Below are 57671 nucleotides of genomic sequence, written 5' to 3' on the forward strand. Positions count from 1 at the left end.
GGCGTTCGTTTGGTGGCGTTGCTGAACGAGCATTTGAGTGATATCATGAGCCGCGAGCGAACGAACACTGCTTCCATCCATTTGTATTGCACGGGTCCTTACTGGGTGGCGTTCGAGTACTCAGCCTATCAGTTGCGCCGTGCGTTCCCGGACAGCGAGGTTACGCCGATGCGCTTGCTCGGCTACCCGTTTCCTGTGGTGATGGTATCCGTGACGGATCGTTCGCTCCGCTCGTATGCCCGCAAGCACATCTTGCGAAGAGACGATAAGGATTACAAGCAATTGACCGTCCCCGGTTTTTCCCTGTCTGATTACCAAGGCTGGCATAAGAGAGAGGTGGAGGGATTGCCATTGCTAAGCGAGACCGTATGAGTGTGGCATACGTATAAGGGCATCGTTTTACACATATATCGACGTCGCCCCACACGTATATCGGTGTAGGCCTATACGAACGTAGGCGTGAGTCGATGCCGATATACGTGCGGGATGGAACCGATGCCGGGGAAAACAGGTGCAAGTAATGCAAGTAATGCAGCACCTTTTTCCCACACACGCACGTGTACATTATATATGTCGAATCAAACTTTCATACGGCTATCCAGCGTTTCTCATCCGGATCGTTCCATGCCTTGTTTGTGATCGTTTAGTGTAAAATTCTTGTTCTATATAATGTACGCACGTGTGTGGGAAAAAGGTGCTGCATTACTTGCATTATTTGCATTACTAGGGCCTATCCATAAGGACATAGATGTATAAAAATAATAACAAACCAGACATGTATCACAGACAATCATTTCCCCGTTTGGGCGATTACATCGCCACGGTTTTACAAGTCACCAGACTGACCAAGTCCATTATCCGCGTAAGCGGAGGCATTGGCAGTGACACTTACAATTCTTTTAAAAAGGCAAGGACATGCACTTTAGCGTTTACTATCGTTTGGTAGATCTCCTTTGGGACCATCTGTCGGACGAGGAACTTTTCCGCCGTCTGGCACGTGAGGCCTTGGAGCGGTATATCGATTATAAGAAAGAGGAGGAAATGAACGGAGGAAAGAAATAATTTAAGGATGGGCTATGCAAATGAGATTAAGTTTTAACCTCGTGCCTGCCTTCATCGACTAATTAACTAGCCATGATTTTAGAAGAGAGTTTTGGAAAATCTACTGATTTTATCTCAGATGGGATGAACGCCTTCGAGCGTAACGTGAAGCGTATAGGGGACTGCCTTTTGGCCTTTATCGCCTTGGTCGTATTCTCCCCTTTGTTCTTGATCTGTTACATCGCCGTAAGGCGCGAGGATGGCGGTCCTGCCATTTTCAAGCAGGAGCGTATCGGCCGTTTCGGTCGCCCGTTCAACATCTATAAGTTCCGTAGCATGCGTTTGGATGCGGAGAAATTCGGTCCGGCTCTTTACAAGGGAGGTACTGACCCCCGCATGACCCATGTTGGCAGGTTCCTGCGTGAGCATCATTTGGATGAGTTGCCCCAATTGTGGAATGTTTTCATCGGTGATATGTCTTTTATCGGCCCCCGTCCGGAACGAAAGTTCTACATCGACCAGATCATGGAACGTGATCCCCGCTATCGTTACCTGTACCAGATCCGTCCGGGTGTGACCTCTTATGCCACGCTCTATAACGGCTATACGGACACGTTGGAGAAGATGCTCCGCCGATTACGCTATGACTTGTTCTATCTGGAGCACCGCTCGTGGTGGTTCGATTTCAAGATATTGGTGAAGACGTTCTTGAACATAGCGTTTGGGAAGAAATTCTAAGGTATAAGTAATAATCCGGGGGAGCAATTCCACTCCTCCTTTAAATCAAGAATACCATGAAGAAAGTATTGAAAGGCTGGCTCATCGACAATTCGGTGACCACCGACAACAAGACGGACAAGATCCTGCTGTTACATTCAACGGGAAGTTTGGATCTTGATGATGTTCTTGAAGAGATGCAAAAGCAAGACACCGGTCTGCGTCCCGAGACGATGCGTCACTCGGTGACACTCTACAACCGGGTATTGACGGACTTGATCTTGAACGGTTACAGCGTAAATACGGGTCTCTTCCGAGCCGTTGCGCAACTAACTGGCGTGATCGAGGGCGGCGTATGGAACAAGGAGAAGAATTCCATCTACGTCTCCTTTACGCAGGACAAGGCATTGCGCGAGGCGATCGCCCAGACTGCAGTGGAGATCCTAGGTGAGAAGTCGAATATCATGTATATCCTTGAGACCGAGGATAAGAAGACCGGCTTGAAAGATGGCAGCGCCACGGCGGGCCGCAACTTCTTCGTGCGCGGTGCCATGCTGAAAGTGGTTGGCGATGACGAGTCGGTAGGCGTTACGCTGACTAACGAGGCAAAGGCTGTCACAAAACTGACGGATGACTTGATCACCATCAACAACCCCTCTTCGCTTACATTACTCTTACCGGCTGATTTGGCGGAGGGTGAGTATACGCTGACGGTGATGACACAGTTCGCCAACTCGGGACATATGCTGAAAACTCCTCGTAGCGTGAGCACGCAAATTTGGATCGGTGGAAAACCCGCCGATGGAGGTGGCGACAGTGAGAGTCCAGATGAGGTTTGATAGATTTGGGAAGTCTCTATTCCCTTATCGGGGAATAGTGCCTTCCTTTATAAGGGAAGCCTACGTTCCCTTATAAAGGAATGATGGATTCCCAAGAGTAATCTCGCAGGAGCAATAGGCCAAGTTGAAAAAATAAGATAGTTTTAGTACTTGTTTTTATGTCTGTTACATCAGAGAATAATAAGCGAATAGCCAAGAACACGCTGTTCCTCTATCTGCGCATGCTCCTGATCATGGGTGTGACGTTGTACACCAGCCGGGTCGTGCTGCGGGTATTGGGGGTAGAGGATTTCGGCATTTACTCTGCGGTTGGAGGCTTTGTCTCCATGTTCGCCGTGATTTCAGGATCGTTGACTGCGGCGATCAGTCGTTTTATCACGTATGAGATGGGAGTTGGTAATACGGAGAAGATCGCTCGGATATTTTCCGTTTCGGTAGTTATACAGTTATTAATCTCAGGGATAATAGTCTTGTTTTCGGAAACCTTAGGGCTATGGTTCTTAAATATGCGGATGAATATACCTACGGATCGACTACTTGCGGCAAACTGGGTATATCAGTTTTCAATACTCACGTTTGTTATCAATTTGATAAGCATTCCGTATAATGCGAGTATAGTGGCTCATGAACGGATGTCGGCGTTCGCTTATATAAGCTTTTTTCAAGCGTTTGGCACATTGGTGATAGCATTTTTATTAGATTATTCTCCATGGGATCTATTGGTATTCTATGCATTCTTAATGGCGCTCTTGGCTTTTTTCGTACGTTTTCTTTATACGTATTATTGTAAAAAACATTTCTCGGAATGTCGTTTCCAATGGATTTGGGATAAGGTGCTAATCAAGCAGGTCTTTGGCTTTGCCGGATGGAATTTCTTAGGTGCCTCTTCGGGTGTATTAAGAGATCAAGGAGTGAATGTCTTGTTGAATATTTTTTGTGGTCCTGCCGTGAATGCCGCTCGTGGCATAGCGATGCAGGTGAATGCGGCGGTCAATAGTTTTGTCAATAATTTCATGATAGCATTAAACCCACAGATAACCAAGTCGTATGCCTCTGGTGATCGGGTCTATCTGATGAATTTGGTCTTTCAAGGCTCTCGATATTCTTTCTATTTGTTGTTGCTTCTCTCCTTACCGATTTTGCTGGAAACTCCTGTGTTGTTGAAACTGTGGCTTGGAGTTGTTCCGGATCATACCGTGGCGTTTGTCCGTTTAATATTGTTATATGCGTTGAGTGAGTCGGTTTCGCAAACATTGATAACGCTTATGCTGGCGACTGGCAGGATTCGCAATTATCAATTGTTGGTGGGAGGTTGCCAGATGCTTAATTTTCCAGTAGCGTATATCTTGTTGAAGTTAGGGTATGCGCCCGAAACAACAATTGTTTTGTCGATCATCATTGCTGTCTGCTGCTTGTTCTTACGATTGTATATGCTTCGAGGTATGGTCGGATTACCTATTAGGCTTTTTTTCACGAAGGTGCTTCTGAATATTTTTCGTGTTATGTTATTAGCTTTGGTTGTGCCGGTTTGTGTTATTAGCCATATGGAGGAGGGTCTTGTCCGACTTGTGCTGAATGGAATGATAAGTACTTGTGCTACTGGATGTAGCATATTGTTTATCGGTTGTTCACGAGAAGAAAGATTGTTTGTATGGCAAAGGATATCCCAGTTGAAAAATAAGTTTTTGAAATGAGAATAAATAAGGTTAAGACGGACTGTTGTGGTTGCACGGCTTGTGAAAGTGTCTGTCCACACGAGGCTATCCATATGGTTCCGGATACTTTTGGATTTCTTTACCCGGAAGTGAATGATTCATTATGTGTGGATTGTGGGCTTTGCGAGAAAATCTGTGCTTTTCATGAGGATTACGATAAAAGCTTGAATTTGGCAAAGCCGTTGGCTTATGCTGCGAAACACAAGAATCCGGAGGAGATAACAGCTTCGCAGAGTGGGGCTGCGTTTGTTGCGCTTTCAGATATCATCTTGTCGCAGGGTGGGGTAGTCTATGGGGCTGGATATACCGGGCATTTCCGGGTAGTTCATAAGAAAGCAGCGACAAAGGCTGAACGAGATGAGTTCCGGGGGAGTAAATACGTGCAGAGTGATATGAATACCATCTTTAGGCAAGTGCGGGAAGACCTTAGAGATGAATCGCTCGTGCTTTTCTCCGGTACGCCTTGCCAGACGGCGGGACTTGCCTCTTTTATCGGTAAACGTTTAAGAGATCGTTTGTTCTTGATGGATATAGTTTGCCATGGTGTACCCGCTCCATTTGTTTGGCGGGATTACCTCGATTATCTGGAGGCAAAAGAGGGCATGAGAATCACGGCGGTTAATTTTCGGGATAAGAAAAGATTTGGCTGGCGTTCGCACGTAGAATCGTTTTTATTCGCTAATACATACACCTATACATACACCTATACATACACCTATACATTTTATACCCATATTATGCTCCGCCGTTCATGCGGCGAGTGTCCTTATACGAACACGAACCGCCCATCGGATGTAACCGTGGCGGATTTCTGGGGAATAGAGAAAACGGTTGCGGCTACTCTTGGTGCGGATAACAAGGGCTGTTCACTGATTTTGCTCAATACGGATAAAGGTAAGGAATGGTTTGAGCAAGCTAGGAAAAGCATGGAATGTATGGCTGTTCCGTTAGAGGATTGTTTGCAACCCCAATTGCGCCATCCATCAGTGTTGCATCCAAAGCGAATCGCTTTTGAGGAGGACTATGCAAGATTAGGCTTTGAGAGAGCCTTGAAGAAGTATGGACTTCTTGGATGGAAAGCGGAAATCGGAGCATGTAAAAAGCATATTGTCAGATTGCTTTTGGATTTGTTACCTGTAATGGTTGTTCAAAAGCTAAAAAAAATTCGTGGAAAATAATGAAGATAGGAATTGTTACAATTTATAATGTTCCAAATTATGGAGCTATTTTGCAAGCTTATTCATTAGCTGAATATTTACGAAGAGAGGGGCATGAGGTCGTTTTATTTAATGTAGATTCACCTAAGAGACACCCTTATATATATAAATTAAAACGCTTGTTTAAATTAGGTTTTATAGATAAGTTTCAACAAAGGAATTATCCTGCTATAACTTCTAATCTTAATGAAGAAGTTGATATTTATATGGTAGGGAGTGATCAAGTGTGGAATATAGAGATAACACAGGCTGATTATGATAAGTACTTTCTTGCATTTGCCTTACATAATCGAAAAGTTTCTTATGCTGCAAGTTTTGGAAATAATGAATGGGATTTTCCTTCTAAAAGAAATGAAATCAGAGGCTTTCTTAGTGCTTTTAAGTATATAACAGTTAGGGAAGAAATGGGGGTAAATATTTTAAAGGACGAGTTTAATATGAAAGGGAATTGTGTATTAGATCCTTGCTTTTTGTTAGATGGAAATGATTTTCTTTTTGGAAAAATCATAGAGTCAAAAAAAATATTGGTATCGTACAAATTGAGTTATGATAGATTTTATGATTTGGAACTTAGAAAGTTAGGGAAGATGCTAGGTTGTAAAGTGAATAGGTTAAGATATAAATATGTAAGCTCGCTACCTAATTGTAAGGATTTAAATGTTGGTTATTGTGATGTGGAAGAGTGGTTGTATTCTATTGCCTCAGCTAGTTATGTTGTAACAGACTCTTTTCATGGAATGGTCTTTTCTATTTTGTTTAAAAAGCAGTTTGTTATATTTCCGTTGAATCCTAAACGTTCTTCTCGCATAGATGATTTACTTAAAAAATTGAATATGTTACATCGAAAGGTTTATTCGTGGAATGATGCCAATAACTTGTTCGGTTCAGCACCTATAGATTATTCTATTGTACATGAGAGACTTTCTATTTTACGCCAGAAATCAATCTGCGAATTGCAAAATATGTTATCATGAATATTCTATTTTATCAGATGGGACTCTCTCCTGTTGGAGGTGGGGTCGAAAGGGTTACGTTTAATATATCAAGAGAGCTTTGCCGAAGAAATATAAATATTTATGTAGCATATTGGAATAAAGAATCCGATGATGGGCAAAATTATGATGGAATTTATAAGGGAATAATATGTCAACCTTTAATAGATAAACAGGCAATCAAACGTTTAAAAGACTTTATTCTCAGTCATGATATAGAAATCATTGTTAATCAACGGGCTGAAAATGTTCGGATCACAAAAAAATTGTATAAGTTGAAATTACAATGCCATATTAAACTATATTCTTTTCTACATCTGTGTCCAACAGCATCAAGGGATGGGAGTCATTATACAGATTATCGTTTTCCTTCTCTTATAGTACGAAGTATTTTGAAGCGTATTTTGTTGTGTCTTTTCCAATATGACAGATACAGATTGACTTACGCTTACAACTGTTCTGATAAAATAGTTTTGCTTTCAGAACGTTTTAAGAAAGATTTTATATCTCTACTTGATATGAAATTTGTTGATGAACATAAGCTTTGTTTTATTCCCAATAGTTGTTCTTTTGATGAGTTTTATAATCCAAATTGTTTGAAAGATAAAAGAAAGATTATATTGGTTGTATGCAGAATGGTTGAAAATAATAAAAGAGTTCTTTTCTCTATCGATTTGTGGAGACGCATTTACTTAGATTATCCTGATTGGCAGATGGTGATAATAGGAGATGGACGAGATCTTGATAAATATAAGATGTTTGCGAAGATGTATGGATTGAAGAATCTAGTTTTTACTGGAAAAATAGACCCATTACCATTCTATAGAGAAGCGTCAGTCTTTTTAATGACATCCCGATTTGAAGGATTTGGCATGACTTTATTGGAATCACAGCAAATGGGGGTTGTTCCAATTGCTATTGATACTTATAAATCATTACATGATATTGTTCAAGATAATTATAATGGGGTGATTGTGAAAAATGAAGACTTAGATGAAATGGATCGATGTGTTCGAAGAGTTCTTGATGATGAGGATTTGCGCACTAAAATAGCTTATAATGAGATTAATAGTAGTAAGCGTTTTAAACCATCTGTAATTATAGAGTCTTGGATGACCTTACTGAATAGTTGATAATTTCTATTGCTAATTAAAATAGGAGGACAGTTTTATGAATAATAGAGTGATTCCATTACATTTAGTGGATTTTAGAAATTTTTATTTGGATATTGTACTCTTTTTAATTTCCCCCGTTCTATCTCTTTATGTATCTTTTAAAAATCTGACTTATAATCGCAGATCTATCTATATAATTGGTGCATTTTTTTGTCTTTTTGGATCGTTTCTTCCTCCCTCTCAAGATGCCTATAGGTATAGAGAAATGTATTATGATACTTCAGACGTAACTATTCGCTTGTTTAGTGAGGAGGGAAAGGATTTTCTTTTGCCTTTGTTGATGCGTCTATTTAATTATTTGGGATTTTCGTTTGAGAATTTTCGTTTTGTATTACTGTTGTTTTGCTATGTATTATGGATACAAATATTTTTGTTCTTTATAGATCGGTTTTATTTTTCTAAAAAGAATTATGCTTTATTGGTTGTTTGCATGCTTTTTTGTATTCGTATTTATTCGCTTTCGTATGGAATACGTTTTGCAGTTGCAAGTATATTTTTTATATATTCATTTTTTTTATTCTTTTTCGTGCGAAAAAGATTTAAGTCTTTTACTTTTTTATTGTTAGCTTTATGTATGCATTTTTCTATTATATTAATGATATTATTATTTCCTGTGACTTTTTTGTTGAAATGTTTACGTGTGAGTTTTAAAAAGAAAGTGTTATATATATTGTTGCTTACTCCAATAATTTCTTCAGCTTTAACTGATACGGTGGAGTTGTTTTCTGTAATGACGGGAAACGAGTTTATGTCTGGTTATGCAAATGCGTATATAGAAGGAACTTGGGGAACAAATGAGATGTTAAGCTGGCTAAGCTTTAATGGACTGTGTTATACTTTTGGTCGAATTCTTCCTTTGTTGTTCATCATAGCCTTCTGCTGTTGTTTTAACTGTAATTCATTCTTGGCCAATTTTTTCTTGTCTACATTGTTATTGTTAGAAATTAGTTTGTCCTCGCTAAGTTTGATATTGAGATTTTCTAATATTTCGATTATGCTTGGATTTATTTTAATCCTCTGCAATATAAAGAATATAAGCATGCAGTTGATGAAGATGAAAATACTTTCTTTTTCTTTTGTATTTGTTTTTATCCTTTATTCTTATGCCATGAGGGATGATTTGATTAATGGAAAACAATATAAGGCAATACTCTGTCCCATAAGTACTTTTTTTACGGATCAGTATCCAGATACTTGGGTGCGTGAAAAATTGCATTTGGATGGAATATTTGTTAATTCTACAATGGATCATTAATTGAATTTATCATATTTTACTTATGAAAATCTATTTTTTTGTTTCTGATATGTCAGGACGAGGGGGAACTGAACGTACGACGGCATTATTGGCAAATACTTTTGTTAGAAAAGGACATGATGTTTCAATCGTATCTCTTATTGATGAGAATAAGGATTGTGTATATGAACTTGATAGTAAAATAGATCTTGTTTATTTAGCAACTCCAAGTCCTAATTATCTAAAAACACGTATCAATCGTTTGTTTTTGTTGTTGAGGGCTTTTATTAAGATTCTTCTTAATTATTCTTTTAAAGATAATGATTCTATTATAATATGTCAAGGTTTTTTATCAAGTGTTTTTGTCTGGTTTTCGCTCAATGCAAATAGATCTATAGCTTGTGAACATTATAAGTATGAGGTGTATAATAGTGCGCTTAGGGCTTTTCGTAATTTTATTTATAAGAGTTTTATGACTGTGGTTGTATTAACCGACAATGATGCAAAAAGATTTAAGCTACATAAAGTAAATGCCTATGTAATCCCCAATATGACTTCATTTGGTATAAAGCCTAATCGAGTCGCAAATGCTAGACGAATGATTACCGTTGGTCGGTTACATCCTCAAAAAGGGTATGATTTGTTATTGTCTGCATTGGTCTCTGTTTTTGAGAGATATCCTGATTGGTATATTGATATTTATGCTGATGGAGATGAGGCATATGGTTTATTACTAAAGAAACAAGTTTCTGATCTAAATTTGCAGTCAAACGTATTCTTTAAAGAATTTTGCACAGATATTCAAAAAGAATATCTGAATTCATCTTTTTATGTTATGTCTTCTCGGTATGAAGGTTTTCCAATGACATTATTAGAGGCTATGGCCTGTGGGCTTCCTGTTGTCTCGTTTCAATGTCCGGAGGGACCTGCTGAACTATTGAAGGATAATGTGGGGCTTTTAGTTCCGCCTGAAGATGTTACGATGCTGTCTGAAGCTATTATTCGGATGATTAGAGATGAAAAACTTCGTGCGAATTGTACAGCGAAAGGTTTGAATGTTATACAAGCATATACGCCCGATAAAGTATATATAAAATGGTTGACTTTGTTTGAGAATATAAAAGAGAATAGATAAGATTTTTCTGATTTTGTTTTGAAGATATGAGATTGGTTATAGATTATAGATTGGCAGGATATTCGATGCGTGGGATGGCTAAATATTGTATTAGTATGACAAATGAGTTATTGAAGTCTCCACGTATGTCGGCTTTTGATATAATATTGTATGTAGATAAGAAGTGCAAGAAGGAACTGCTGCCTAATAGTGTAGAGTATAGAGTCTTGCCAACACGGAATTTTGTGTTTGGAGAACAAATTTTGTTACCTTATTTTCTTTATAGGGATAAAATTGATATTTTGTGGTCTCCTCATAATACATTCCCTCTCATAAAGATTCCTTCAGTAAAAATGTATGCAACTTGGCATGATTTGGTTGTTATGGATAAACGAATGAAGTGTAATACTTTATTGTCTTTTTTAAAACGTTCTTATTATAATCTAATAATGAGATATGGTTGGAAAAATTTAGATATGGTATGTACTGTTTCTGAATTTTCTAAGAAGGAGATATTAAATAAATTTCATTTTAAAAACATACTTATTACTCCTAATTGTATAGATGATTTCATCAAAAGCATTGATATAGAACTAAAAAATAAGAATTATTGTAGGGAGGATTTTTTCTTTACTGTTTCGGGAGAGTTCTGGTATAAAAATTTGGACTTTCTTTTTGATTGGTTTAGAAGTAATAGAAAATTTACCCTTAAGGTTGCTGGATTGAAACCTAATTCATTATTTTATAATAATTGCCCTGAAAATATTCAAATTCTACCATATAATATCCCTTTAGAAAAAATAATAGAATATTATTGTAGATGTAGGGCATTTTTATTTGTTTCAAAATATGAGGGATTTGGAATACCTATCTTAGAGGCAATGGCCTGTAATTGTAGATTGATAGTTTCTAATGTGGCATCTATACCTGAGGTTTGTGGTGATAATGGATTATATATTGATCCATATGATGTTAATACTTTTTCCGAGGCAATGAATAAAATAGATGATTTTGAAATTGATAAGAATAAGCGTTTACATCAAATTGAAAAGTTCTCAAATTGGGAGAAATCTGCAAATACGTTAATTGATGCTTTATTGGGTGATAAATTAGAATAAGATTGTAGTTTTTTATATTGATTTTTGATGTTACCCCTTGTCTCCATTATAGCCCCGTGTTATAATGCCGCCTCTTTTATATCCCAAGCGATTGAGTCTGTATTGGCACAATTGTTTGGGAATTGGGAGATGCTTATCGTAGATGATTGCTCTAGTGATGATTCGCTTGTAATCATTCAAAAGTATGCTGAACAAGACTCTCGTATCCGGTATCTCAAGACGGATGAGCCTTCTGGGTCTCCTACCTTGCCTCGAAATAAGGGGATAAAAGAGGCAAAAGGACGGTATATCGCCTTCTTAGATAGTGATGATATGTGGTTACCGAATAAGCTAAGCGATCAGTTAAAAGTTTTTGAAAAGTCTGAGGTCGCTATTGTTTTCTCTAATTATGAGAAAGTAAACTTAGATGGTGAGCGAAGCGGACGTGAGATAATAGCTCCTTGTGAGGTTGATTATCATTTGTTATTGAAAGGGAATTGCATAGGATGCTTGACAGCCATGTATGATTCAGCCTTGACGGGAAAGATGTTTTTCAAGGAAATTGGCCATGAGGACTATGTATGTTGGCTTTCTATCTTAAAGCAAGGGTATAAAGCGCAGAACACAAATACGGTGACGGCTCTTTACCGAGTTAGTGACCATTCGGTCTCTTCGAATAAATTAAAAGCCATGCGTTGGCAGTGGAACATTTTGAGAAATGAGATGGATTTGCCGGTGTATAAGGCTGTTTATTATTTTATTCATTATGCGATTAGAGCTTTTGCTAAGGCTATGAGGTGATCTTACTCAGTGAAATATTTGTATGCCTTAGATCTAGTGCTTACTCATAGACAAACTGTCTTGTAAAATAGAGGGCGATATTCTACTTCCAGCTTATGGAAAGTAAAATATTGCCCTCTATTAGTGTAGAAAAAATTGAGTATTTCATAGAATGAAAGCTATAATCGGAGGCTTGTTCCGGAAAAAAGTTCTATCTTTGTTCAACAACAGGTGTAGTAAGAAAAAAGGTTATGACGACTATGCGTAAATTACCGATAGGAATACAGAGTTTCGAAAATATTCGGAATGAGAACTATTTATATGTGGATAAGACTGCCTTGATTTACCAATTGGTGACGAAAGGTAAGCCTTACTTTCTGAGTCGTCCTCGCCGTTTTGGGAAAAGTTTATTGATATCTACGTTAGAAGCGCTATGGTTTTCTGAACTTTATAACTCCTTTTTATTCATCTATATCTGATGAGGAAAGAGGCGTACGCTGAAAAACTGGAGGCTAAATGCGAGGGGAAAGATTAGGAGCGTCTTTTATGTCAAACCCCATTCGTATGTAAGTGAGTTTGAGTATATTTGTGTTGACTTTAAATGTAAATAGATTATATGGAAAAACAAAAACAACAACCCCAGCGGTTGCAATCATTGGATGCCCTTAGGGGTTTTGACATGCTCTTTATTATGGGCGGTGCTTCTTTATTTGTCGCTTTGGCGACATTGTTTCCGAATCCTTTTTTTCAGGCGATAGCCGGGCAGATGGAACATGTGGAATGGAACGGATTGGCGCATCACGACACGATCTTCCCATTGTTCCTCTTTATTGCGGGTATCTCGTTTCCGTTCTCACTAGAGAAGCAACGAGGAAAAGGTATGACGGAAGGGGCGATTTACAAGAAGATCGTCCGTCGGGGGATTACCTTAGTTTTCTTGGGATTGGTATATAACGGGCTATTGTCGTTTGAATTTGACCACCTGCGTTGTGCGAGTGTGCTGGCGCGTATCGGGTTGGGATGGATGTTCGCAGCCTTGTTGTTTGTCCGTTTCGGTTGGAAAGCGCGTGCGGGGATAACGGCTCTTATCTTGGTTGGCTATTGGCTGGTGATGGCTTTTGTGCCTGTGCCGGACGCCGGTGGAGCGGGGCCGTTCACGCTCGAGGGAAATTTGGTGGGGTATATTGACCGCCTGTTTCTTCCCGGACGTTTGCACGAGACTGTTTTTGATCCGGAGGGTTTATTCTCCACCGTCCCCGCAATTGCTACGGCAATGTTGGGTATGTTCACTGGTGAATGGATTAAGTTAGGGAAAGAGGGGCTGACCGACAGAAAGAAAGTGCTTTGTTTAGTAGGAGCGGGAGCTGTATTGTTGATCGTCGGCTTGTTATGGAGCTTGGTCTTTCCGGTCAATAAGAAGCTATGGACAAGCTCTTTTGTCTGTGTAGTAGGTGCTTATTCCGTTTGGATGTTTGCTTTGTTCTTCTATATCATAGATGTATTGGGGTGGCGTAAATGGACTTTGTTTTTTACCGTGATCGGCATGAACTCTATTACGATCTATTTGGCGCAGCGTTTCATCCGTTTCTCCTATACTTCCGAGGCTATATTCGGAGGGTTGGCGAAATTGATGCCCGAGACCGCCCAGCCTTTGGTTAGCGCTATCGCATATATCGCTGTTTGTTGGGGATTCTTGTATTTCTTATATCGCCAACGTATTTTCTTGAAAGTATAATAGACGGATGGAGAAGAAGAAATTAAATCGGTTGGAGTCATTGGACGTACTCCGTGGCTTCGACCTTTTTTGCTTAGTGGTGTTGGAGATGGTGTTGCATCCGCTGGCCCATGCGATCGATATGCCTTGGTTTAATTCTTTTATGTGGGGATTCTCGCATGTGGAATGGGAGGGATTCTCTACGTGGGATCTCGTGATGCCCTTATTCTTATTCATGGCGGGAGTTTCCATGCCTTTCTCTCTGTCTCGTTATAAGGATATGCCCGATAAGATGGCGGTATATCGGCGGATCGGGAAACGGGTGGTACTGCTTTGGGTCTTCGGTATGATGTGCCAAGGTAATTTATTGGCTTTGGACCCGGATCGGGTTTATCTGTATTCAAATACTTTGCAGTCGATCGCTATGGGGTATTTGATTGCTTCTTTGTTATTCTTGCATGTAAGGATACGGGTACAGATCGGTATTGCGGCAGCTCTTTTATTAATCTTTTGGGGAACGATGGAGTTTATTACGGTCGGTAACTATGGGGGAGGTTCGTACACACCGGATAGTAATTTGGCCGAATGGATCGACCGCACTGTACTGGGACGTTTCCGGGATGGGGCGACGGTGGAGAACGGGGAGGTGATCTTCGCTACTTGGTATCGTTATACATGGATACTGAGCAGCTTGAATTTCGGGGTAACCGTGTTGACCGGGTTGTTCGCCGGATATATCCTAAAGAACAAATTATATTCTGAGCGGCTCAAATTACGGATGTTATTCGGAATAGGTCTGGGTATGGTTATCGCCGGATGGCTTTGGGGGATCGAGCTTCCCGTTATTAAGAAACTGTGGACTAGTTCGATGGTATTGGTGAGCAGTGGGTACTGTTTCTTGCTTATGGGGTTGTTCTATTATTGGATCGACTATAAAGGGCATCGAAAGTATACGACTTGGCTGAAAGTGTATGGCATGAATTCAATACTGGCTTATATGCTTACTAACGTGGTAAGTTTTAGGTGTATCGGCGAATCCTTGTTTTTCGGAACCCTGCAATATTTAGGAAATTATTATCCGGTGCTCATTGCCATGTGCAATGTATCGGTAATTTATGTACTTTTGTATGCGTTTTATAAACATAATATTTTCCTTAAAGTATAGAAACAAGAAAACTTAGATCGAAGAAAGATGGAATCAATCAAACAAATATACCGGATGGGTCATGGCCCTTCAAGCAGTCATACCATGGGGCCGATGCGTGCGGCACAAATGTTCTTGGAACGTAACCGGGGTGCTGTTCGTTTTAACGTAACCTTATATGGTAGCCTGGCGGCTACGGGAAAAGGCCATATGACGGATGCCGCTATTCTTGAGGTATTACAGCCGGTCGCAAAGACAAATATTACTTGGGAACCCAAGACTTTCTTGCCGTTCCACCCGAACGGGATGTTGTTCGAGTCGTATAATGAGAGTGGCGAGGAGCTGGATACGTGGACCGTATATAGTATCGGCGGGGGAACCTTGGCGAACGAGTCTTTCAATGAGTTGAGGACGGAGCAAGTATACGATATGCATACGATCAAGGAGATACAGGCTTGGTGTGAGAAGACTGGCCATTCCTATTGGGAATATGTCGAGCAGCACGAAGGCCCTTCTATCTGGGATTATCTGGCTGAGGTATGGGAAGTGATGCAGGATGCGGTTCGTCGTGGCCTGGAAGCGGAAGGCATCTTGCCGGGAGGTTTGGGCATTCGTCGTAAGGCTTCCGATTATATGATCCGTGCGAAAGGCTATGGCAGCAGTATCAAGAGCCGGGGAATGGTGTATGCCTATGCCTTGGCGGTGTCTGAGGAGAACGCGTGCGGTGGGAAGATCGTGACCGCTCCGACTTGTGGTTCTTGCGGTGTAATGCCTGCGGTCCTTTATCACTTGAAGGAGACGCGTGAGTTCCGTGATTCCCGTATATTGCGTGCGTTGGCTACGGCAGGCTTGTTTGGAAATGTGGTGCGTACGAATGCCTCCGTATCGGGGGCAGAGGTAGGTTGCCAAGGTGAGGTTGGCGTGGCTTGCGCTATGGCTGCCGCTGCCGCCAGTCAGTTGTTTGGTGGTACGCCCGCGCAGATCGAGTATGCCGCCGAGATGGGATTGGAGCATCACTTGGGATTGACTTGCGATCCTGTTTGTGGCTTGGTACAAATCCCTTGTATCGAGCGAAACGCTTTTGCCGCCGCCCGTGCGCTTGACGCGAATACGTTCTCGAACTTCTCCGACGGAAAACACCGGGTAAGTTTTGATCAGGTGGTTGAGGTGATGCGCCAGACAGGTAATGATTTGCCCAGTCTTTATAAGGAGACCTCGGAAGGTGGTTTGGCGAAGAACATGGAGAACTCGAATAATTAAAAGATACTATTTGATTTACTAATAAATAATCTACTATTGATGATAAACGGAAAGAAAAGCCTGTTTTACACTGTATTGATGGCCGGTGCCTTGATGTCCTGTGGTGGCCCTAAACAGGCTCCAAATGAAGATGTAGCGAAGAGTGGTAATCCTGTATTTGAGGGTTGGTACGCCGATCCGGAGGGAATTATTTACGGGGATACCTATTGGATTTACCCGACTACGAGTGATTTATATGAGAAGCAAACCTTCTTCGATTGCTTCTCTTCCAAGGATTTGGTGAATTGGACCAAGCATACCGCCATTCTTGATACGGCTGAGGTGAAATGGGCGAAGATCGCTATGTGGGCTCCTTCGGTAATCAACAAGGACGGTAAGTATTATCTTTTCTTTGGGGCGAATGACGTGCACGAGGGAGAGATCGGAGGCATCGGTGTTGCCGTGAGCGATCGTCCGGAAGGGCCTTATAAGGATTTGCTGGGTAAGCCGCTGATCAACGAGATCGTGAACGGGGCGCAGCCGATCGATCAGTTTGTTTTCCACGACGCTGACAATGATGAGTATTATATGTATTACGGTGGTTGGAAACACTGCAACATGGTACGCTTGAATAAAGACTTTACCGGACTTATACCGTTCGAGGACGGAACGATTTATAAAGAGGTAACTCCCAAGGATTACGTGGAAGGCCCGTTTATGTTTAAGAAGAATGGTAAATATTACTTCATGTGGAGTGAGGGTGGTTGGACCGGACCGGATTACAAGGTCGCTTACGCCATCTCCGATTCTCCTTTTGGCCCGTTCAATCGTATCGGGGAGGTCTTGCGGCAAAATTTCGATATCGCCAACGGAGCGGGTCACCACTCGATCATGCATGTGCCGAATTCGGAAGATTACTACATCGTGTACCATCGCCGGCCGGCCGGGGTCAAGACACGTGACCACCGGGAGACTTGTATTGAGAAGATGACGTTTAACGAGGAGGGATTGATCAATCCTGTGGAGATTACGACCGAAGGAGTTGAGGCTCGCACGATCCAATAATTATTTAAGAAGGATTACATAGCAAGAAAACTTAGGTTTTATTTGCTATGTAATTTTTTTATACTACTTTTGACGCATGTGTCAAACTATAATGACAAACGATAGTGACAAAACAAAAAATAACATTTAATTATGGAAGCGAAAGACATGAATGAGATGGAGCCTCGCATCATAGAAGCGGCGAAGCGAGTGTTTGTCCGAAAGGGGTACGAGGCGGCTACCATGAGTGACGTGGCGGCAGAAGTGGGTATTGGCAGGACGGCCTTACATTATTATTATAGGACGAAAGAGATTCTGTTCGACGCTATTTTCGGACAATTGCTTTCTTCATTGTTGCCGAACATCGATCGGGTTTTGGATGAGAAGAGTACGATGCTGGAGAAAATGCCGGTGATCGTTGATCTGTATATGGGAATTGTTCGTGCGAACCCGATGTTCCCGAATTTTGTGGTGGGCGAGTTAAACAGAGATCCGGAACGTTTATTCCAGACCGTGCTGAAAGATCCGAAAAAAATACAGCCCATCCTGCGTCTTCGTCGTCAGATAGAGGAGGAGATGGACGAGGGGCTTCTACGGAAGATGCCGGTCATAGATTTGGTTTCGACCTTGGTGAGCCTAGTGGTCTTCCCGTTGTTGATCCGCAAGCCACTAGCGGCGGCTTTTTTGGATAACGATATGGGGCGGTTTGAGGAATATATGGATAGGCGCAGGGATTTGATCGTCGAGGTAATAACCCAGCTGATGGTCCCGGATGCCAGATGATGGATTTGTTCAATTTAATAAACATATCATAGAGTATATGAGAGGTGTATATGTATTATTGTTAATTAGCCTGTTGGGTTATGCCGGAAGGGTTAGCGGACAGGAATCGGTCACGATCACCCAATGTTACGAGTGGGCGAGGGCGAATTATCCGCAGATTCATCAAATGGGTTTGATCGATCAGACGGAGCGTTATAGCTTGAGCAATGTGGGCAAGGCTTGGCTTCCCCAGCTTTCGGTAAGCGGTAAGGCAAGCTATCAGAGCGACGTGACGAAGTTGCCTTTGGATGGCGATAAGATCTCCTCGCTTCTTCCCGGCTTTGAGATCCCTAGCTTGAGCAAGGATCAGTATCAAGTCGTGGCGCAGGTGGACCAGACGATTTGGGACGGCGGTAGCACCCGTTCGGCCCGTGCCTTGACTCGTGCCGAGGCGATCGCCAACCGGGAGCAATTGGAAAGTGAGTTGTATGCGCTGAACGACCGGGTGAATCAAATCTACTTCGGTTGCCTGCTGCAAGACGAGTTGATACGTCAGAACGCTTTGCTTCAAAAGGAGTTGCAGGTCAATATCGAGCGTATCAAGGCGATGATGGACAATGGCGTGGCGAATCAATCGGATCTGGAAAGTATGGAAGTGGAACTGCTGAATGCCCGCCAAAATGAGATTGAGCTAAGGGCGTCTCGCACGGCATATCGGCAGATGTTGGCGACCTTTATCAATAAACCGCTGACGGATCAAGTCGTCTTGAAGACTCCGGAGTCACCCGAGCGTTCATTGTCCACGCAAATCAACCGTCCGGAATTACGGGCCTTGGATGCTAAGAGCGAATGGATCGAGACGCAAAACAAGCAGGTAACGGCGGGCTTGATGCCTCGTATCGGAGCTTTCGTACAAGGTGGTTACGGACGGCCGGGCTTGAACATGCTGGAGGATAGTTTCGAGCCTTATTATGTGGCCGGTGTCCGTCTTTCTTGGAATCTGGGGAAGTTGTACACGCTGAAGAACGACCGGAGGAAGATCGAGGTAAGCCGTCGCCAGATTGATGTGCAACGGGAGACCTTCTTATTCAATACCCGCCTGCAACTTTTGCAGCAAAACACGGAGATAAAGAAAATGACGGACCTGATGCGTGCCGATGACGATATCATCCGTCTGAGAACAAGCATCAAGCAGGCGGCGGAGGTGAAGCTGGAGAATGGCGTGATTTCTGTCACGGACCTAATCCGGGAGATCAACGCCGAGGACATGGCCCGGCAAACCGCCGCGGCGCACCGTGTACAGCGCTTGATGACTATTTATAATTATATGTATACAACGAATTAAATAGAGTATGACAAATACAATTGATTTATGAGACATTTGATTTTTATCAGCTTATGTAGCCTTCTATGGACGGCTTGCGGTAATACAGACAATGATTTTGACGCTTCCGGTACCTTTGAGGCAACCGAGATCTTGGTATCTTCGGAAGCCAACGGAAAGATCATGGAACTGAATATCGAGGAGGGCGATCGCTTGGATGCCGGCGCCATCGTGGGTTACGTGGATAGCACCCAGCTTTTTCTGCGGAAGATGCAACTCTCTGCCAGCCTTCGCTCGGTAGATATTCGCAAGCCGGATATCCGTAAGCAGATCGCTGTCTTGGAACAACAAATCGCCACGGCTAAGACCGAGCAACAGCGACAGGAAAACTTGGTGCGTGCGAAAGCGGGTAACCAAAAGCAACTGGACGATATCGTGAATAACATCAAATATCTCCAGAAACAACTGGATGCCCAATACTCCTCCTTAAGCAAGACGACGGGAGCTGCCGACGCCGAGGCGGAGGGCCTGCAATACCAGATCATGCAATTGGATGATCAACTGATGAAAAGCCGTATCCTCAATCCCCAGACCGGTACGGTATTGGTGAAATACGCCGAACCGGGAGAGGTGACGGCGGCAGGCAAACCGCTTTACAAGATCGCCGATACGGACTTGCTTTATCTCCGTGCCTATGTGACGGCGGATCAGTTATCCCACCTGAAACTAGGGCAATCTCTCAAGGTCTTCGCCGACTATGGGAATGATCGCCGGGAATACCCCGGTACGATCACGTGGATCTCCGATAAATCCGAGTTTACCCCGAAAGGTATCCAGACGAAGGACGAACGGGCTAATTTGGTATATGCCATCAAGATCGCCGTCCGCAACGATGGTTATCTGAAGATCGGGCAATATGGGGAGATTAAATATGAATAACGAGATTCATATAAATCATATCACCAAGCGTTATGGCGATGTCGAGGCCTTGCGGAATCTGTCGCTGGAGATCGGCTCCGGTGAGTTGTTCGGGTTGATCGGTCCGGATGGGGCGGGAAAGACCACCCTGTTTCGTATCCTGACCACGTTGTTGCTGGCCGATAGCGGTACCGCCTCTGTCTGCGGCTTGGACGTGGTGAAAGACTTGAAGGAGATCCGTCGGCGGGTAGGATATATGCCCGGCCGCTTCTCGCTCTACCAAGACCTGACAGTAGAGGAGAACTTGAACTTCTTCGCTACGGTCTTCAATACGACGATCGAGGAGAACTACGATCTGGTACGGGATATCTATAGTCAGATAGAGCCGTTCAAGCATCGGCGGGCGGGGAAGCTGTCCGGTGGTATGAAGCAGAAGCTGGCTTTGAGTTGCGCCTTGATCCATCGTCCGGATGTCTTGTTCTTGGATGAGCCTACGACGGGGGTCGATCCTGTCTCCCGCTCTGAGTTCTGGGATATGCTGGATCGTCTGAAACGGCAAGGCATTACGATACTTGTCTCTACGCCTTATATGGATGAGGCCTCCCGTTGCGACCGTATCGCTTTGGTGCGTTCTGGGGAATGCCTGTCTATCGATACGCCGGTAGGTATCCGTACCTCATTCGATAGGCGGCTATACGCGGTGCGATGCGCATCGATGTATAAGTTGTTGGGAGACTTGCGGGAGTTCCCGGATACAAACTCGTGTTTCGCTTTTGGAGATGCTCATCATCTTACGTTGAGGAGGGATGGGGAGGATGTCATGAGGCGATTACAGGAATATCTGAAAGGCAAAGGTTACGCGGACGTAAGCATCGAACGCCTTGAGCCAAGCGTTGAGGATTGTTTCATGGCCTTGTAAGAGAGGGGATGTGTCGCATTTCCCCAAGATTCGACCTCGCGTCGGGTGCGAAGTCGAATCTTGGAAAAATACGGGGCTTGCGTCGGGCGCGAGGTCGAATCTCGGGGAAATGCGGGGCCTCGCGTTGGGCGCGAGGTCGAATCTTGGGGAAATGCGGCATTGTAATTATGAAATAAGGATAAAAAATGAAAGCGATAGAAGTAAAACAACTGACCAAACGTTTCGGCACCTTCACCGCCGTCGATCATATCAGTTTCGAGGTGGAGCCGGGCGAGATATTCGGCTTCCTCGGGGCAAACGGGGCAGGGAAGACCACCGCCATGCGTATGCTCTGCGGCCTGTCGGTCCCGACATCCGGCGAGGCCCGGGTAGCCGGTTTCGATGTCTACCGGGAGAGCGAGTCCATCAAACGGAATATCGGATACATGAGCCAGAAATTCTCCCTATACGGCGATCTAAAGGTATGGGAGAATATCCGTCTCTTCGGCGGTATCTACGGTTTGTCTAAACGGCAGCTGTCCCAGAAAACGGATGAGTTGCTGGATATCCTCGGGCTGGAAAAGGAGCGGAACACCTTGGTCGATTCCCTGCCCTTGGGCTGGAAACAGAAGCTATCCTTCTCCGTGGCGATCATCCATGATCCCAAGATCGTTTTCTTGGATGAGCCTACCGGAGGCGTCGATCCCGTCACCCGCCGCCAGTTCTGGGAGTTGATCTATGAAGCGGCTGCCCGGGGGATCACGATCTTCGTCACCACCCATTATATGGATGAGGCGGAGTATTGTAACCGTGTCTCCATCATGGTAGACGGAAAGATCGAAGCGTTAGACAGTCCCTCCGCCTTGAAACGGGATTTTAAGACAACGAATATGAACCAAGTCTTCCACGCCTTGGCTCGAAAAGCAACGAGAGGAGAATAAACGATGAAACAATTCATATCCTTTGTTAGAAAGGAGTTCTATCACATTTTCAGGGACGCACGCACGACAATGATCCTCTTGCTCATGCCCGTTATCCTGATCATCTTGTTCGGATATGCCATCACGACCGAGATCAAGCGTGTGCCGATCGCTATTTTCGACCAAAGCCGGGATGAGCTGACACTGAAGATGACAGACCGCTTGAATGCCAGCGAGTACTTCGAGCTGTATACGACCGTCGATAGCTATGAGGATGCCGGGGCCTTGTTTCGGCAAGGAAAGGTACACGTCATAGTTGTCTTCCCCCCCGGGTACGCTTCCACGGCCGATGCCCAAGTACAAGTCTTGGCGGACGCTACCGATCCGAACGAGGCCACGCAGCTAATCGCCTATTGCTCGGCGATCATTGCGGAACAGTTGAAAGGCGAGTCGGCGGTTGAGGGTAAAGCCGTGACCCCGGTTACCACTTTGCTCTACAACCCTCAAATGAAAGGTGCCTACAACTTCGTGCCCGGCGTGATGGGTTTGATCTTGATCCTTATATGTGCCATGATGACCTCGATCGGCATCGTGAAAGAGAAGGAGATGGGAACGATGGAAGTCCTGCTGGTCTCCCCGTTGAAACCCATCTACATCATTCTGGCCAAGGCGATCCCATACCTATTGCTGAGTATGGTGAATATCGCTACGATCTTGCTGCTATCCTATTTCCTGCTGGACGTTCCGATAAAAGGCAGCCTGCTGTTGCTGGTTTCCGTATCCATCCTGTATGCGATCGTATCCCTCTGTCTGGGCCTGCTGATCTCCACGGTAGCCGATACCCAGCAGGCGGCTATGTTGATCAGCGGTATCGCCTTGATGCTTCCGATCATGTTGTTGAGCGGCATGATGTTCCCGATAGAGAATATGCCGGATATCCTGCAATGGTTCTCCCATATCGTTCCGGCCAAATGGTATATCATCGCCGTGAAGGACGTGATGATCAAGGGGCTTCCCGCCGTGTCGATCTTGAAGGAGATCGGGATACTGTCGTTCATGGCGGTCGTGCTGGTATTCTTGAGTGTGAAACGTTTTAAAATACGATTATAAGCTATGTTACGATATTTGTTAGAGAAAGAGTTCAAGCAGATCCGTCGGGACCGGTTCATGCCGAAGATTATCTTCATCATCCCGATCATGCAGTTGATCATCTTACCTTTTGCCGCTAATTTCGAGATGCGAAATATCAACCTTAGCATTGTGGACAACGATCATTCCGTCACCTCCATGCAATTGGTAGATAAGGTACTATCCTCCGGATATTTCCGCCTGACAGACCGGTCGGATCGTTACGACGAGGCGCTGACCTCGGTGGAGAGCAATGAGTCCGATATCATTCTGGAAATCCCCTCTGATTTCGAGCGGGACTTGGGTAAGGAGGGCAGGGCGGGCGTGATGATCGCCGCTAACGCCGTGAACGGAACTAAGGGCGGCTTGGGTAGCTCCTACCTCTCCTCGATTATACAGGATTTCAATAGGGAGAAAGGTTTCGCCTCTATGGGATCGGGCAGGGGAGTGGCTTCGATTAACCTGTTCAATCCCCACTTGAGTTACAAGATCTATATGGTTCCCGGCATCATGGTATTCTTGCTGACGATTATCGGGGGATCGATCTCCGCCTTGAATATCGTGAGCGAGAAGGAGAAAGGGACGATCGAGCAGATAAACGTCTCGCCCGTACCCAAGTCCCTGTTCCTGCTGTCGAAGCTGATCCCTTTCTGGGTGATAGGCTTTGTCCTGCTGACGGTGGCGATCCTCATCGCTTGGCTGATCTACGGCTTGGTGCCGGAGGGGAGTTTCGGGGTGATCTATTTGTTTGCCGCCGTATATTTGATCGCTTTTACGGGATTTGGCTTGGCGATCTCCTCCTTCTCGTCCACACAGCAACAAGCGATGCTTACGGCGTTTTTCTTCTTGATCATTTTCGCCTTGCTAAGCGGATTGTTCACGCCGATCAGCAGTATGCCGGAATGGGCGCAGAAGATCACGCTGGCGAACCCGGTGCGTTATTTCGTGGAGGTGATGCGTATGGTCTATTTAAAGGGGAGCGGCTTTGCCGATTTACGGGGACATTTTGTGATTGTCTGTCTATTTGCTGTTTTTTTTAATCTGTTAGCGGTAATTAGTTATCGTAAAAAGGGGTAGTTCGGAAATAAATGTTTTCTTTGTATCCCGTTTACGGATTATAAACTAATACAGCGAAAAAACATGTCATTTATCATTGTCGTACTTTGTTTGGCCTTATTGATTGTCTTGATATCCTACTTTAAGGTGGATGCTTTCATTGCGTTTCTGATCTCCTCTATCTTGGCGGGCATCGCTTTGGGCATTCCGTTGGAGAAGCTGCCGGACTCGGTGAATAACGGTATCGGGAGTATCTTGGGTGGGTTGACGTTGATTATCGTATTAGGCGCTATGCTAGGCAAGTTGGTGGCCGAGAGCGGAGCGGCACAGAAGATCGCTTCCGTGATGGTGTCACTTTTTGGTACTAAGCATATACAATGGGGGCTGATGGTGACAGGTTTTGTCGTGGGTATTCCGTTATTTTATGGGATCGGATTTGTGTTGTTGGTGCCATTGATCTTCTCGATCGTGTATAAATACAAGCTTCCGGCGGTCTATATCGGGTTGCCGATGTTGGCGGCGCTGTCCGTGACGCATGGATTCCTGCCCCCGCATCCGTCTCCGGTAGCCTTGGTGGTACAATTCAACGCGAATATCGGCCTTACGCTGATCTACGGTTTATGTTTGGCGATTCCGGCTATCATTATCGCCGGGCCGGTGTTCGGCAGTCGGTTGAAACATATAAAATCCGGTCCGGTCACGTTGTTCGAGCAGAAAGAGGATAGCGGGAGATATAGCATACCGGGCAAGGCGAATAGTTTTATCAGCGCTACGTTGCCTGTCTTTTTACTGATTATCGTGACGGTTATTCCTTATTGCTTTAAGGATATGGGCGAGATGGCGAGCGGGATAGTCTCTTTTATTGGTGCTCCTTCCATTGTAATGCTGATCGCCTTGTTGTTCGCTACATATACGCTGGGCATCCGGCAGGGACGTGGTATCAAGTCGGTTATGGCAGTCTATGGGGAGGCCGTGAAAGATATCTCTATGATCCTTTTGATCATTGCGGGTTCCGGTATCTTCAAGCAGATCATGGAGGATAGCGGGGTAAGCAATGAGCTGGCGACAAGTCTGGAGCAATTGCCCGTTCATCCGTTGATCTTGGGTTGGTTGATCTCTGCCGTGATCCGTTTGTGCGTGGGATCGGCTACGGTGGCGGCGTTGACGGCGGCGGGCGTGGTGATGCCTTTAGTTACGCAAACGGGTGCGAACCCGAACTTGATGGTTTTATCTTTAGGAGCGGGTAGCTTGATGTTCTCGCATGTCAACGATTCCGGCTTCTGGATGTTCAAGGAATATTTTAACCTAAGCATAAAGGATACGATCTGCTCATGGTCTATCATGGAGACGATCGTGTCGGTCGTAGGATTGATCGGGGTAATGATCTTAAATATGATTGTATAATAAAAGAATGATTGAGCAATGAGAAAGAGATGGCTGCTTAGTATCGTTATTATGCTTTTCCCTTTCGTCGCCTCGTTTGCGGCGGACCCGGAGGAAGGTACTTATCCAACGGTCGGGAGGCTTTTTCATATAGCACGAAGCGTGAATAAGAACTTGGTTTGTTACGATGTGAATCTGAGAGATGGTAAGCTGGATACACATGATCCCTTGAACGTTTATTGGGTCAATCGGGAAAAGCATCCGGGGGAAACCAATGGCTTGAGCTATATCCAACGGAAAATGGCTTATGGGTATAAACTGATCTCGGCGAGTGATAATGCTTGTGTATGCTCATTGACCGCTTATCCCTCCCGCCAGTTGACGATTACCAAACGTGATTCCCGCTATGTATGCTACATAACGATCAACAACCAACAGGCGATTCTCCAATCCCTCTACGTTAAAGCCAGCTCCAAGAATCCTTTAAGCGTCGAGTATGTAGAGCTACAAGGAATCTCTGTCGCCACGAATCAACCGGTAACGGAAAGAGTCAGGAAATAGATCAATATATTTTTTTACTAACATATAAATGAAAGAAATTATGAGCATGATTAACGCAGATGAGAATTTTGAGAAATTAGGGTTGACCTTACCTCCCGCACCGGCTCCGGCCGGAGTTTACAAGCCTTGTGTGATAGATGGCAAATACCTGTATCTTTCCGGTCACGGGCCTGTGCGGAATGATAAGTCCTTGATCATCGGACGTATCGGCAAGGACTTGACGATGGATGAAGGCAAACTCGCCGCCCAGCAAGTAGGACTTACCATGTTGGCGACCATCCAGGCGAACCTTGGTAGCTTCAACAAGATAAAGAGAGTGATCAAGGTATTGGGTATGGTAAATTGTACGCCCGATTTCGGAAAGCATCCTTATGTGATCAATGGCTGTAGCGAGTTGTTCGCCGCCGTATGGGGGCCGGATAACGGTGTAGGTACCCGTAGCGCCGTAGGATTCGGTTCTCTTCCCGATAATATTCCTGTAGAGATAGAGGCTTTGTTCGAATTATACGAATAAGCCATGGACGATTGGTACGTCATAAGTAATGTAGACCGGATAGACTCGCCAGCCTTGGCGTTCTATCCGGATCGTATTTCCGGCAATATCGAGTTGGCCAAGAGGATCATAGGCGATACGAACCGGCTTCGTCCGCACGTGAAGACGAATAAGGCGGCTGAGGTATCCCGCATGCTGCTGGATGCCGGAATCCGGAAGTTCAAGTGCGCTACGATTGCCGAGGCCGAGATGCTGGGGCATATGAATGCCCCCGATGTATTATTAGCCTATCAGCCGGTAGGCCCGAAGATTTCCCGCTTATTAGATTTGATAAAGGCATATCCCGCCACCCATTACTCCTGCTTGGTAGATCAAGCGGAGAATGCCCGTGCGATCTCGGCTCTTTGCGAGGCCGGGAATATCACCTTGGATGTCTTTATCGATCTGAACGTGGGAATGAATCGTACCGGAGTCCTCCCGGAGAGAGCGGAGGCGCTGGTGGATGCCATCCTGCCGCTGAAGTCTCTGCAGATTATCGGGTTGCATGGCTACGACGGACATATACATGATGCGGAGCTATCGGTACGTTGCCAAGGCGCAGATGCAGCGTACGCCTTGACCGAACGTGTGTTCCGGGAGATATCCCGAAAGTTCGCCTATCCATTGGTAAAGGTGATGGGGGGTACTCCTACATTCCCGATGTACGCGAAGCGGAAGGATTGCGAATGCAGTCCCGGCACGTTTGTGTTCTGGGATTGGGGGTATGGAAACGCTTATCCGGATATGCCGTTCAAGGTAGCTGCCTTATTGATAACTCGGGTCATTTCCGTGCTGGATGAGCATCATGTTTGCGTAGATCTTGGTTACAAGGCGGTAGCCTCGGAAAGTCCTTTGCCCCGTGTGTTTTTCTTGAACCATCCGGAGGCGAAACCTATCTCCCAGAGCGAGGAGCATCTGGTCTTGGAAGTCCCGGACAGTCGGCTCTATCCATTAGGTTCCGTATTCTATGGCATTCCCGTTCATATTTGTCCTACGGTCGCTTTATACGACAAGGCTTATGTGATCCGGGATCGTGAGGCGATCGGCGAATGGCCTATCATTGCCCGTTCACGCCGCATCACCTATTAACGGTAATCAAATTTTCAATTATCAATTATCAACTCTCAATTAATAAAATGAATAAGCCATTTATTATCGACGCTCATCTCGACCTTAGCATGAACGCTTTGGAGTGGAACCGGGATTTGCGTCAACCCCTAAAGGAAATAAACCGGAGAGAAATCGGTATGACCGATAAGCCCGACCGTGGAAACGCCACTATATCGTTTGAGGAACTGCGTAAAGGAAACGTCGGGTTGGTAGTCGCCACCCAGATCGGTCGCTATGTAGGGCCGGATAATCCACTTCCCGGTTGGCATTCCCCGGAACAAGCTTGGGCGCAGACCCAAGGCCAACTTGCTTGGTATAAGGCGATGGAAGAGGAGGGCCAGATGGTCATGATCCGGGATAAGAAGGCCTTGGATACGCATCTGGCTCTTTGGAAAGACGGTGAACCCGCCGACAAGAAGCCGATCGGTTATGTATTAAGTATCGAGGGAGCCGACTCGTTCATCACGGTGAATCATGTGGAAAGGGCGTATGCTTATGGCTTGAGGGCGGTTGGCCCGGCACATTACGGCCCCGGAAGATATGCCAACGGTACGGATTCTACCGGTCATCTGAATGCCATGGGGAAAGAGTTGTTGCGTACCATGGATCGCTTGGGTATGATTCTTGACGTGACCCATTTATGTGATGAGGCTTTCTGGGATGCATTGGATTTGTATAAGGGACCGATTTGGGCGAGCCATAACAACTGTCGGGCCTTCGCAGATCACAACCGCCAGTTTAGCGACGAGATGATCAAGGCGTTGATAGAGCGTGGCGCCGTGATCGGTATCGCCCTAGACGCTTGGATGATGGTACCGAACTGGGTGCGAGGCGAGTCTACTCCAAGAGGCATGAACTGTGGAATGGAGATTATGGCGAACAATATCGATCATGTCTGCCAATTGGCCGGAAACGCGAACCATGTGGCTATCGGCAGTGATCTGGATGGTGCTTTCGGTACGGAGCAATGCCCGTATGACCTAGTAACGATCGCCGATCTCCAAAAGATATTCCCGATCCTTCAATACCGTGGCTTTACGGACGATGCTATCAACCGTATCGCCTCTGGTAACTGGATTGAGTTCTTACGGAAGCATTTGCCGGAATAAGCTACTGCAACCCGGGTTGCAGTGATACCGCGATGCGGATGCAGTGTTACTGCAACCCGGATTGCAGCGTCACTGCATCCGCATCGCGGTAAAAAGACAAACAAGGTGAGTCTATTTTATATCTGCAATACCAAGACGAACCGGCATCCCTTCTTATATTCCTTATCGATAGATAGGGTTCCGTTTAATTTACTAGCCATCAGTGCGCAGATGGGTAATCCCAAACCATCGCCTTGCGCTAGATCCTTCGCCTCATTGAATGGCTTGAATAAGTTCTCTTTTAGATCATCCGGTATGCCTGTACCATTATCGGTAATGATAAATTGGCAAACATGAGCGCCTTTCCGTTTAAATTCCAGACGGATGTTACCGCTGGAAGTATATAATGCGGCATTCTTTAACAAATGTAATAAGACTTGCTCCAGATGCTCGGCGTTCGTCTTAATCTCCAATTGGGGCACGTCTGTTACGAGATTGACCTCCGGTTGAATATCCCCTTTAACCTTCTCCACGATTTTCTTACTGAAGTTTCCTACATTAAAAGAACTAACCTCATACGGTTCCATCAACGTATTCTCCAAGGAGGAAAGCTCTTGGATATGAACCGTAAACTGTTTCAAAGCCTCTACCCGTGTCCATACATCCTCGGCCTGCTTCGGAGCTACCGCCTGTAATTCTTTGGCGGATGCGCTAAGCTTGTTCAAGGTAGGCTCCATCTGAACCGATATGTTTTGGATGAATTGGGCTTGTTGTTCGCTATGCTCGTTTGTCGTCTGGATGATTTTCTTTAATTTCTTGTTCAGCACAATAAAGCGTAATAGAAGGAATCCCAAGAAAAGCAAGGCGGCTATCAGGATTACCACGAATGTGATAAGTCCGACAATCATATATTGCTTAACAGACAATTTATCGTCTTTCTCCTGTATTGTCTGTAGGCTCTGATCGTATTTTTGTTGTAATGCCCCTAGTTTATCCTCTGCCGTAAGAGCTTTTACGGAATCCGTCCATACGATGTATTTGTCGTAGGTACGTTCCATCAGTGGGGCGTTGTTTGCCTTACGAGCGATAGAGATCAGGTTCCGGTAGCAATCGTTCACCTTCTCGTATTCTTTTTTCTCCTTATACTGGTTGATCAGTTTCTGGAAAGCAGCATCCCCCTGCTCGTTTTGCCCGAACGTATAATAATAACCTGCTTGGGTATATAATAAATTGTTCGATAACTTCTCATCGCCCGCTTGGCTGGCCAGATTATCTAATGTATTGAGTTGAACTTGCGCTTGGGCGGCGTTCTTTAGCTTAATATACATTTCCAACCGCTCTTTCGTTACTTGGAAGCGTTGCTCATAGAGCGATTTCTGCAACTTCTGTTCCTCGGTTAAGATGAATTGGTTCATCTGGCGGCAAAGATCGAATGCCTCTTGGTAATAATTCTCGCGATAATATAGATAAGCCGCCTGCGTACCGGCATCGATCGCCTGTTTGTAATCACCTTTTTGGGATAAGCTCTTGTAAGCTTGTAAAAAAAGATAACGAGCTTTGGTGTAGTCTTTTTTTTCCAGGCTGCTTTGTGCCTGTGTCATAAATTGATTCGTCGTGTTTTGCGCCTGTGTGACAGGGTAGAAACAAAGCATAAAAGATAGTAAAAGATAAATGACCCTCATAACTTAAATTTTTTTGAAGTAAAAATATGTATTTACTGGGATTCATACAAAATATATCAGGGGAAAAATAATAGATATTTTATTTTAAGATACGATTTGTGTGTCAATATTCATATTTATTTTGTCAATTCTGAAAGTTCCGAACAAGTGGAATGTGCTATCTTTATCACATTTATTAACCTTAAGAATTGTGTTTATGAGTATATCCGTATTAACAAAAGGCATGTCGTGTCTATTCTTTTGTTTTTGTGTTTGTTGTATGAATGCGCAAGTAAGAAACACTGATCCTGTACGTCACTTGAGGATATCCGGTTATTTGGGGCAACGGATCGACGCTTGTATCGAGTATCGAGTGAAAGCTCAAGATGTGGATCATTTGGTGGAACCTTTCCGGCATAAGGAAGAGACCTCGCACTGGCAATCGGAATTTTGGGGAAAATGGATACAAGGGGCGATCGCCTCATACCGTTATGATAAAGATCCTGAGTTGTACAAGATTATTAAGAATGGAGCGGAATTGTTGATGGAAACCCAATTGCCAAATGGATATATCGGTAACTATTCCGAGGAAGCACAGTTGAACCAGTGGGATATATGGGGGCGAAAATACACGGCTTTAGGTTTGATCGCTTATTATGACTTATCCGGGGATCGAAAAGCTTTGGATGCCGCCTGCCGGGTGATCGACCATTTGATGACGCAGGTGGGACCCGGAAAAGTGAATATCGTGACGACCGGTAATTATATAGGAATGCCAAGCTCTTCGGTACTTGAGCCGGTGATGTATCTGTATAATCGTACCCGGCAAGATAAATATCTGGATTTTGCCAAGTACATCGTAAAGCAATGGGAGACTCCGGAAGGCCCTCGATTGATTAGTAAGGCGATTGCGGATATTCCTGTCGCCGGACGTTTCCCACATCCAAAGGTTTGGTTCTCTCCGGAGAATGGACAAAAAGCATATGAGATGATGTCTTGTTATGAGGGCTTGTTGGAACTTTACAAGGTCACTAAGAATCCATTATATTTATCTGTGGTGGAGAAAACGATGAATCATATAATCAATGAGGAAATCAATGTGGCCGGTTCTGGTAGTGCGTTCGAGTGCTGGTATGGAGGCAAGGCGTTACAGACCTATCCTACTTATCATACGATGGAGACTTGTGTGACGTTCACGTGGATGCAGATTTGTGACAGGATGCTCGGACTAACCGGAAATTCCTTATATGCGGACCAGATCGAGAAGGCTATGTATAACGCTTTACTAGCCTCGCTGAAAGCGGATGCCTCTCAAATAGCGAAATACAGTCCGTTGGAGGGCTGGCGGCATGAAGGAGAGGAGCAATGCGGTATGCATATCAATTGTTGCAATGCGAATGGACCTCGTGCTTTCGCGATGATTCCGCGGTTCGCTTATCAGGTAAACGGCAGACGTATCGATGTCAACCTATATGCGGCTTCGAGCGTGGAGGTAGAGTTGGATAAAAAGACGAGGGTGTCGATGACGCAGGAGACGGACTACCCGATAGATGGGCAAATCCGGATTGTGGTGGAACCGGAGAAGACGAGTGATTTTACGATCGCCTTGCGTATCCCGGCGTGGAGTGAGCGAACTGTGGTGTCTGTCAATGGTGAGCCTTTAACGGATCTGTTGGCTGGAGCATACCTACCGATTCATAGGACTTGGGAGAAAGGGGATGAAATTACGGTGGAGTTGGATATGCGGGCTCGCTTGGTGGAGCTGAACGAGGCTCAAGCGATCGTAAGAGGCCCTTTGGTGCTGGCTAGAGATAGCCGCTTTAAGGATGGAGATGTGGATGAGGCTTCCGTGATCGTCAGCAAGGATGGTTATGTGGAATTAACTCCGGTACAAGCCCCCGATTTCGCTTGGATGGCTTTTACCGTTCCTATGGTTTTAGGAACGGATTTGGAAGGAAACGGCAAGGCTCGCCCGATTCATCTGTGCGATTTCGCATCAGCTGGTAATACGTGGAATCAGGCAGAACGTTATAGAGTGTGGCTACCAAAAACATGGAATGTCATGCGTACGCCTTATAAACCTTATTGAGCGGTTCACTCCAGCTCAATGCGTCCGATCCCTGAACTCCGAGGGTGTAACCCCTTCTTTCTTCTTGAAGAATGTGGAGAATTGGCCGGCATTCTCGAAATGTAGGCTATAGGCGATCTCGGAGATCGTCAAAGGGGTACTAGTCAGAAGCTCTTTCGCACGAAGGAGCTTCTGTTGTAATTGATATTGGGCGGGGGAGACGCCGGTGTATTCCTTAAACATCCGGCGAAACCATGAATAACCTAAACCAAGACGGGCAGCGATCTCTTCCGGACTTAATGGGTCCTCGATGTTCTCCTTCATTAATATACGTGCCTCGTTGATTTTATCTACGACATAGGTGTTCGTGAAGGAGTTGTTCTTTTCCTTATAATATACGGAGCCTAATATATGAAGCACGATACTGGAGATCATCTGTTGGTAACCGGATTTCTCCTCCGAGGCGAACTTCAGTATATCCTCATAAAGTCCGACGATCGTAGCGCTCAGCCCGATCCGGTGTAGCGGCTCTTCCTTGGTAAAGAATTTCTTCTCCACACGTTTATCGATATGAATGCCCCGGAAACCTACCCAATACTCATCCCATCCCGTTTCCCGGTCCGGATAATAACTATGCCATTCCCCGGGGAAAAGGAGGATCATCGTCCCTGCGTTTATCTTTTGCGATTTACAAGACTGGGAGGAAAAGTACCCGCTACCTTTCGTTATATATACCAATTGATACTCATTCAGGATGCGCCCGGTCTGAGGCTTGAAATTATACTTCTCCGGATGCCGGGAAAGCGGATAGGCGCAACCCGGCGGGATGAATTGATATCCGACCGTCGTGACGACGATTCCCCATTCCTCATCCGTAGCGCTGATCGTCAAGTAACGTAGTAAATCATTCCGCAGTTCGTTCATGTCAGATTTGAAAGGTTTAAAATCATTTTCGTAAGCAAATATAGCAATAATGCTTCTACTTTTGCTTTCGTCAAACAAATAACTTTGTTAAGCCATGAAGGAATATAATTTTCTAGCCTTTGATATAGGGGCTACCAGTGGACGGGCCGTGCTCGGAACCTTAAAGGATGCCAAATTTGAAATGAAAGAGATCCATCGGTTCCCGAATCCGATGGTGGAATTACACGGACGGTTTTATTGGGATATCTATCATCTTTATACTTCTCTTATAGAAAGCTTGACGATATGCGCCCGGCAAAGAATCCGGTTGCACTCGATCGGAATAGATACATGGGGGGTGGATTTTGGGTATGTGGCTTTGGATGGCTCTTTATTGGGCTTACCTCGTGCTTACCGAGATCCTTATACGGACGGCGCTCCCGAGGACTTTTTCAAACGGATTCCCAAGGAAGAGGTCTATAAGCGGACAGGTATTCAAGTGATGCCGTTTAATAGCTTGTTCCAGCTTTTCAGGGCGGGGCAAGACTCGTTTATACCGCAGGAAGTGGCGGAAAAGATATTATTCATACCGGACCTTTTGGCTTATATGTTGACGGAGCGTATGGTATGTGAATATACGATCGCTTCCACGTCTCAATTATTGAACCCGGAAACCCATAAATTCGATTACAAGCTCTTGGAGGCCGTGGGTGTATCTCCTACTTTGATGTGTCCGGTGGTGATGCCGGGGACGTTGATCGGGCGGTTGAGCGAGTCGATCGCCCGTAAGACAGGAATCGGGGAAATCCCGGTAATCGCCGTGGCTGGTCACGATACGGCGTCGGCGGTAGCCGCTGTTCCTGCTTCTTCTCCTAATTTCGCTTACTTGAGTAGCGGTACTTGGAGCTTGATGGGTATCGAGGTGGAGAAGCCGATCATCAACGAGGTCTCTTTCAAGAATAATTTCACGAATGAGGGGGGTATCGAGGGTACGACTCGCTTTTTGAAGAATATTACAGGTATGTGGATCTTGGAACGTTGCCGGGAGCAATGGAAGCGGTCCGGATTGGATTATTCGTACGATGATATGGTTCGGATGGCGGAGTTGAGCGAATTTACTTCTTTGATCAATCCGGATGATCCCCGTTTCGCCAATCCAGAGAATATGCTACGTGAGATCACGGCCTATTGTGAGGAAACCGGACAGGCTGTTCCCGCTTCGGACGCCGATTATGTACATTGTATATTTTATAGCTTGGCGAATCGTTATAAAGAGGTGCTGGAAATACTCAAACCGATGTCGCCACATCCGATCGAACGATTGCATGTGATAGGTGGTGGCTCTCGGAACGATCTGCTGAATCAATTGACAGCCAACGCTATCGGTATTCCTGTATTGGCAGGCCCGTCTGAGGCGACAGCCATTGGAAATTGCTTGATACAGGCTAAGTCGGCAGGATTACTGACGGATTGTTGGGAGATGCGAAGACTGATAGCCACCGCATTCCCTCCCAAGGAATTTTATCCGGAAAGGTGATACACTTTCAAATCATATAAATTTAAAAACATCATACCATGACAAAAGACAGTTTAATTCAACAGGCATTTGAAGTAGCGGCAGAACGTTATGCGGCCGTAGGTGTAGACGTTCGTAAAGCATTAGAGGATATGAAGAAAATATCCCTATCCCTGCATTGCTGGCAGGCCGATGACGTAAGCGGTTTCGAGAACCAAGGCGGCTCCTTGACCGGTGGTATACAAGTGACCGGCAATTATCCGGGACGTGCCCGTACTATCGACGAGTTGCGTCGGGATGTATTGAAGGCGAAATCCTATATCCCCGGTAATCATCGGCTTAGTCTGCATGAGATCTACGGGGATTTCCAAGGGGAGAAAGTAGATCGTGACGAGGTAGAACCCCATCATTTCGAGAGCTGGATACAATGGGCGAAAGAGAATGATTTCAAGCTAGACTTCAACAGTACCTCTTTCTCGCACCCTAAAAGCGGAGATTTGACCTTGGCGAACCCCAGCGATGATATCCGTAACTTCTGGATCGAGCATACGAAGCGTTGTCGCTGGATCAGCGATGAGATGGGTAAAGCCCAGAACGATCCTTGCATGATGAACCTTTGGATACATGACGGGAGCAAGGAAGTACCGGCCAGCCGCTTACGTTATCGCCGTATCTTGGAGGAATCGCTGGATGAGATATTCGCTACCGAATATAAATGGATGAAAGATTGTATCGAGGCGAAACTCTTCGGTATCGGTCTGGAAAGTTATACGGTAGGTTCCTATGATTTCTATTTGGGTTACGGGGCGAAAAAGAACAAGATCGTTACCTTGGACACCGGCCATTTCCATTTGACGGAAAGTATCGCCGACAAGGTTTCCTCGTTATTGCTGTTTACGCCCGAGATCATGTTGCACGTAAGTCGTCCGATCCGTTGGGATAGCGATCATGTCGTGATCTTGAATGACGATGTGCAGGATTTAGCCCGTGAGATCGTGCGTTGCGACGCCTTGGACCGGGTACATATCGGTTTGGATTATTTCGACGCTACCATCAATCGTATCGGTGCTTATGTCATTGGTAGCCGTGCCACGCAAAAAGCCTTTATGCTCGCTTTGCTGGAGCCGATCGCCTTGCTTCGCCAGTACGAGGATGAGGGTAAGTATTTCCAGCGTCTTGCCTTGCAGGAGGAAGCGAAGAGTCTGCCTTGGGGGGCGGTTTGGGATATGTATTGTCTACAAAGTGGGGTCCCCGTAGGAGAATCTTATATCGCTGAGATCGAGAAATATGAGTCCGACGTTACCTCAAGACGGCAATGATAGAGATCGGGATCGGGTTGTTGATCATCGCGATCGGCAGTTTCGGGCAGAGTAGCTCGTATGTGCCGATCAATAAGATCCGGGATTGGAGTTGGGAAAGCTTTTGGTTGGTGCAAGGTATCTTCGCTTGGTTGGTTTTCCCTTATCTCGGAGCGATGTTGGCGGTACCGGAAGGGAGTACCTTACTGGAGCTATGGTGTTCGCCGGGTAGCTTGGGAGCGGTTATCTATGGCATGCTCTGGGGTGTCGGCGGGTTGACTTTCGGGTTGAGTATGCGTTATCTGGGCGTAGCTTTGGGACAGAGCATCGCCTTGGGTACATGCGCCGGTTTCGGTACGCTCTTCCCGGCTTTGTTCGGTGGAACGAATCTGTTTGAGGGAACCGGATTGATCCTGTTGACCGGTGTTTGCATTACCTTGGCAGGTATCGCCGTGATCGGTTACGCCGGAAGCCTGCGGGCCCGGAATATGAGTGAGGAGGAGAAGAAAGCGGCGGTGAAGGATTTTGCCTTGACTAAGGGCTTGGCGGTAGCCTTGCTTGCCGGTGTGATGAGCGCCTGCTTCAATTTGGGTTTGGAATCGGGAAACGAGGTGCTGGCGAAAGCGAGAGAGGCGGGAGCTAGCGATCTGTTCGCCTTGAATCCCGTGATACTGTTGGTTACTTTGGGCGGCTTTTGTACGAACGCTGTGTATTGTATTTTCCAGAACGTGAAAAACGGGACGGGCAAGGATTATTTCTCGGTATCGGGAGGTACATTGCTGAATAATGTCTTATTTTGCGCTTTGGCAGGCGTGCTTTGGTACTCGCAGTTCTTCGGACTGGGGATGGGAAAGAGCTATTTCTCGGATTCCCCGGTTATGCTGGCTTTCTCGTGGAGTATCCTGATGTCGTTGAATGTTATTTTCAGTAATGTCTGGGGCATCTTATTAAAAGAATGGAAGGGCGTGGATCGCCGGACAATCGTGGTATTGATTACCGGCATGTGTATCTTGATCCTTTCCTTATTATATCCGAATATAGTTTAATTAAAATAGACATGATAACACTAAGAAACAATGAACGCCTGATGGCGGAAATAGATCGTATCGCCGAGGTCGCCGGCTATTTGTGGACCAAGGGTTGGGCTGAGCGAAACGGCGGGAATATATCGGTGAACCTGACTACTTTATTGAGCGAGGAGGAGAAGGCGTTGCCGGCTTTGGTTTCCTCGATTCCCTTGCAAGAGGCGATGACGGCCTTATGCGGGCACGTCTTTTATGTGACGGGTACCGGAAAACGGATGCGTTACGTGGCGAAAGATCCTTTCGCCAACGGCTCTTTGATCCGTATCGCCGCCGATGGGAAATCGTATGATATCCTAGCGGAGCAACCGATCCAACCGACTTCCGAGTTGCCTTCCCATTTGTTGATGCACAATTTCTTGCGTGCGAAGGGACGGGATAACCGGGTGGTATTGCATACGCATCCGACGGATATTATCGGCATGACGCATTGCAAGCCGTTCTTGGATTCGGAGAAGATTACCCGCACGTTATGGAGTATGATCCCGGAATGTCGGATTATCGTGCCGAAAGGGGTCGGTATCGTTCCTTACGAGATACCGGGCACTTTGGCGTTGGCGCACGCTACGATCCGTCAGTTGGAGGAGCACGACGTGGTGTTCTGGGAGAAGCACGGTATCCTTGCCGTCGGTGAGGACCTGATCGAGTGCTTCGATGCGATTGATACGTTGAGTAAATCCGCCCAGATCTATTTCAGTGCCCGCATGACCGGTTACGAGCCGGAAGGTATGACGGATCAGCAATTGGATGACTTGGTTCCGGCTTTTGGACTCTAGCGTATGCGAAAGAAATTAATCATTCTATTCATAGGGATCGGTTCGTTCACGTTGTTCGCCCAGCAGCGAGACCATCGGACACGGGAGTATATCGCCCCGGTCCGTATTGTCTGGCAGCAAGATAGTTCGCGAATTACGGGAGCGAACCATTTGCTTGTTCCGGGCAACGGACAGTCGGATTTGGCGAATAATCGGTTGTGTGTGTTGAAAAGTACGCCAACCGAACATCCCGCTTTGCTGCTTGATTTCGGGAAGGAGTTGCAAGGCGGCCTTCAGCTGGTGACCGGTATGCCGCCGTCTCACGATCCGGTTTCCGTGCGGGTTCGTTTCGGCGAGTCCGTTAGTGAGGCTATGTGCGAGATAGATGGCGCGAACGGGGCGAGCAACGATCATGCGATGCGGGATTTCGTGGTATCGCTCCCTTGGCTGGGCGTGCAGGAGATCGGTAATTCCGGTTTCCGTTTCGTGCGTATTGATGTATTGGGTGATTCTACGGAGTTGCAATTAAAAGAGGTTCGTGCGATCTCTACGTTTCGGGATATTCCTTATCTGGGCTCTTTCCGTTGTAATGACGAGCGGTTGAACCGGATCTGGAAGACAGGTGCGTACACGGTCCACTTGAATATGCAGGAATATCTATGGGACGGCGTAAAACGGGATCGTCTGGTCTGGGTGGGGGATTTACATCCGGAGGTAATGACGGTCAGTACCGTCTTCGGTTATAATGAGGTGGTTCCTAAGAGCCTGGATTTGATTCGGGATATTACGCCGCTGCCTAGTTGGATGAACGGTATCAGTTCGTACTCGATCTGGTGGTTGTTGATTCAGCGGGATTGGTATTATTATCAAGGGAATCTTGCGTATCTACAAGAGCAACGCTCTTATATGACTGCTTTGTTGCGTCACTTGATCTCGAAGGTTGACCCAAGCGGACAAGAGAGACTGGATGGAAACCGTTTCTTGGATTGGCCTTCCAGTGAGAATACACCCGCTATCGATGCCGGCCTTCAATCGCTGATGATACAAGCCATGCGTGCGGGAGAGGAGTTATGTACCGTTTTAGGCGAGGATGCGTTGGCCTCGGAATGCCGTATGGTAGCTTCCAAGGCTATTGAGTTTTCCCTTCGGAAGAAATCCCGGTTCCCTTCGGAGAAAGATCGGATTACGCCCGGGGACAAACAGGCCGCCGCTTTGATGGCTCTGGCGGGTATCATGGATGCTAAGGAGGCGAACGAGCGTTGCTTGGCGGTGGACGGGGCGAAAGGCTTCTCTACGTTTTACGGGTATTATATGCTACGGGCGATGGCGTTGGCTGGTAATTACCAAGGTGCGTTAGATGTGATCCGTACGTATTGGGGAGCTATGCTGGATGTAGGTGCTACGACGTTTTGGGAGGATTTCAATATGGAATGGCTTCCTGACGCAGGGCGTATTGATGAGCTGGTCCCCGCTGGAAAGAAAGATATTCATGGAGATTATGGGGCGTATTGCTATCAAGGTTTCCGCCATAGCTTGTGCCATGGATGGGCTTCGGGTCCCACATCGTGGTTAAGCGAGTACGTATTGGGTGTACAAGTGGTGGAACCGGGTTGCCGTACGGTACGTATCATCCCACATCTGGGAGATCTCGAATGGGTGGAAGGTACGTTTCCCACGCCTTACGGGGTGATCGAGATCCGGCATGAGAAAGGTGCGGACGGTAAGGTGATAAGCCATATCAACGCTCCTGAAGAGATACGAGTTACCCCATAGCTCTTATACTTAGTTGTAGAATGTATATAATTATAGAATATATGAAACAAACTATTTGCATCTACGCTTTCGCCGCCCTCTTATTAGGCGGTTGTAAAAGCAATAATGAATTAACGATACCTACGAATCTCCGTACGGAATACCTTACGGAGCCTATCGGCTTGGATACTTCGTCTCCTCGCTTTACATGGGAATACTCCGGAAATGAGGAGGGCTTTAAGGCTTCCCGCTATGAGGTACGGATCGGTACGAGTCCGGACGACTTGCGGCCCTATGCGGAAGGAATGGCCCTGAAACCTCATACCCGTTATTACTGGAATGTTACGGTATGGGATGGTGAAGGGCGTCCGTGCGCTACCTCGGAGACGGCTTCTTTCGAGACCGCTAAGTTCGATCCCTCGGATTGGTCCGCCTCTTGGATTACCGATCATAAGGATAAGGAGTTCGAGCCTGCCCCTCTGTTCCGCAAGTCTTTCCCGGTAGGCAAGGAAGTGAAGGATGCCCGTGTGTACGTAGCATCTGCTGGGTATCATGAGCTATTCATCAATGGCGAGCGGGTCGGAACGAATTATCTGGACCCAGGGTATACGCATTTCGATAAACGTATCTTGTACGTGACGCATGATGTTACCTCTTTGCTGGAGCAAGGCGACAACGCCGTGGCCGCTGTTCTGGGAAACGGCTGGTACAACGAGCAGTCCGTGGCGGTCTGGAATTTCCATGAGGCACGCTGGCGGAATCGTCCCCGCCTGCTATGTGAGTTGCGTATTACCTATACGGATGGTACGACGGAGGTGATTGGTTCGGACGAGACTTGGAAGACTTCCACTGGAGCCTATACCTATAATAATATATATAGCGGCGATAAATTCGATGCCCGGCTGGAAGAGGCCGGATGGAAAACCGCTCATTTCGACGATAGTAAATGGGAAGCGGCACTTCCGGCGCAGGCTCCGGCACCTCTGTTGGTAGCCCAGCAAATGCCGGGAATCCGTATCACGGAAGAGGTGAGGCCCGTGTCGATGAAACGTTTCTCCGATCAGTTATATGTATATTCTTTCCCGAAGAACATGTCCGGCCTTTGCCGCTTGAAGGTGAAAGGTGAGGCGGGAACCCGTATCACGTTAAAACATGGTGAGTTGTTGAAGAAAGACGGTCGCTTGGAGCAAGGCAATATCAATGTATATTATCATCCGGTCAAACCGGACGAGGTATTCCAGATGGATGTCTTTACCTTGAAAGGTACGGGAGAGGAGGAGATCTTCATGCCTTCCTTCTCTTATCACGGTTTCCAATACGTGGAGGTGGAGAGTAGCCGTCCCGTTACTTTAACGGAAGAGAACTTGACCGGCTTGTTTATGCATACCGATGTCCGTCCGTCCGGTTCCTTCGCTTGTTCGAATCCTCTATTGAATAAGATATGGGAGGCTACGATGCAGGCTTACCGTAGTAACCTGCACAGTATCCCGACCGATTGTCCGCAACGGGAGAAGAATGGCTGGACAGCCGATGCGCATATCGCGATCGACCTCGGTTTGCTGGGCTTCGATGGTATCACGCTTTATGAGAAATGGATGAATGATATTATCGATAACCAGCGTGAGGCGGGTGAGATTTCCGGTATCATTCCTTCCAGCGGTTGGGGATATGGCGAGTGGCCGGGTCCGGTTTGGGACGCTGTCATGTTTATCATCCCGAACGCCTTGTATGATTATTATGGAGAGTCTCGCAGTATAGAACGCTTATATCCTACGATGCTGCGATATCTGGATTATTTGAAGACGAAAGAGAAAGACGGTTACTTGCCGTTTGGCTTGGGTGACTGGGTGTATTGGAAAGCTACGACGAATAATGAATATACCTCTACCGCCTACTATTATCTGGATTATAAGTTGATGGCTCGCTTCGCCTCTTTGCTGGGCAAGGACGCCGCTCCTTATCAAGAGAAAGCGAATACCCTCAAATCCTTGATCAACCGGAAGTTCTTCAACGCCGAGACCGGTGTGTATGCCGAAGGGACCCAAACGGCGCAAGCCTTGGCCTTGTATCTGGGACTTGTACCGGAAGGAAAGGAACAACTCGTGGCGGATAAGCTGCGTGAGGTGGTAGCGGGAAATAACTATTTCTTGGATTTTGGTCTATTAGGCAGTAAGACCGTTCTGGCCATGCTTACGAAATATGGCTATATCGAGGATGCCATGAAGATGATCACGAAGACCGAGGCACCTTCTTGGGGATATTGGGTAGAGACGATGGGTTACTCCACATTGCCGGAGACGTGGACACTTAGTCCGAAGTTTGCCGACGCTTCCTTGAACCACGTCTTTATGGGAGATGTCTCCGCTTGGATGATGAACCAGCTGGCCGGTATCAATCATGACGACTCGGCTCCGGGCTTCCGTCATATCCGTATCACGCCTCATTTCGTGAAAGAACTGGATTGGGCGAAAGGTGAGTACCATTCCGTACGCGGCCGTATCGCCAGCGAATGGAAACGGGAAGGGGATAAGGTTATGCTTACCGTGACGATTCCGGCTGATTGCTCCGCCGATATCGTGGTAGGCGATCAGACCGAGACCGTATCCGCCGGTACGCATACGTTTTCATATCCGGTGTGATAAGAACCGTATGACTTTAGTAAGCCGGTAATGACATCGCCTATATTGGCTTATTTTACCTAGTTGTAGAGACGGGGCGTGCCCCGTCTCACCATAGACTGATAGTATTTAAGTTGCCATTTAGCTGGGATGAGACGGGGCACGCCCCGTCTCTACAACTGGGGATTTCGAAAGCAAATAATTGAGAACCTTAAAGATTAAACGTATGAACAAGCTACTTCTTGCTCTTCTATTGTTTCTCCTATCTTTCAGCTGGATAAAAGTGACTGCCTCGGACAGTTGTCCCGCTTCCTTCCCTTGGAAAGCCCAATGGATCAATACCGAGCGTTGCCAAAGCGCTACGAATACTTGGTTGATCTACCGTAAATCATTCGCTGTGACGGATGTCCCGAATCAACTCATCGCCCGTATCGCCGCCGATTCCAAGTATTGGCTTTGGATCAACGACCAACTGGTTGTCTTCGAGGGTGGCTTGAAAAGAGGACCTTCTCCTTCCGGGACTTATTACGATCCGGTAGATATCGCCCCTTACCTGACAAAAGGTTCGAACACCATCGCTATCTTACTCTGGCATTTCGGGAAAGACGGTTTCAGTCATATCAACAGCGGGAAAGCGGCTTTGTTATTCGAGGCGATCGCTCCGGGACTGGAGATCGTCTCCGACGCGAGCTGGCAGTGTGCCTTGTATGAGGCCTATCAAAATACCGAGGCCCCTTTCCCGAATTACCGTATGCCGGAGAGTAATATCCGCTTCGATGCCCGTCAATCGATAACAAACTGGAACCGTACGAGTTTCGAAGGTTCCCTTCCGGGGGCGGTCTGCGTCGGTAAGGCGGGGAAAGCTCCTTTCGGGGATCTGGTGGAACGTCCGATACCCCAGTGGAAAAACAGCGGCCTGTTATCCTATGTATCCGTCCGGGAATCCTTGAAAGGCGATACCTTGTTCTGTCGTTTGCCCTATAATGCCCAGATCACTCCGTATCTAAAAGTAGAGGCGGAGGCCGGGAAGACTATCCACATCCGGATGGATAATTACGAGGGAGGAAGCGAGCGCAACGTACGTGCCGAATATATTACCCGTGAGGGTGAGCAGGAATACGAAAGCTATGGCTGGATGAACGGCCATGAGGTCTATTATATCATTCCCAAGGGCGTGAAGGTGCTGGATGTGAAATACCGTGAGACCGGCTACAACACGGACCTCGCTGGCTCTTTCCATTGTGATGACCCGTTCTACGACGAGCTTTGGCAACGTTCTGCCCGCACTTTATACATAACGATGCGTGATAATTATATGGACTGTCCGGACCGTGAACGTGCCCAATGGTGGGGTGACGAGGTGAATGAGCTAGGCGAGGCTTTCTACGCCCTTTCTCCGTCCGGGCAGAAACTAGCCGTAAAAGGCATCCATGAATTAATGAATTGGCAGCGGGAGGACGGAACGCTCTACGCTCCGGTTCCGGCGGGTAATTGGGATAAGGAGCTTCCTTTACAGATGTTGGCGTCTATCGGTTGGTACGGTTTTTATACGCAATATTATTATAGTGCCGACAGTAGTTTCGTCCCGGTGATATACGACCGGATGCGCCGTTACCTGCACGAGGTTTGGCAAGTCGATAAGAGTGGCTTGGTGATCGAGCGTCAAGGCGCTTGGAGCTGGGGCGACTGGGGCGAGCATGTCGATATGGGTGTATTGACCAACTGCTGGTATTATCTGGCCTTGAAAGCGGAGCGAGCCTTCGCCCTGCAACTCGGCAAGGATAAGGATGCCGATGAGATCTCCCGGATGATGCGTAGCATAGAACGTTGTTTCGACACGAAGTTCTGGACAGGTTCCGCCTATCGCTCCCCCGGCTATAAAGGGGAGACGGACGATCGCTCCCAAGCCATGGCGGTTGTTTCCGGGCTGGCCTCGAAAGATAAGTATCCGGCGCTGACGAAGGTACTTAAAAAGGAGTATCACGCCAGCCCTTATATGGAGAAGTATGTCCTAGAGGCCCTTTTCCAGATGGGCGAGCCGACGTTTGCCTTGGAACGGATGAAGCAACGTTACACCCGTATGCTGGATTATGCCGAATACACGACCTTGTTCGAGGGATGGGGCATCGGAGCCGAGGGCTTCGGTGGCGGCACGATCAATCACGCTTGGAGCGGTGGCCCGCTTACCTTATTGAGCCAGAAGGTCTGCGGTATCGAGCCAACCTCTCCCGGCTTCCGTACCTTTAAGATCTCGCCTCAATTGGGTCCCTTATCGGAAGCCTCTGCCAGCTTAGAGACCCATTATGGAACCATACAAGTAAGTATCAAGAAGAAAGGCAAGCGATTGAAGTTCGATCTCCAAATCCCGGAAGGCACCTCCGCCGAACTGATAAGACCGAACGGCACTCGCAAGCATCTCGACCCGGGGCACCATCAAGTGGATTAGTGATCGCCCTCTGTTTTCCTGCGGACATACACCCGGTGGCTTCCATAACCCGATAGGGTGATTCCACTTGCCGGGTCGCTACTGAGGCGTAGTAGCTCACGGTTTGCGCTACTACGTTTTAGTCCGGTGACAGCCATGTAGTCTTGTATGCGCAAGAATGGGTGTTCATCCAGGTAATCCAATGCCCGTGTCCGGCGTTCCTCTTCGGTGAAGGGCGATTTCCGGACACGGCTGATACCTCCCCGTCTTAAATCGCAACGCAGGTTAGTCTCCCGTATCAATTCCTTGTCGGCCCGGTAGTTGATACCATTCACCTCGATGCTCCGTGCGTTACGCTTCGGTTCGTCACCATCCAGCGAGTCGATCTCCTTGTCCTTCGCTACGCCTAGGCGGGGCGTGAACGTACCGATGCCATCCAACGTGACCGACTGCCCTTCCGCCATGCAATAGGCCAGATGTTCCGCTACTGTCGTCATCACCTGTATTACGCTACCCCTGCTCAAGCCCGATCCGGGGTAGGTGATCCGTTCCACGAAATCCTCCATGTCCATGTTCCGTTGTATCTTCATCCGATAATACACCGGCTTTTCCCCCGTCCCGTTCAGGTCGCACATCTCTTGCTTGATATATTCTGCCATAACTGCTACTAGGTATAATTGTTTGTATCTTCAAGTTAAAAACATTCTTCTTACTATATACAAATATACTAACTACTTGATCTATTTCCAAATTATCACCGTGGAATATATAGACCACGTCGTGATTTGTATATTCCATGTCTTGATCTGTACAGACCACGTCGTGGTTTGTAGAATTATACAGTATGCGAACAAGAATCCATAAGCTATCGAGCAAGAATTCATATAGGAGTAGAGCGTTTTTTGCTTAGGGGAGTAGAGGGTAGACAGGAAGGTAAAAGAACGTATGCCGCGTAAAAATGTACGTCCGTATACCTTATATCCGCGTATTTATGTATATTTGTATGGCGAATTGGTGCTGAAAAATGTGATGATTAGCTATATTTATCTGCGTAAAAATGTTGTATTCATATGGAAAGAACTGTTTTAAAGGAACTTATTGAATGGAAAGAAAGAGCGGACAGAAAACCTCTTATCCTTAATGGTGCCAGACAAGTGGGCAAGACTTGGTTACTCCATGAGTTTGCCAGGCTTGAATATAAGAAAGAGGCTTATGTCGTATGTCGTAAGAACAATCTTGCCCGGCAGCTTTTTACGCAGGACTTTGATGTGGAAAGAATTTTGCGTGGTCTCCGTGCTATGACTTCGGTGGATATTACTCCGGGTGATACGCTCGTCATTTTGGATGAGGTACAAGATATCCCGGAGGTATTGGAGGCGTTGAAGTATTTTAAGGAGGAAGCTCCGGACTACCATATCGCGGTGGCGGGTTCGCTTTTGGGAATTTCTTTGCATGAGAATGTATCATATCCGGTAGGTAAGGTTAATGTCATCAACCTGTATCCTATGAGTTTCGAGGAATTTCTTATGGCGAAAGGAGAGAAAGAGGCATGTAAATTACTTATGAGCCGTGACTATGTGATGATGAGTTTGCTGCATGAGAAGTATGTGGATCTTCTCCGCCAGTATTATTATGTGGGAGGCATGCCGGAGGCTGTTTCCAAATACGTGGAGACCGGAGCTTTACGGGAGGTAAGGCGTATCCAGCAGGAGATTCTCCAAGGTTACGATCTTGATTTTTCGAAACATGCGCCCAAAGAGCAAGTGCCGCGTATCCGGATGGTTTGGAACAGTGTGCCTTCTCAATTATTCAAGGAGAATAAGAAGTTTATCTATGGCGCTTTACGTAAAGGTGCGAGGGCCAACGACTTTGAGCTTTCCATACAATGGCTTGTCAATGCGGGTTTGTTGTATAAGGTACCTCGATGCGCGAAACCCGAGTTGCCGCTCGCCGTGTACGAGGACTTATCGGCTTTCAAGCTTTATATGGTAGACCTTGGCTTGATGGGAGCGATGGTCCAGACCGATCCTGCGCAAGTCTTAATAAAGAATGATATATTCAAGGAGTATAAGGGTGGACTAACTGAGCAATACGTTTTGCAACAGATGAAAAGCAATGGCGTGTCTCCCATTTATTATCATACGGCGGACAATTCGCGCCTAGAGCTTGATTTCATCATCCAGCGGGGAGCGGAAATGATCCCGATAGAAGTGAAGGCCGAAGGAAATGTCCGGGCTAATTCCTTGATGAACTTATTGGACAAGGAACCAAGCCTGCATGCGGAGCGATATTCCATGCTGCCTTACAAGGAGCAAGGCAACCTGACGAATATTCCTCTTTATGCGGTATGAAGTAGCAAAGGGCTGATCCCGGTTATCATCATCGCCTACACCCAAGGCGATGACGATACGGGAAAGCATTATCTACTTGCCTTTCTGTCGCTTGGTGACTGTGAATTTAGAGTATTTCTCATATTTGGAGCCTTTGGAGAATATATCTGGCATATGTCTCGCCGCAAACCGTAACTTCTCCTCATCCGTATGGAAATCCTTTCCTTCGCAATATTTCTCTATGTCTTTGGCAGCCTCAAGAAAAGCGTCCTTTTGGGATTCGGTCACGATCGGTAGCTCCGTTGAGTCCGCCTCTATTGCGTTTCTCGGATCTGCCGGTGCGATCATAAAGATCTTTTCGTTACATTCCCCCATCTTGATGTGAAACTGCAAGTATTGCTCATCGGTAAGCTCAAGGAAATCTTCTTCTTTAAGGATAAATCCATATTGGAATGTTAACTGCATGGCCTGCCCGCCCCAACCGAATAGTAAATCAAAAATATCCATAGCGTAAATTTTTATAAAGTTATTAATGTTCTAGTATGAAACCTAGGCTAAGGTTTGGGGCAAAGGTAACGTAAAAGCTGGGAGATACAAGTAAAATCGGGGTTTTGTTTATTACGTTTTAGGATATCCTATGTATTCGGATCGTATGATACCTATTTTCTCTAGTAGTTATATACAATAAGTCCTTCGATATGCTCTCTTTTGTAAACGACTGATAATTAGTGCTCCAAAAACAAGATGATGTTTTCTCAAAAACTTGTACGTGTTTCCCAAAAAACTCGTACGTGTTTTTGAGAATTCATGTACATGTTTTTCGTGAAAACGGCACGAACGAATATACGAAAGATCGGAAATAGACAATAACTCATCTTCTTGGAATCTTTATAAATATCCATGGAAAAAGAAATATGTATATTAGAAATTATATATATTTGCGAAGTCTCCTTACGCCGATGCCGTTAAAGCCGGCGGGCGAGGGAGGGCATATACATAAAGGCGTTTACTGAACGCTTTGGTTTTGACGCTATAAGAATCTCGCAAATTCAGTACAGTTTGTCAAGGATTATGTGTTGATTTTTATGTTGCATTTATTGGTTACGAGAATGATATATAATGAATATTTATTATTTGATAATTGTTATGGGAAAATTGGATGATATGAAATTAACGGTATTATATATTGAATATAAAAAATTTTTTATTGATATATTAAGTAGGTTTTATAATTTTGAAAAATGTGATGTGTATCATTATAGTGAGATTCTAAATATTGATGAATTGTGTGTAAATAACGCTTTAAATTGGGATATATGTCTGATAGAATTTTTTGGAAAGGGAAGGGTTAATTGGAAATATTTGAGTAAAAATAGATGCTTGCAATGTACGGTAGAATTACTTGATGAATATTATGATTGTTGGGAATGGAATATGTTGTCTTCTAATGAGGGACTATTTTGGACTGAGTTGATGATTAATAAGTATAAATCTAAATTGAATTGGGATTTATTGAGCTTGAATAAATCGTTGCCATGGTCTATTGATTTTATAAATCGTTATATAGATAGATTTAATTGGACTAATTTAAGTGCTAATCCATCGTTGCCTTGGACTGATGATTTAATCATTAAATATATAGATCGTTTAAATTGGGCTGGATTAAGTATGAATCCATCATTACCTTGGAACTTTGAGTTTATACAAAAGTATAAATGTAACTGGATCTGGGGATATTCGTCAGATTGGGTAATGACCGATAATATTGGTTTGTGTGGTAACTCGGGTATTCATTGGAATGAGGAATTGATAGAGATGTTTGATGATTTTATTGATTGGGGAGAGTTAAGTTTAAATACAGGGGATATGTGGAATGAATGTTTGATTGATAGATATTTAAGTAATTTGCATTGGGAAGAATGTTGGTATCCTCCTTTGGGTATGGGAGGTCTCAGTAGTAACCCTTCTTTGCCTTGGAGTTTGGACTTTGTAGATAAATATAGACCCTATTTAAATATAAAAGAAATTTGTTCTAATATATCTTTCCCTTGGAGAGAAGAGGATTTTAGAAATAATAATGGTAAAATAATAAATGATTGTGATAAATCTTACTGGAAATTATTAAGTATGAATGAAGGTTTGCCTTGGTCTATAAATGTGTTGTATGATAATAAATGTTGGTTTGATTGGAGTTTAATGAAAGAAAATGCAAAAGTGTACGATAAATGCTTAAGTGTTTTAGAAAAAGAAAAAATAAAATTTTTACTTGAATTAGCTTGATTAAAGTATCAAAAGGTGCTGTAGAATATTGAATAGGATAATCCTATAAGTGATGAGGTCAAAGAAGAAGGAAAGGGTATATGTCTACAAAATATAGTGAAAAGTTAAAAAATAAAAGATGGATGTTGTTAATGATTTAGATAAGCGTATTAGATCACTTGCTCCCATTATTATCTCCGTCAGCCGGTCAACGGATATCCCGGCCTTTTATGTCAAGTGGTTCTTTAATCGTTTGGCCAAGGGGTATTGTGTTTGGTATAATCCGTTTAATCGGCGGAAGATGTATGTGTCGTTTGAGCGGTGTAAGGCAATCGTGTTTTGGACAAAGAACCCGAAGCCGATATTACCTTATTTGCATGAGTTGGATAGGAGGGGTATCCATTATTATTTCCAGTTCACGTTGAATGACTATGTGAGCGAAGGCTTTGAGCCGAATGTGCCGAGCGTTACGCAACGGGTGGAGACATTTCGGGAGTTGTCGGAAATGATAGGGAAGGAACGGGTGATCTGGCGATTCGACCCATTGATTATAACTCCATCTATCACGCCTCGTGTCCTGCTTAGCCGTATTTGGAAGATCGGCAATCAGTTGAAAGGATATACTGATAAGCTCGTGTTCAGTTTCGTAGATGTAAAGGCGTATCGTAAGGTACAGAACAATCTTATAAAAGAGACGAATTGCTTTACGAAAGAGGATGTGGAAACCGCTGAGATGAATGCGATGCAACGTCAAGAAACTGTAGAGGGATTGGTGAAGTTGAGGGAAATTTGGGCTTCTACTGGTTGGAATGTGACACTCGCTACTTGTGCCGAGGATATTGACCTTACGGTTTATGGCATTGAGCATAACCGGTGTATCGACGGTGATTTAATGGAGCGTGTGTTTGGGGAGGATTATGAATTGGTTTATTATCTTCGAACAGGCCAATTACCCGAACCGGATCTTTTTGGTACGTTTCTCGCTTTACCCGACAAACGCAAAGACCTAAAAGACAAAGGCCAACGGAAAGCCTGTGGTTGCATGATAAGCAAAGATATCGGTAGGTATAACACTTGCTCCCATTTCTGTGTCTATTGTTATGCCAATACAAATAGGGAATGCGTACAAAAGAATGCGGTACACTATTCGGACGATAGTGAAAGTTTGATTCGAAGTTAAATTTGAAAGCAAGGTCAAATGAAGCGGCGTATTAAATTAAGCCGTCTTTTATAGTAATCGAGACCAATACTATCGTAGAATAGTGTTGTATAACATGCCGGATTTATCTATTTTTGCGCCCAATACGAAAGGTTAAGAATAGGAAGTTTTAGGTATGGCAAAAAAGAAAGGTAAGCCTCAACCCCGGAAAAGCAAGAAGAAGCGGGCATCATCATTCATGTCTTCTGTAAAGAAGATGCTTCTTGGCGCTTTTGCGGTAGTTGTTTGTTTTATCGGTGTATTATTCATATATAACTGGTTTTATCCGGTATCCAAGACACGGCCTGTAGAGAAGAAACAGGATCGGGCGGAGACAATAGTCCGTCCGAATATCTCGGACAAGGGCGGTTCCGGAACATCGGGTAAGAAAGCCGCGCAAGCGACGAAAAACAAGCAAACGACGAACCCAAAGAAAGAGACCACCGCTTATACTTTTCAAGAGGGAGCTGAGATACCGAGACTAAAGAATAAACAAAAAGAGCAGGTTATAAAGCATGAGGGCTATACGGTTTCTTATAATTCCGATTATAAGATCGCCAATTGGGTAGCCTATGAACTGACCTCGAAAGAGGCGACAAGTAAGAAGAACGAGCGGTCTAATAAGTTCGTCTCGGACCCCATGGTGAAAGGGGCTACCGCCATGAACGAGGACTATACCCGTTCCGGCTATGACCGAGGGCATATGGCGCCTGCCGGCGATATGAAATGGTCCGCCAAGGCCATGCGGGAATCGTTCTACCTAAGCAATATCTGTCCGCAAAAGCCCGGCTTGAACCGGGGTATCTGGAAAGATCTGGAAGAGCAGGCTCGTTTGTGGGCGAAAGAGAATGGCTCTTTGTTGATCGTGACCGGCCCGGTGATCACGGACGACCTGAAACGGTTAGGTAAGAATCGGGTGGGAATCCCGAAGACCTTTTATAAGGTAATCTGTACGATAACGAACGGTAAACCAGAAGGGGTAGGTTTTCTGTTTGATAATAAAGACTATGGAAAGACTCCGTTGAAATCGATGATGATCCCTATCGATAGCGTTGAGAAGGTTACCGGAATTGATTTTTTCCCTTCTTTGCCTGATTCGATAGAAAATCCGATGGAAGCATACGTGAATGATGGTAGTTGGTCTTTTTAAGGCACGTTATGCTCAACAATCTCTAGGCGAGAATGTTTTATATTTACTGTGAAGAAAAAGAAATCATAATTAAATAACAAAATGCAAGTTATCATGAAAGGAAAATTAATCCCTGTGTTTGTTTTGGCAGCATTGGTTTCCTGTAGTCAACCACCCGTTAAGGAGCAAGGTCCTCGTCCAGTTAAATTGGCGGACGTTACTTCTCTGAACATGGTTGAGAAATCATTCAGTGGAGTGGTATCGCCCGATCAATTCAGTGATTTGGCGTTTAAGATGTCCGGCCCGCTGATCTCATTAAACGTGGATGAAGGCCAGAAGGTCCGTACGGGACAGATCGTGGCCGAGATTGATCCGCTGGACTTTAAATGGGAATATGAGGCGAAGAAAGCGTCTTTCCAGACCGCTGAAGCGCAATTGCAACGTGCGAAGAAGTTATTGTCCAAACAAGCTATCTCCAAACAAGAGTATGAGTCTACGGAAGCCTCTTACTCAAATGCCAAGGCGGCTTTCGAGTATGCGCAAAATACATTGAACCAGACAAAGCTTCGTGCGCCGTTCGATGGATTTATCCAGAAGAAATATGTGGAGAATTACCAGAAGGTACAGGCCGGACAAGGAATCGTTTGCTTGATCAACCCGAATAAGTTACAGGTCGTGTTTACGATGCCGGAGAGTAATATCAATTACTTCTCTTCTCCTTATTCTGTTTATGTGGAATTCGATAATTACAAGGGCGTTCGCTTCAAGGCGAAGGTGAAAGAATACGTGGAAGCCTCTCCCGATGGCTCCGGCGTTCCCGTATATCTGTATATCGATGATCCGAACTTTAATTTAGAGAAATATAAGGTAGCCGTAGGTTTCTCTTGCCGTGTGATCTTGAACGTGGATAGCGAGAGTTTCACGCAAGGCGCCGTATTGGTTCCGCTAGCCGCTGTCGTGGCTGACGATGCCAATAGCGATAAGTATGTGTTTGTTTATAATGGGCAGTCTCAAAAGGTTGAGCGTCGCAAGATTACCGAGTCTATGCTGATCGGCAAGGATGGCGTGATCGTAACGGATGGCTTGCGACCCGGCGAACAGGTTGTCTCAGCCGGAGCCACTCGTTTGGTGGATGGACAACAGGTAAAAGTATTAACAGATTAAGAGATAAACAATGAATATTCCAAAATATTCCTTAGAGAATCAGAAGATTATATACTTTTTCCTAGCGGTCATGCTGATAGGAGGTATATATTCTTTCTTTAAATTGCCGAAGAAGGAAGATTCTCCCTTCGTAATCAAGCAAGCGGTTTTGGTTACCCAATATCCGGGAGCGACACCTCAGGAGGTGGAGAAGCTGGTGACTGAGCCGATCGAACGGGAGATTCAGGCTATGTCGGATGTGTTCCAGATCAAATCTGAGTCTTATTTCGGTATGTCCAAGATTTCTATTGAGTTGCAGCCTACCTTGTCTCCGGATTATATGCCGGTCAAGTGGGACGAGTTGCGTCGTAAGGTGGCGAATATACAGCCCCGCCTTCCGTCTGGCGCCTCCTCGATATCCGTTAGTGATGACTTCGGTGACGTATTCGGAATTTATTATGCCTTGACGGCCGATGAGGGATATACTTACGACGACCTGCGTAATTGGGCGCAAAAGATCAAGACGGAGCTATCTCCTGTACCGGGTGTACAGAAGGTCTACCTATTCGGTGAACAGACACAAGTTGTCAACGTAAAGATCTCTATCCCGAAACTGGCTAACCTAGGTATCGACCCGAACGCTATCCAGCAGGTGATGCAAACGCAGAACTTGTTGGTGAATACGGGAGATATCAATACCGGTAATTATCAATTGCGTTTGCGTGCGGAAGGTACGTATAAGGATATACAAGATATCCGGGACCAATTGATCGTGACGAAAAGTGGCGGTGAGGTTCGTTTGGGAGATATCGCTACGGTAGAGCGTGGTTATATGGACCCTCCCTCGAACCTGATGCGTGTGGACGGTAAGCGTGCCATCGGTATCGGTGTCGCTACCGGTTCGAAAGACGATGTGGTTGCCGTGGGTAACGCCGTGGCGGATCATTTAGCGGAGATGGAGCAGCTGTTCCCGGTGGGTATGGACCTGAAAACGATCTATCCGGAGAACAAGATCGCGGATGAGGCGAACAACGGTTTTATCTTGAACTTGATCGAGTCGTTGTTGATCGTTATCGTGATTATCTTTATCGTGATGGGGTCTCGTGCCGGTATGTTGGTCGGTAGTTCGTTGTTGTTCTCGGTAGGTGGTACCTTATTGATCATGTTGATCTGGGGTGTCGGCTTGAACCGAACCTCGTTGGCGGCCTTTATTATCGCTATGGGTATGTTGGTGGATAACGCTATCGTGGTGACGGATAATGCCCAAGTCGGTATCAAGCGGGGACTTTCCCGTTATCAGGCGTTGATCGATGGCGCGACGAAACCGCAGTGGGCGTTGTTGGGCGCTACCTTTATCGCCGTATGTTCTTTCTTGCCGATGTACTTGGCACCGGCATCCGTGGCCGAGATCGTGAAACCGTTGTTTATCGTATTGGCGGTATCCTTGGGATTAAGCTGGGTCTTGGCCTTGACGCAAACGACTACCTTCGGTAATTTTATCTTGAAAGAGGCGAAACCGGGCGAGAGCAAAGACCCGTACGATACGAAGCTGTATCATAAATTTGAGTCGGTATTGGGCCGTTTGATCAAGCGTAGATATGTAACGATCTCTACCGTGGTAGCTACGTTATTCCTTTCCTTGTTCGTGATGAGCATCATGCCGCAGAGTTTCTTCCCGATCATGAGCAAGCCTTATTTCCGTGCGGACTTGATCTTCCCGGAAGGATATAGCATCTACGACGTGGAGACGAACGTGAAGAAGATAGAGGAGGAATATCTCAGCAAGAATGAGAATATCAAATCATACTCGTTTACCTTGGGAGGTTCGCCGGTGCGTTATTACTTGGCCAGTTCTTCTATCGGTCCGAAGCCAAACTTCGCCAATGTGTTGATCGAGACACAAGATCCGGAGGATGCGCAAGCGGAAGAGGGTAAGTTCTACGATTATATGGTCGCTAACTATCCGAATATATTGACCCGTTCGGCTTTGTTCGCCTTGTCTCCGGTTCCGGATGCGGCGATCGAGATCGGTTTTATCGGCGATAACGTAGATACGTTGGTTGCCTTGACGCAAAGGGCGCAGGAGATCGCCCGGAATTATGATCAGGTGATGGAGGTTCGCAATAGTTGGGGTAACAAGGTTCCGGTATGGAAGCCGCTATATTCCCAAGAGAAAGGTTTGCGTCTGGGTATTACCCGTCAGCAGGTGGCTTATTCCTTGCGTTCGGCTACGAATGGCGTACCTTTGGGTGAGTATCGTGAGGGCGACGTGTTTATGCCGATCTTACTGAAAGATGCGGATAAGGATTCTATCAGTCTGAATGATATAAAGACTTTGCCGGTTTATAGCGCTAAAGGCCGTTCGGTAAAAGTGGAGCAGGTGATCGATGATTTCTCGCTGGATTATGAGTTTAACGTAGTGAGACGATTCAACCGTGAGCCGTGTATGCTTATGCAGTGTGAGCCGAAGCGTGGCGCCAATACGATGGCTGCTTTCAGTCATTTGTGGAAAGAGGTACAGGAGAAGATTCAGGTGCCGGAAGGATATAAGATGACGTATTTCGGTGAGCAATCCGAGCAAGATAAAGGTAATAAGGCGATCGCCGCTAATATCCCGTTGATGTTCGGTTTGATTTATGTCACCTTGTTATTCTTATTCCCGAAATATTACCGGAAACCGGTATTGATCATGGCGATGCTGCCGTTGATCTTCATTGGTGTGGTATTGGGATTGTTGGTGTTCGGTAAGTCCCTCGACTTCTTTGCTATGCTGGGTCTGTTGGGCTTGATCGGTATGAATATCAAGAATGCGATCGTGCTGGTGGACGAGATCGGTTTACAATTGAACGCGGGCTTGTCTCCGGTGAATGCCGTGATAGAGGCAACGAAAACCCGTATCGTTCCGGTGACGATGGCTTCCGGTACGACGATCTTAGGTATGTTGCCGTTGTTGGGTGACGCTATGTTCGCCGGTATGGCGGCTACCATCATGGGTGGTCTGTTCGTATCTACGATCTTGACGATCTTCGTGCTTCCGGTTACTTATTGTGTTTTCTTTAAGATTAAATCAGAGTAAAAGGTATGAGAAATAAAATAATCATAGGTTGTTTATTGTTGGGTGCCTTGTCCGCTAAAGCGCAAGACACCCGGCTATCGGCTGTGGAATATAAGGAACGGGTCCTTGAATACAGCCGTCAAATCAAGCAAAGCTCTGAGGAGCGTATCGCTATGCAGCATGCGATCAAGGCCGCTAAGACCGGTTTCTTCCCTTCGGTAGACTTCTCCGGCAGTTATCAGTATCGTATCAATAAATATGATTTGGATTTCGGACCGGGCATGTCCGTAGAGATGGACCATAATACGTATAGCCTAGGCGCTACGGTGAGCCAGCCCATCTATGCCGGCGGACAGATCTATAATAACTATAAGGCAGCTCAGGTACAAGGCAAGATCACCGAGCAAGCGGAAGAATTGACAACGGATAATATCGTTTATTCCGCCGATTTGAACTATTGGACGGCCGCCGCACGTAAAGGTATGTACGATGTGATGTGCCAGTATGTAGACATTGTCGGGGAGTTGGCGAACGTGTTGACGATCCGTTTCAATGACGGCCAGATCAGTAAGACCGATTTATTGCAAGTGGAGTCCCGCTTGAAAGAAGCGGAATTGAATAAAAGCTCGGCTTATAAGGAATATCAGATCGCGTTACAGAACTTGAACTCATTGATGGGTGTATCTCCGTTAGACCCGATCGAGGTGGAAGATTCCATTACGACCTATCTGGCCTTGCCGTTGCAAGTAGGAGAGGATGTAGCTCTTCGGAATCGTCCGGACTACGCTATTTCCGAGTTGAACATAGAGTATCAAAAGAGACAGATCAATTTGTCGAAGGCGAAATATAACCCGTCTTTGGCGATCGGTTTTCAAGGTACTTGGGGTACGCCGATGTTGAACGTGAAAGGTTCGGACCAGTTGTGGACTCCGGCCGTCTTCGCTTCCTTGAAGATACCTTTGTTCCGTTGGGGAGCCCGTTTCAAGGAGGTAAATTCCCAGAAGGCCATCCTTCGTAGTAAGGAATACGCCTTGGACAATACGCGTGATAAGATCGCTCAAGAGGTAGCGAACGCATGGACAAGCCTAACCGAGTATACGAAACAAATTACCGTCGCGGAAGAGGCTTGTAAGATTGCCGAGGAGAACCTTGATTTGAATACCTTCAGCTACAACGAGGGTAAACTACCGATCTTGGATGTGCTCTCCGCCCAATTGTCATGGATTCAGTCTTACAGTAGCTTGATCCAGACTTGGTATCAGCAAAAGGCTTCTTTAGCCCAATATAACAAGGCTATAGGTATTCGCCGTTTGCAGTAAAAGAAACATATTTATACTTAGAAGACAAGGTCCCTTATTTTGGAAACGAGATAAGGGACCTTCTTTATGAAATAAAACGTCCTTTATTCCGTTAGGTAAACTGAAGATTGCTACATTTGCATACAATCTTGTCTGTTTGGGATACTCGTCGGAATCCGGACTTTTTAAGTAGAATGATGAAATAATAAGATGTATACAAAGTTACTAGATAAACAAACAAAACTTGCCCTAATCGGACTAGGATATGTCGGGCTTCCTATCGCGATGGAATTCGCTAAACATGTTTCCGTTATCGGATTTGATATCAACGAGGATCGCTTGGACAAGCTTCGGAACGGTATAGATCCGTGTGGTGAGCTTTCCTCTGAGGTATTTGAACATAAGGACATCACATTTACTTCTTCTATAGAGAAGCTAA

The 57671-nt window shown here is 45.7% G+C and carries 48 protein-coding genes and 1 pseudogene (1 of these 49 running past the window's edge); 45 read left to right on the top strand and 4 right to left on the bottom strand.

The features are described 5' to 3' along the window. The 29 genes and pseudogenes from DWX84_RS01830 to DWX84_RS01975 all read left to right on the top strand — a co-directional run. The coding region (locus DWX84_RS01830; RefSeq protein ID WP_122377400.1) for a hypothetical protein at nt 1-372 on the top strand (372 nt) is incomplete at its 5' end. A 543-nt stretch (nt 373-915) separates the two neighbouring features. Next, the gene (locus DWX84_RS21580) at nt 916-1062 is read left to right on the top strand and encodes a hypothetical protein (RefSeq protein ID WP_005856415.1); all 147 of its coding nucleotides are present in this window, start codon (nt 916-918) and stop codon (nt 1060-1062) included. A gap of 72 nt (nt 1063-1134) precedes the next feature. Beyond that, nucleotides 1135-1779: a sugar transferase gene (locus DWX84_RS01845; protein ID WP_048927410.1), complete on the top strand. Its 645-nt coding sequence runs from the start codon at nt 1135-1137 to the stop codon at nt 1777-1779. Nucleotides 1780-1835: 56 nt separating this feature from the next. Next, on the top strand, nt 1836-2597 hold the full coding sequence (locus tag DWX84_RS01850; protein WP_121960901.1) for a DNA-binding domain-containing protein: 762 nt from the start codon (nt 1836-1838) through the stop codon (nt 2595-2597). Between the two features lie 158 nt (nt 2598-2755). Then, nucleotides 2756-4291 carry a lipopolysaccharide biosynthesis protein gene (locus DWX84_RS01855; protein ID WP_121960902.1) on the top strand — a complete coding sequence of 512 codons (1536 nt, stop codon included), beginning with the start codon at nt 2756-2758 and terminating at the stop codon, nt 4289-4291. Then, the gene (locus DWX84_RS01860) at nt 4288-5490 is read left to right on the top strand and encodes a Coenzyme F420 hydrogenase/dehydrogenase, beta subunit C-terminal domain (RefSeq protein WP_122377401.1); all 1203 of its coding nucleotides are present in this window, start codon (nt 4288-4290) and stop codon (nt 5488-5490) included. The genes DWX84_RS01855 and DWX84_RS01860 overlap by 4 nt, the downstream gene beginning before the upstream one ends. After that, complete coding sequence (locus tag DWX84_RS01865; RefSeq protein ID WP_121960904.1) at nt 5490-6503, top strand: polysaccharide pyruvyl transferase family protein; 1014 nt, start codon at nt 5490-5492, stop codon at nt 6501-6503. The genes DWX84_RS01860 and DWX84_RS01865 overlap by 1 nt, the downstream gene beginning before the upstream one ends. After that, nucleotides 6500-7654 carry a glycosyltransferase gene (locus DWX84_RS01870; RefSeq protein ID WP_121960905.1) on the top strand — a complete coding sequence of 385 codons (1155 nt, stop codon included), beginning with the start codon at nt 6500-6502 and terminating at the stop codon, nt 7652-7654. Before DWX84_RS01865 ends, DWX84_RS01870 begins: the two co-directional genes overlap by 4 nt. 37 nt (nt 7655-7691) lie before the next feature. Then, the gene (locus DWX84_RS01875; RefSeq protein ID WP_121960906.1) at nt 7692-8951 is read left to right on the top strand and encodes an EpsG family protein; all 1260 of its coding nucleotides are present in this window, start codon (nt 7692-7694) and stop codon (nt 8949-8951) included. Between the two features lie 22 nt (nt 8952-8973). Then, complete coding sequence (locus DWX84_RS01880) at nt 8974-10065, top strand: glycosyltransferase family 4 protein (RefSeq protein ID WP_121960907.1); 1092 nt, start codon at nt 8974-8976, stop codon at nt 10063-10065. A 95-nt stretch (nt 10066-10160) separates the two neighbouring features. Further along, the gene (locus DWX84_RS01885; protein ID WP_158556946.1) at nt 10161-11162 is read left to right on the top strand and encodes a glycosyltransferase family 1 protein; all 1002 of its coding nucleotides are present in this window, start codon (nt 10161-10163) and stop codon (nt 11160-11162) included. A 27-nt stretch (nt 11163-11189) separates the two neighbouring features. After that, complete coding sequence (locus tag DWX84_RS01890; protein ID WP_121960909.1) at nt 11190-11942, top strand: glycosyltransferase family 2 protein; 753 nt, start codon at nt 11190-11192, stop codon at nt 11940-11942. Between the two features lie 230 nt (nt 11943-12172). Then, a pseudogene (locus DWX84_RS01895) lies at nt 12173-12352 on the top strand (AAA family ATPase); the annotation flags it as partial. 185 nt (nt 12353-12537) lie between these two features. Next, on the top strand, nt 12538-13656 hold the full coding sequence (locus DWX84_RS01900) for an acyltransferase family protein (RefSeq protein WP_008780481.1): 1119 nt from the start codon (nt 12538-12540) through the stop codon (nt 13654-13656). Between the two features lie 7 nt (nt 13657-13663). Further along, the gene (locus tag DWX84_RS01905; protein WP_121960910.1) at nt 13664-14800 is read left to right on the top strand and encodes an acyltransferase family protein; all 1137 of its coding nucleotides are present in this window, start codon (nt 13664-13666) and stop codon (nt 14798-14800) included. 27 nt (nt 14801-14827) lie between these two features. After that, nucleotides 14828-16039 carry an L-serine ammonia-lyase gene (locus DWX84_RS01910; protein ID WP_008771936.1) on the top strand — a complete coding sequence of 404 codons (1212 nt, stop codon included), beginning with the start codon at nt 14828-14830 and terminating at the stop codon, nt 16037-16039. A gap of 39 nt (nt 16040-16078) precedes the next feature. After that, the gene (locus DWX84_RS01915; RefSeq protein ID WP_048927397.1) at nt 16079-17083 is read left to right on the top strand and encodes a glycoside hydrolase family 43 protein; all 1005 of its coding nucleotides are present in this window, start codon (nt 16079-16081) and stop codon (nt 17081-17083) included. 132 nt (nt 17084-17215) lie between these two features. Further along, nucleotides 17216-17845, top strand: coding sequence for a TetR/AcrR family transcriptional regulator (locus tag DWX84_RS01920; RefSeq protein ID WP_048927396.1), 630 nt, complete (start codon nt 17216-17218; stop codon nt 17843-17845). Between the two features lie 37 nt (nt 17846-17882). Further along, on the top strand, nt 17883-19169 hold the full coding sequence (locus tag DWX84_RS01925; protein ID WP_048927484.1) for a TolC family protein: 1287 nt from the start codon (nt 17883-17885) through the stop codon (nt 19167-19169). A 27-nt stretch (nt 19170-19196) separates the two neighbouring features. Further along, nucleotides 19197-20087 carry an HlyD family secretion protein gene (locus tag DWX84_RS01930; protein WP_048927395.1) on the top strand — a complete coding sequence of 297 codons (891 nt, stop codon included), beginning with the start codon at nt 19197-19199 and terminating at the stop codon, nt 20085-20087. Next, complete coding sequence (locus DWX84_RS01935; protein WP_226768337.1) at nt 20065-20985, top strand: ABC transporter ATP-binding protein; 921 nt, start codon at nt 20065-20067, stop codon at nt 20983-20985. Before DWX84_RS01930 ends, DWX84_RS01935 begins: the two co-directional genes overlap by 23 nt. 185 nt (nt 20986-21170) lie before the next feature. Then, entirely contained in the window at nt 21171-21905 is a 735-nt protein-coding gene (locus tag DWX84_RS01940) for an ABC transporter ATP-binding protein (protein WP_005856443.1), read from the top strand. Nucleotides 21906-21908: 3 nt separating this feature from the next. Further along, nucleotides 21909-22994 carry an ABC transporter permease gene (locus tag DWX84_RS01945; protein WP_005868300.1) on the top strand — a complete coding sequence of 362 codons (1086 nt, stop codon included), beginning with the start codon at nt 21909-21911 and terminating at the stop codon, nt 22992-22994. A gap of 3 nt (nt 22995-22997) precedes the next feature. Continuing rightward, on the top strand, nt 22998-24089 hold the full coding sequence (locus DWX84_RS01950; protein ID WP_005868301.1) for an ABC transporter permease: 1092 nt from the start codon (nt 22998-23000) through the stop codon (nt 24087-24089). A 63-nt stretch (nt 24090-24152) separates the two neighbouring features. Next, entirely contained in the window at nt 24153-25472 is a 1320-nt protein-coding gene (locus DWX84_RS01955; protein ID WP_121960912.1) for a gluconate:H+ symporter, read from the top strand. 18 nt (nt 25473-25490) lie between these two features. Further along, nucleotides 25491-26012: a DUF4833 domain-containing protein gene (locus DWX84_RS01960; RefSeq protein WP_005856451.1), complete on the top strand. Its 522-nt coding sequence runs from the start codon at nt 25491-25493 to the stop codon at nt 26010-26012. A 40-nt stretch (nt 26013-26052) separates the two neighbouring features. Next, complete coding sequence (locus tag DWX84_RS01965; RefSeq protein ID WP_005856453.1) at nt 26053-26526, top strand: RidA family protein; 474 nt, start codon at nt 26053-26055, stop codon at nt 26524-26526. A gap of 3 nt (nt 26527-26529) precedes the next feature. Next, on the top strand, nt 26530-27633 hold the full coding sequence (locus tag DWX84_RS01970) for a D-TA family PLP-dependent enzyme (RefSeq protein ID WP_008780489.1): 1104 nt from the start codon (nt 26530-26532) through the stop codon (nt 27631-27633). A 47-nt stretch (nt 27634-27680) separates the two neighbouring features. Continuing rightward, complete coding sequence (locus tag DWX84_RS01975) at nt 27681-28763, top strand: dipeptidase (protein WP_122377402.1); 1083 nt, start codon at nt 27681-27683, stop codon at nt 28761-28763. A gap of 116 nt (nt 28764-28879) precedes the next feature. Here the strand turns inward: DWX84_RS01975 and DWX84_RS01980 are convergent, their stop codons facing one another. Beyond that, nucleotides 28880-30424 carry a HAMP domain-containing sensor histidine kinase gene (locus DWX84_RS01980; RefSeq protein WP_036614327.1) on the bottom strand — a complete coding sequence of 515 codons (1545 nt, stop codon included), beginning with the start codon at nt 30422-30424 and terminating at the stop codon, nt 28880-28882. A 196-nt stretch (nt 30425-30620) separates the two neighbouring features. On the opposite strand from DWX84_RS01980, the gene DWX84_RS01985 reads away from it, so the two are divergent. Beyond that, on the top strand, nt 30621-32492 hold the full coding sequence (locus tag DWX84_RS01985; protein ID WP_081024159.1) for a glycoside hydrolase family 127 protein: 1872 nt from the start codon (nt 30621-30623) through the stop codon (nt 32490-32492). 15 nt (nt 32493-32507) lie between these two features. On the opposite strand, the gene DWX84_RS01990 is transcribed toward DWX84_RS01985, so the two are convergent. Beyond that, on the bottom strand, nt 32508-33395 hold the full coding sequence (locus tag DWX84_RS01990) for an AraC family transcriptional regulator (RefSeq protein ID WP_005856470.1): 888 nt from the start codon (nt 33393-33395) through the stop codon (nt 32508-32510). A 94-nt stretch (nt 33396-33489) separates the two neighbouring features. Between DWX84_RS01990 and DWX84_RS01995 the strand changes: the two genes are divergently transcribed. The 7 genes from DWX84_RS01995 to DWX84_RS02025 all read left to right on the top strand — a co-directional run bounded on the left by DWX84_RS01995 (nt 33490) and on the right by DWX84_RS02025 (nt 44841). Further along, nucleotides 33490-34911: a rhamnulokinase family protein gene (locus tag DWX84_RS01995; protein ID WP_048927389.1), complete on the top strand. Its 1422-nt coding sequence runs from the start codon at nt 33490-33492 to the stop codon at nt 34909-34911. A 38-nt stretch (nt 34912-34949) separates the two neighbouring features. Then, on the top strand, nt 34950-36209 hold the full coding sequence (locus DWX84_RS02000) for an L-rhamnose isomerase (protein ID WP_005856475.1): 1260 nt from the start codon (nt 34950-34952) through the stop codon (nt 36207-36209). Beyond that, entirely contained in the window at nt 36209-37234 is a 1026-nt protein-coding gene (rhaT, locus tag DWX84_RS02005; RefSeq protein ID WP_085931158.1) for an L-rhamnose/proton symporter RhaT, read from the top strand. The genes DWX84_RS02000 and rhaT overlap by 1 nt, the downstream gene beginning before the upstream one ends. Before the next feature lie 11 nt (nt 37235-37245). Then, nucleotides 37246-38046, top strand: coding sequence for a rhamnulose-1-phosphate aldolase (rhaD, locus tag DWX84_RS02010; protein ID WP_008771954.1), 801 nt, complete (start codon nt 37246-37248; stop codon nt 38044-38046). A 3-nt stretch (nt 38047-38049) separates the two neighbouring features. Continuing rightward, entirely contained in the window at nt 38050-39798 is a 1749-nt protein-coding gene (locus DWX84_RS02015; protein ID WP_048927388.1) for an alpha-L-rhamnosidase C-terminal domain-containing protein, read from the top strand. 20 nt (nt 39799-39818) lie between these two features. Next, nucleotides 39819-42416, top strand: a complete 2598-nt coding sequence (locus DWX84_RS02020) for a family 78 glycoside hydrolase catalytic domain (protein ID WP_048927387.1) — start codon at nt 39819-39821, stop codon at nt 42414-42416. Between the two features lie 205 nt (nt 42417-42621). After that, nucleotides 42622-44841, top strand: coding sequence for an alpha-L-rhamnosidase C-terminal domain-containing protein (locus DWX84_RS02025; RefSeq protein ID WP_048927386.1), 2220 nt, complete (start codon nt 42622-42624; stop codon nt 44839-44841). Here DWX84_RS02025 and DWX84_RS02030 read toward each other — a convergent pair. Beyond that, nucleotides 44838-45479, bottom strand: coding sequence for an HU family DNA-binding protein (locus DWX84_RS02030; RefSeq protein ID WP_048927385.1), 642 nt, complete (start codon nt 45477-45479; stop codon nt 44838-44840). The two genes, DWX84_RS02025 and DWX84_RS02030, sit on opposite strands and share 4 nt — an antisense overlap. Nucleotides 45480-45890: 411 nt before the next feature. On the opposite strand from DWX84_RS02030, the gene DWX84_RS02035 reads away from it, so the two are divergent. After that, nucleotides 45891-47171 (top strand): ATP-binding protein, encoded by a 1281-nt coding sequence (locus tag DWX84_RS02035; protein ID WP_048927384.1) that lies wholly within the window; start codon nt 45891-45893, stop codon nt 47169-47171. Nucleotides 47172-47243: 72 nt separating this feature from the next. Here the strand turns inward: DWX84_RS02035 and DWX84_RS02040 are convergent, their stop codons facing one another. Continuing rightward, complete coding sequence (locus DWX84_RS02040) at nt 47244-47657, bottom strand: hypothetical protein (protein WP_048927383.1); 414 nt, start codon at nt 47655-47657, stop codon at nt 47244-47246. Between the two features lie 639 nt (nt 47658-48296). On the opposite strand from DWX84_RS02040, the gene DWX84_RS02045 reads away from it, so the two are divergent. From DWX84_RS02045 to DWX84_RS02075, 7 genes are all read left to right on the top strand, one after another. Next, complete coding sequence (locus DWX84_RS02045) at nt 48297-49430, top strand: hypothetical protein (RefSeq protein WP_129984542.1); 1134 nt, start codon at nt 48297-48299, stop codon at nt 49428-49430. A gap of 118 nt (nt 49431-49548) precedes the next feature. Continuing rightward, the gene (locus DWX84_RS02050) at nt 49549-50589 is read left to right on the top strand and encodes a DUF1848 domain-containing protein (RefSeq protein ID WP_048927381.1); all 1041 of its coding nucleotides are present in this window, start codon (nt 49549-49551) and stop codon (nt 50587-50589) included. A 154-nt stretch (nt 50590-50743) separates the two neighbouring features. Further along, a complete protein-coding gene (locus tag DWX84_RS02055) occupies nt 50744-51757 on the top strand; it encodes a DNA/RNA non-specific endonuclease (protein ID WP_121960919.1) in 1014 nt (337 codons plus the stop codon). A 93-nt stretch (nt 51758-51850) separates the two neighbouring features. Further along, entirely contained in the window at nt 51851-52900 is a 1050-nt protein-coding gene (locus DWX84_RS02060) for an efflux RND transporter periplasmic adaptor subunit (protein ID WP_008778321.1), read from the top strand. Nucleotides 52901-52910: 10 nt separating this feature from the next. Further along, nucleotides 52911-55955, top strand: coding sequence for an efflux RND transporter permease subunit (locus DWX84_RS02065; RefSeq protein WP_005868335.1), 3045 nt, complete (start codon nt 52911-52913; stop codon nt 55953-55955). Between the two features lie 5 nt (nt 55956-55960). Next, nucleotides 55961-57253, top strand: coding sequence for a TolC family protein (locus DWX84_RS02070; protein WP_005856505.1), 1293 nt, complete (start codon nt 55961-55963; stop codon nt 57251-57253). A 189-nt stretch (nt 57254-57442) separates the two neighbouring features. Beyond that, nucleotides 57443-57671, top strand: partial view of a nucleotide sugar dehydrogenase gene (locus tag DWX84_RS02075; RefSeq protein ID WP_036614288.1) — the start only. Its footprint extends 1061 nt past the window's final position; 229 of the gene's 1290 nt are visible here — the first part of the coding sequence; it begins with the start codon at nt 57443-57445; its stop codon lies off the right edge, out of view.

Origin of the sequence: Parabacteroides sp. AF21-43, assembly GCF_003635435.1 — a bacterium.
In the GTDB taxonomy this organism is placed as follows: Bacteria; Bacteroidota; Bacteroidia; order Bacteroidales; family Tannerellaceae; genus Parabacteroides; species Parabacteroides distasonis.

What these genes read in the sequence shown, in the direction of transcription:
- DWX84_RS01985 (WP_081024159.1), top strand. Translation starts at nt 30,621, where the DNA reads ATGAGTATATCCGTATTAACAAAAGGCATGTCGTGTCTATTCTTTTGT.
- DWX84_RS01885 (WP_158556946.1), top strand. Translation starts at nt 10,161, where the DNA reads ATGACAAATGAGTTATTGAAGTCTCCACGTATGTCGGCTTTTGATATA.
- DWX84_RS02025 (WP_048927386.1), top strand. Translation starts at nt 42,622, where the DNA reads ATGAACAAGCTACTTCTTGCTCTTCTATTGTTTCTCCTATCTTTCAGC.
- DWX84_RS01900 (WP_008780481.1), top strand. Translation starts at nt 12,538, where the DNA reads ATGGAAAAACAAAAACAACAACCCCAGCGGTTGCAATCATTGGATGCC.
- DWX84_RS01860 (WP_122377401.1), top strand. Translation starts at nt 4,288, where the DNA reads ATGAGAATAAATAAGGTTAAGACGGACTGTTGTGGTTGCACGGCTTGT.
- DWX84_RS02045 (WP_129984542.1), top strand. Translation starts at nt 48,297, where the DNA reads ATGGGAAAATTGGATGATATGAAATTAACGGTATTATATATTGAATAT.
- DWX84_RS02015 (WP_048927388.1), top strand. Translation starts at nt 38,050, where the DNA reads ATGCGAAAGAAATTAATCATTCTATTCATAGGGATCGGTTCGTTCACG.
- DWX84_RS02040 (WP_048927383.1), bottom strand. Translation starts at nt 47,657, where the DNA reads ATGGATATTTTTGATTTACTATTCGGTTGGGGCGGGCAGGCCATGCAG.
- DWX84_RS01965 (WP_005856453.1), top strand. Translation starts at nt 26,053, where the DNA reads ATGAGCATGATTAACGCAGATGAGAATTTTGAGAAATTAGGGTTGACC.
- DWX84_RS02060 (WP_008778321.1), top strand. Translation starts at nt 51,851, where the DNA reads ATGAAAGGAAAATTAATCCCTGTGTTTGTTTTGGCAGCATTGGTTTCC.
- DWX84_RS02030 (WP_048927385.1), bottom strand. Translation starts at nt 45,479, where the DNA reads ATGGCAGAATATATCAAGCAAGAGATGTGCGACCTGAACGGGACGGGG.
- DWX84_RS21580 (WP_005856415.1), top strand. Translation starts at nt 916, where the DNA reads ATGCACTTTAGCGTTTACTATCGTTTGGTAGATCTCCTTTGGGACCAT.
- DWX84_RS01930 (WP_048927395.1), top strand. Translation starts at nt 19,197, where the DNA reads ATGAGACATTTGATTTTTATCAGCTTATGTAGCCTTCTATGGACGGCT.
- DWX84_RS01960 (WP_005856451.1), top strand. Translation starts at nt 25,491, where the DNA reads ATGAGAAAGAGATGGCTGCTTAGTATCGTTATTATGCTTTTCCCTTTC.
- DWX84_RS01990 (WP_005856470.1), bottom strand. Translation starts at nt 33,395, where the DNA reads ATGAACGAACTGCGGAATGATTTACTACGTTACTTGACGATCAGCGCT.
- DWX84_RS01920 (WP_048927396.1), top strand. Translation starts at nt 17,216, where the DNA reads ATGGAAGCGAAAGACATGAATGAGATGGAGCCTCGCATCATAGAAGCG.
- DWX84_RS02065 (WP_005868335.1), top strand. Translation starts at nt 52,911, where the DNA reads ATGAATATTCCAAAATATTCCTTAGAGAATCAGAAGATTATATACTTT.
- DWX84_RS01915 (WP_048927397.1), top strand. Translation starts at nt 16,079, where the DNA reads ATGATAAACGGAAAGAAAAGCCTGTTTTACACTGTATTGATGGCCGGT.
- DWX84_RS01865 (WP_121960904.1), top strand. Translation starts at nt 5,490, where the DNA reads ATGAAGATAGGAATTGTTACAATTTATAATGTTCCAAATTATGGAGCT.
- DWX84_RS02050 (WP_048927381.1), top strand. Translation starts at nt 49,549, where the DNA reads ATGGATGTTGTTAATGATTTAGATAAGCGTATTAGATCACTTGCTCCC.
- DWX84_RS02055 (WP_121960919.1), top strand. Translation starts at nt 50,744, where the DNA reads ATGGCAAAAAAGAAAGGTAAGCCTCAACCCCGGAAAAGCAAGAAGAAG.
- DWX84_RS01845 (WP_048927410.1), top strand. Translation starts at nt 1,135, where the DNA reads ATGATTTTAGAAGAGAGTTTTGGAAAATCTACTGATTTTATCTCAGAT.
- DWX84_RS01880 (WP_121960907.1), top strand. Translation starts at nt 8,974, where the DNA reads ATGAAAATCTATTTTTTTGTTTCTGATATGTCAGGACGAGGGGGAACT.
- DWX84_RS01855 (WP_121960902.1), top strand. Translation starts at nt 2,756, where the DNA reads ATGTCTGTTACATCAGAGAATAATAAGCGAATAGCCAAGAACACGCTG.
- DWX84_RS01980 (WP_036614327.1), bottom strand. Translation starts at nt 30,424, where the DNA reads ATGAGGGTCATTTATCTTTTACTATCTTTTATGCTTTGTTTCTACCCT.
- DWX84_RS01950 (WP_005868301.1), top strand. Translation starts at nt 22,998, where the DNA reads ATGTTACGATATTTGTTAGAGAAAGAGTTCAAGCAGATCCGTCGGGAC.
- DWX84_RS01940 (WP_005856443.1), top strand. Translation starts at nt 21,171, where the DNA reads ATGAAAGCGATAGAAGTAAAACAACTGACCAAACGTTTCGGCACCTTC.
- DWX84_RS01955 (WP_121960912.1), top strand. Translation starts at nt 24,153, where the DNA reads ATGTCATTTATCATTGTCGTACTTTGTTTGGCCTTATTGATTGTCTTG.
- DWX84_RS01910 (WP_008771936.1), top strand. Translation starts at nt 14,828, where the DNA reads ATGGAATCAATCAAACAAATATACCGGATGGGTCATGGCCCTTCAAGC.
- DWX84_RS01995 (WP_048927389.1), top strand. Translation starts at nt 33,490, where the DNA reads ATGAAGGAATATAATTTTCTAGCCTTTGATATAGGGGCTACCAGTGGA.
- DWX84_RS01925 (WP_048927484.1), top strand. Translation starts at nt 17,883, where the DNA reads ATGAGAGGTGTATATGTATTATTGTTAATTAGCCTGTTGGGTTATGCC.
- DWX84_RS01945 (WP_005868300.1), top strand. Translation starts at nt 21,909, where the DNA reads ATGAAACAATTCATATCCTTTGTTAGAAAGGAGTTCTATCACATTTTC.
- DWX84_RS01890 (WP_121960909.1), top strand. Translation starts at nt 11,190, where the DNA reads ATGTTACCCCTTGTCTCCATTATAGCCCCGTGTTATAATGCCGCCTCT.
- DWX84_RS01850 (WP_121960901.1), top strand. Translation starts at nt 1,836, where the DNA reads ATGAAGAAAGTATTGAAAGGCTGGCTCATCGACAATTCGGTGACCACC.
- rhaD (WP_008771954.1), top strand. Translation starts at nt 37,246, where the DNA reads ATGATAACACTAAGAAACAATGAACGCCTGATGGCGGAAATAGATCGT.
- DWX84_RS01935 (WP_226768337.1), top strand. Translation starts at nt 20,065, where the DNA reads ATGGGGAGATTAAATATGAATAACGAGATTCATATAAATCATATCACC.
- DWX84_RS01870 (WP_121960905.1), top strand. Translation starts at nt 6,500, where the DNA reads ATGAATATTCTATTTTATCAGATGGGACTCTCTCCTGTTGGAGGTGGG.
- DWX84_RS02000 (WP_005856475.1), top strand. Translation starts at nt 34,950, where the DNA reads ATGACAAAAGACAGTTTAATTCAACAGGCATTTGAAGTAGCGGCAGAA.
- DWX84_RS02070 (WP_005856505.1), top strand. Translation starts at nt 55,961, where the DNA reads ATGAGAAATAAAATAATCATAGGTTGTTTATTGTTGGGTGCCTTGTCC.
- DWX84_RS01970 (WP_008780489.1), top strand. Translation starts at nt 26,530, where the DNA reads ATGGACGATTGGTACGTCATAAGTAATGTAGACCGGATAGACTCGCCA.
- DWX84_RS01905 (WP_121960910.1), top strand. Translation starts at nt 13,664, where the DNA reads ATGGAGAAGAAGAAATTAAATCGGTTGGAGTCATTGGACGTACTCCGT.
- DWX84_RS02035 (WP_048927384.1), top strand. Translation starts at nt 45,891, where the DNA reads ATGGAAAGAACTGTTTTAAAGGAACTTATTGAATGGAAAGAAAGAGCG.
- DWX84_RS02020 (WP_048927387.1), top strand. Translation starts at nt 39,819, where the DNA reads ATGTATATAATTATAGAATATATGAAACAAACTATTTGCATCTACGCT.
- DWX84_RS01975 (WP_122377402.1), top strand. Translation starts at nt 27,681, where the DNA reads ATGAATAAGCCATTTATTATCGACGCTCATCTCGACCTTAGCATGAAC.
- DWX84_RS01875 (WP_121960906.1), top strand. Translation starts at nt 7,692, where the DNA reads ATGAATAATAGAGTGATTCCATTACATTTAGTGGATTTTAGAAATTTT.